We start from the raw sequence: 56,950 nt of genomic DNA on the forward strand, positions 1-56,950 counted from the left end.
CTGGTCGGTGGAGCCGATGTACATGCCGGGGCGCTTGCGCACCGCCTCGAGCCCCTCCAGGACGGAGAGGTGGCGCGCGGAGTAGTCGCCTCGGCTGGTCTTGTTCTCGGATGCGGGCACGCCCGGAATCTAGCCGACGCCGAGGCCGCGCCGCTTCTGCCGCGCCGCTGGCGCGACCCGCCGGCCCCGTTCCGGGACGAGGCTCACAGGGGACGCGCTGACATGCGCGGAGTCACGGAAACATCACGATATGACGCCCAGTCTATGAAACCCCTGGAATTAAACGAGTTTCCCTGTGGGTTGTACGCCTCGACAGCGCCGGAGCCAGAACCGCCGCCCCGTCCGCGACTCCACATCCACCACGGCGGTCGATCACCGCCCCAACAATGAGGTTCCTTCACACCCATGCATGACTCCACCACGCCCGAGCAGGCCCCCGAGGCCACCGCGCGCACGGGCTCCGACATCGTCACCTCCCCTACGGCCCGCCGCGCCCTGGCCTCCGGGCGCATCATCGTCGGCGCCTACCTGCTGTGGGCCTTCTTCGACAAGGTCTTCGGCCTGGGCTACGTGGTCCCCCCGGAGGGGGCCTGGATCCGCGGCGGGACGCCCGCGCAGGGGTTCATCAACCACATCAAGGGCCCCTTCGCCGGCGTCTTCTCGGTCTTCGCCAACCCGGTGGGGGACGTCCTGTTCATGGCCGCGCTCCTGGGCATCGGGGCCGCCCTGGTACTGGGGATCGGACTGCGCATCGCGGCGGCGAGCGGCACGCTGCTCATGCTCATGCTCTACCTGGCCGAGTTCCCCCTCATCAACGGTGGCACGAACCCGATCATCGACGACCACTGGCTCTTCGCCGCCATCATGATCACCTCGGCCCTCACCCTCGCCGGTGACACCTGGGGCCTGGGGCGCCGCTGGGCGATGAAGGTGGGCGACGGATGGCTGCGCTGAGCGACGGCGGGCCCCGGCCCCCCGCCCCCGGCCCCGTGCTCGTCTACGACCCGGACTGCTCGGTGTGCACCGCCTTCGTACGCCAGTTGGGCAAGCGCGTCCACCCCTCGACCGCGCTGCAGTTGACCCCCTCCTCGCATTGGGACGGGCCCGGGGCCGAGTGGACCGACCGCTCCGCGGTCTTCTACGACTCGAAGGAGGATGCCTTCCACGTCGAGGAGCAGGCCATCGGGCGGGCGCTCATGATCGCGGGCCCGCTGCCCAGGGTCGCCGGCAACCTCATCATCCGCCAGCCTCTCAAACCGCTGGCCAGGACCGTGTACCGGGCGATCGCCCGCAACCGGCACAGGGTCGGCTGCCAGGGCTCGTGCTCCCTGCCCCGGTAGCGGGCGAACGCCCCGGGTCGGCTGACGGCGAACGCGCTGCGCCCGGGGCGGAAACCGGCGGACACGGGCTGGGAAGTCCGCCCTCCTGTGGTGCAATCGAGCCATGACAACCGCGAGCACTTCCGTCGTCGAGCGCCCGGGCCGCGCGCCCGAGGCCGTCTCCAGCGCCGAGGGCGCCGACGTCGAGACCCGTCCCCTGACCACGGCGGACCGCTGCGACGCCTGCGGCGCCCAGGCCTGGGTGCGCGTAGTCCTCGTCTCGGGAGAGCTTCTGTTCTGTGCCCACCACGGGCGCGCGCACGCGCCGGCGCTCGCTGAGCGGGCGCTGTTCATCCAGGACGAGAGCTCCCGCCTCACCGAGGGAGCCTGATCCCGAGCCCGTTCCCCCGGTGTAGCCGGCATTACGCGAGCGCGCCCGATCCGCGAAGGATCGGGCGCGCTCGCCGCCGTTACTCCGCCGTCACGCCGCCGTCACTGGACGCGCGGCCCGGCCAGCGCCGGCGGAGGTGGCGGACGGGACCGCGACCACGCGTGACTGGCCGCCATGGCATCGCGGCCAGGGGGCGCGCGGCTCCTGGCCGCGATGGGACGCGAGCCCGCGCTCGGGCGTCAGCCGGCGTCCGTGGCCTGGACTCCCTGGCCGTGGAAGTTGGACTGGACGACGGTGCGGTCGCCCAGGGGCGCGGCGAGGGTGACCCTCACGGTCGCCATCTCGAGGATCGCCGGGCAGTGCACGGGGGCGCCCGGCAGGCCCCCGACGGAGAGGTTGATGTCCACGGCGCCGGGCGATTCCCCGACATCTGTGTGGACGCCCAGACAGGTCGCCGAGCCGGTAGAGAAGGCGAGCTCGATCGTAGTGTCGTCAATGGCGCGCCAGGTGTCCCACACCTGGGGCTCGGGGGTGATGAGGTCGTCGCGCGAGACCCACTCACCCCCCGTGCTGGCCTGGGTGGCGGTGGGCGCCCCGGTGGTGGCGGGCTGCCCGGTGGTGGGCGCCCCGGTGGCGGCGGGCTCCTGCGATGCTGAGGAGCCGGAGTCCTTGGAGCCCTTCGACTGGGAGCAGGCGGCGACCAGCAGGGGAAGGCCGACGGCGCCCAGGCCGAGCACCAGCCGCCGGGCGGGCGGGCCAGGGCGGGAGGGGAATGTGTTTCTCATGCGCCCATCCTCCCCTGGACCAGCGTCCAGCGTCCAGGAGCCCGCAGGTCAGTGGCGGCGGGGCCACTGACCACGCGCGGAGCGGGTCCCGGGATCAGTCGAGGTAGTCGCGCAGGACCTGGCTGCGCGAGGGGTGGCGCAGCTTCGACATGGTCTTGGACTCGATCTGCCGGATACGCTCGCGCGTGACCCCGTAGACCTTGCCGATCTCGTCGAGGGTCTTGGGCTGGCCATCGGTCAGGCCGAAGCGCATGGAGACCACGCCAGCCTCCCTCTCGGACAGGGTATCGAGCACCGCGTGCAACTGCTCCTGCAGGAGGGTGAAACTCACGGCATCGGCGGGGACCACGGCCTCGGAGTCCTCGATGAGGTCACCGAACTCGCTGTCCCCGTCCTCGCCGAGCGGCGTGTGCAGGCTGATGGGCTCGCGGCCGTACTTCTGGACCTCGACGACCTTCTCCGGCGTCATGTCCAACTCGACGGCGAGCTCCTCCGGGGTGGGCTCGCGGCCCAGGTCCTGGAGCATCTGGCGCTGCACGCGGGCGAGCTTGTTAATGACCTCCACCATGTGGACCGGAATGCGGATCGTGCGGGCCTGGTCCGCCATGGCGCGGGTGATGGCCTGGCGGATCCACCACGTGGCGTAGGTGGAGAACTTGTAACCCTTGGTGTAGTCGAACTTCTCCACGGCGCGGATGAGGCCGAGGTTGCCCTCCTGGATGAGGTCCAGGAAGAGCATGCCGCGGCCGGTGTAGCGCTTGGCCAGGGAGACCACGAGGCGCAGGTTGGCCTCGAGCAGGTGGTTCTTGGCGCGCTGGCCGTCTTGGGCCACCCAGTGCAGCTCACGGCGGTACTTCGCGGGCAGGTCGTTGCCCTCGGTGGCCAGCAGGTGCTCGGCGTACAGGCCGGCCTCGATGCGCTTGGCGAGCTCCACCTCCTGCAGGGCGTTGAGGAGCGCGACCTTGCCGATCTGCTTGAGGTAGTCCTTGACCGGGTCCGCCGTGGCGCCGGCGGTGACGACCTTCTGCGCGGGCTCGTCGGCGTCGTCGGAGTCCGAGACGGTGAAGGAGCCGTCCTTGTCGCGGTCCTTGGCGCGCTTGCCGGCCTTCTTGGCGGCGGCGCGCTCGGCCTCCTCGCGGCGCATCCTCTCCAGCTCCCCGGTCAGGGCGGCGATCGAGGGCTCCATCTTGATGCCCTTGATGACCCAGCCGCGGAAGATGTAGCCGTTCTCGGCCAGGAACTCGCGGGCCACCAGGGGCGCGGAGTCGCCGATGGTGAAGCGCGGGACGGGGCCATGGCCGTACGGGGCCAGGGTAATCGGCTCCTCAAGGGTGCCGTTGCCGTCGATCTCCAGGCCCTCCACGATCGTGTGGGAGCGCACGTAGAGGGTGGCCCCGGGGGCGAGCTTGACGCCCTTGAGGGCGGCCGGCGTGTTGAAGGGGCGCTTCTTCGTGCCGTCGCCGTTCTCCCCCAGGTTCACGTCGAGGTAGTAGTCGCGCAGCTCCGGGGCCGGGCCGTCGTCGTCCTCGGCATCCTCGTCGTCCTCCTCGTCCTCGGGATCATCCTCGTCGGAGTCCTCGTCCAAGTCGTCGTCGAGGTCCTCCTCCTGCTCCTCGGAGTCATCGGAGTCCGCATCGAGGTCGAAGTCGTCCTCGGGGATCTCATCGGCGTCGTCGATGTTCCGAGCACGCTTGCGCAGGGCAGTGGAGGAAGCCACGGGGCACCTTTCACGTGGGGATTCTGCTCGGCGGCCGACCAGCCCCTCGGCTCCCCTCATCTCCATTCCGGGAACCGGGCGCAGTCCACCACCATCGCAGCGGGCAACCCAGCAATTGTAGCGTTTATTCCCGCTGCGCCCGGCATCGGCCCAGCGCAGTGGTGCTCGGCGGCCCCAGGCGGGCGCCCCCGGGATCAGCCGACCGCCTGGGGCCCGCGTCGCCTCTCCCGCGACTGCCGCCGTCTTTGCCACTAACCTGGCGCCATGACGCAGATCGACCGCACGATGAGCCTCGTGCGCCAGGCAGTGGACGAGCGCCTCTCGCAGGCGATCGCCGAGCGGAGGGACGAGTGGTCCGATGCCGGGCCCGCCGCGGCCGAGCTCCTCGACGCCGCCGCCGATCTGCTGCGGGGCGGCAAGCGGATGCGGGCCGTGCTGGCCGCCATCGCCCTGTCCGCGACCACTGATGGCGCGCGCCGAGAGGATGTCCTGTCCGGGCGAGCCTGCGCCGGCCTGGGCGCCGCCCTGGAGCTCTACCAGGCCAGCGCCCTCATCCACGATGACGTCATCGACGCGGCGCTGACCCGCCGGGGCCTGCCCGCGGCCCACCGCCGCTTCGCCACCGCCCACCGGGGCTCCCACTGGCTCGGCGACGCGGAGGCGCACGGCCGCAGCGCGGCGATCCTCCTGGGGGACCTGCTCCTGTCCGCCGCGGGCGCCGAACTCGGGGCGGCCCTCGCCCAGTGCCCGCGGGGGACCCGGGCGGCGGCGCGGGCCGCCTTCGACGCCATGACGGAGGAGGTGGCGCTCGGCCAGTACCTGGACGTGCGGGCGGAGTCCCTGCCCCTGCCCGATGAGGGCGCGGATCACGCCGCCGCCGGGCGGGCGATGGAGGAGGCCGCCCTGGCCGTGGTCCTGCGCAAGTCGGCCCGCTACTCCGTCATGCGCCCCCTGCTCATCGGCGCGCTCCTGGGGGGGCTGCCGCCCGGGGGTGAGGGGGCCCGCCGCCTCGCGGAACTGGGCGAGGCCGCCGGGGTCGCCTTCCAGCTGCGCGACGACGAGCTCGGGGTCTTCGGCGACCCCGCCTATACGGGCAAGCCCGCCGGGGACGACCTGCGCGAGGGCAAGCGGACGGTGCTACTGGCGCTGGCCTGGCAGCGCTGCGACGCCGGGGGCAGGGCGGTCCTGCGCCGCGTCCTGGCCAACGCCCGGGCGGATGCTGGGGAGATCGCCGCGGCCGCAGCGATCATCGAGAAGTGCGGGGCCCGGGCCGCGCACGAGGAGAGGATCGAGGCGCACGCCGAGCGGGCGCGCCGGGCGCTCGAGGCGCTCATCACCGCGGAAGCGGGGCTCTCCAGGAGCGCCGCCGCCGACCTGGCCTCCGTCATCTCCCTGCTGACCGACCGCAGCGCCTGACCCACGCGGGCTGCCCCGGCGCTGCGGTCCGGCGCGGGCTCCCGGGCCCCATACAATGCCGTCGTGTCCCACGACCCCCTGACTGGCCGGATCGTCGACTCTCGCTACGAGGTCGGCCAGCGAGTGGCGCGCGGCGGCATGGCCACGGTCTACAAGGCTCATGACCGCCGTCTTGAGCGTGATGTCGCCCTCAAGCTCATGCACGCCCACCTGGCGGACTCCCCCGACTTCGTCGCCCGCTTCCGCAGGGAGGCCAGGGCCGCGGCGCGGCTATCCAATCCCGGCGTCGTCGCGGTCTACGACCAGGGCGCGATCGACGGCATCGCCTACATCATCATGGAGTACGTGCCCGGGCCCACCCTGCGGGACCGCATCGCCTCGGGCCCCCTGACGGTCGCCGAGGCCCTGGAGATGACCAGCCACGTGCTCCGGCCGCTGGGCGCCGCGCACCGCGCCGGCCTCATGCACCGGGACATCAAGCCGGAGAACGTCCTGCTGCCGGCGGACGGCTCCGTGCCGAAGGTCGCCGACTTCGGTCTGGCCCGGGCGGTCACGGAGGCCACCCAGACCTCCACGGGCAACATCCTGGGGACGGTGGCCTACCTCGCCCCCGAGCTCATCACCTCCGGGGCCTCCACGCCGCGCGCCGACGTCTACTCGGTGGGGGTCATGCTCTTCGAGCTGCTCACCGGCGAGCAGCCGTTCAGCGCCGACACCCCGATCCAGATCGCCTTCCGCAACGTTCACGAGGACATCCCCGCGCCCTCGACGCGCGCCGATGGGATACCGGCCGCCGTTGACGGGCTCGTGGCCTCGATGACCGCACGGGACCCGCAGGAGCGGCTCGCCAACGCCGACGACGCGCTGCGCGCGGTGAGGGAGGCGGCCGCTGAGGCCGTGGATGAGGCCGGGGCCGACGGCGCGCCGGCCACCGGCGCCGCCGCGGCGATCGGCGCCATGCTGAGCGCCGCCATGGGCGCGGCCGGTGAGGAGGGCGTCAGCCGGGCCGCCTCCCCGCCCGGGGCGAGCAGCGGAGCGGAGACGACCAGCGCGGATGTGGCGGGCAGTGCCGGCAGCGCTGACGGTGCCGCCGGTGCCGCCGGTGCCGCCGGTGCCGCCGACTCGGCGGGCGCGCCCGGCGCGGCGAGCCCGGCCGACGCTCCCAGCCCCGCCAGCGCGGGAGTCTCCGCCAGCGCGGCCACGCCCGCCGAGGCCTCGCTGACGGCCCGCCTGCCCCGGAGCCCCCTCGATCCGGGCGCCATCACTCCCAGCGCCGGTATGCGCACGGTTTCCCTGCCGATCGGCTCGATCTCCAGCACGAGCGGCGATGATGCCGACGGCGAGAAGGATCCCGACGCGCGCGCGGCCGGGCTCCTCGGTCGCCGCCTCCTCATCGCGGGTGGCGCGCTCGCCGTCCTCGGCGCGGTGGGCGGCGCGGGCGCCTGGTACTTCGCCGCCGGCCCGGGGCGCCGGGTCAGCGTCCCCAGGATCGAGGGCATGACCACGGAGGAGGCCAGTGCCGCCGTCTCCGGGGCGGGACTGGTGTGGGCTGAGCCGACCAAGGTCTACTCCGACTCCGTCCCGGCCGGCACGATCATCTCGGCCACGCCGGCGGGCGGCACCTCGGTGACCGTCGGGGCGCGCATCCAGACCGTCGTCTCGCTCGGCGTTGAGCGGAAGACCGTGCCGGACGTCGTGGGCAGGACCGAGCACGACGCCCAGACCGCCATCATCGACGCGGGCCTGACAGTGGGCCAGACCTCGAAGGAGCACTCCTCCTCCGTGGCCCCCGGCATGGTGATCTCCACCGATCCGGGGGCGGGCCAGTCCCTGGACAAGGGCTCGACCGTCAACATCACGGTCTCCAAGGGGCGCCCCTCGGCCACGGTGCCCGACGTCGTCGGCAAGACCGAGGAGGAGGCACGCAAGGCCATCAAGGCCGCTGGCCTGGAGATGGGCATCCCGACCAGGGCCAATGACAAATCGGTCAAGGAGGGCCGCGTCATCTCGCAGTCGCCGAGGAAGGGCGCCAGCGGCGTCCACAAGGGCGACACCGTCGCGCTCGTGATCTCGCAGGGCCCGAAGATGGTCACCGTCCCCGATGTGACGGGGAAGTCCGAGAGCGAGGCGAGGAAGGCCCTCAAGGACGCCGGCTTCGAGACGCAGGTGGACAAGGCCTGGACGGGCCACGTCTTCGGCGAGGTCGACTACACCAAGCCCGCCAAGGGCGAGCAGGCCGCCGAGGGCTCTACGGTGATCGTGCGCATCAAGTGACGCCGCCCCGGTGATCGACCGACGCGGCCAGACGCGTCGGCGAGTCCCGCGACCGGGCGGGCGCCGGGAGGCCCAGACGGCTCACTCAGCGGCTGCGCGCGCCCGGCGCGCCAGGAGGGCGATGATCCCCGTGCCGTTGCCGCGCAGTTCGCGCAGTCGGTCGCGCCAGGGCTCCGGCCAGCCGAGGGCCTGCCCCTGGGCGGTGACGATGGCCAGGGCGAGAGCGGCGCCGGCGGCGTCCTGACGGCGCAGGAGGGCATCGGCGGTGCTGATGGGGATGCCGGACTCGGGCAGGAGGCGCAGTCGGCGGGCGCGCTTCAGCGCCGCGGCGGCGGCTTTGACGAGCTCCCCGGCGAGGCTCGCGTCGCCGGTGGCCCCGGCCAGGCGCTCCAGGGAGGCCAGGCACGCGGCCTCGTCCTCCCAGTCGGTGGCGGCCAGGCGACTGGCCCAGGGAGCGCCGAGCGGGCGGGAGTCGCGCTCGATGTCCTCAAGCAGGGCGCTCATGGCCTCCAAATGCTCGCGGTGCCAGCGGAGGGAGGCGCCATCGTCAGGGATCATGGCGGCGGCGAGGCTCTCCATGCGGCGCGGGTGAGGCGGATCCGCCTCGGGCTGGGCGTTGGGCGCGGCGCCGCGCGCGAGCCGGCGCAGGACCGCCAGGTGCTCGCTCCAGTCGGCCGACAGCGCGCTGTGCCCGGCGATCGCGATGATCGCGGCGGCGGACTCGGCGGGGGCGCCGTCGCGAACGATGCTCTCCAGGAACCTGGGCAGGTCTGGCAGGACGTCGCCCCACTCCCCCAGGGCCGCGATGAGCTCGGGTTCGCGGGCGGCGGCGAGGAGGAGGCGGGCGTAGCGCGGGCGATGGCGGTCGGCGACATGCCGGGGCGATGTTGCCGACAGGGCGAGAGCGGCGTCGCGGCCCTCGGTGGCCACGTGGGCCAGGATCGTCCAGGCCTCGGGGGCGTCGAGCCAGGCGATCATGGCGCGGGCGGCGGCCAGGCGCACATCGGGGCGGGTGTCGCGCGCCATGGCGGCACCGGTGAGGGTGGGCAGGTCCGCGGGGCGGTGGAGGCGGGCGAGGACGCGCAGGGCCTCCTTGCGAGCGCTCATGCGGATGGGGCCGGACAGCGCGCTGGTGAGGATCTTGGAGGCCATGGCCGGGTCGAGGCGCGCCGCGCAGGCCATGGCGCCGTCGAAGGCGGTGCGGGCCCAGTCCTCCCCGGCGTGGTGGACGATCTCGCGCAGGGCGGCCTCGGGGTCGGACAGGTGGGCGAGGGCCCCCAGGGCGGAGGCGCGGGTCTCGGGGGCGCCGTCGTCGAGCCAGGGCCTCAGGTCCTCAACGGTGGTAGCCGGGATGCGCGCCAGGGCGGTCAGGGCGCAGTGGCGCTCAGGGCGGGTAGTGGTGCGCGCGTCGATGCGACGGCGCAGGGCGGAGGCGTAGGAGGCGAGGTGCTCGGGGTCCCAGCCGCGGGCGCCCTTGGGAAGGAGCGCCAGGTAGGTGTGCTCGCGGTGCCAGAAGCGGCCCCGCAGCGGGCGGTCGAGGAAGAGGATCTCGACGAGGTCCTGCCGCATGGTGGCGATGGCATCGGTGACGGGGCGCAGGGCGGCGAAGGACTCATCGCGGCGCACGAGCTCGGCCACGCGCTCACCGCGGGTGGCGGGGTCGGCCAGCCAGGCGACGGCGGCCCCCAGGCGGTCCGCGGCGACGGGTGAGTCGAGCGCCTGCACGAGGAGGGAGTCGAGCAGACGATCGCCGTTCGCCCGGCGTCCGAGGGCGGAGTGGAGGTCGAGGAGGAGGCCACACTCCCCCGCGAGGGACTCCTCGCGAAGCCGCTTGGCGAGGGCCTCGACGGCGGCGGCGGCCAGGGCGCGCCCGGGGGTGATCGGCGGGTGCCACAGGCGCGGCTCGTCGCCGACGGCGGCCTCGAGGAGTCGCGCGGGGGCGGTGGGAGAGCCCCCGGTGGCGATCGCGTGGTCGATCAGCGCCCAGGCGAGGCCCTGCAGGGTCCACTGAGTGGCGGTGGAGGCGTCCTGGGCGCGCACGGCCGCGCGGGTGAAGCCCTCCAGGGGTGTCAGGGGGCAGTTGGCCAGGACGGACAGCGGGATGGAAGCCAGGGCCCTGGCGACGACGAGGCGAACGGGGTCCTGCTCGTGGTCGAGGGCGCCGAGTCGCAGGAGCACGTCGGTGAGCGCGTCGGCGTCGCGGCCGCGCCCGGCGGAGGCGATGAGGGCGGCCCAGGCCTGGGCGCGCTCCTCCACGCCCAGGGCGTGGATGCGGGGCGCCGCCTGGAGCATGGCCTGGTCGGGTGGCAGGAATCCGGCGAGCGAGAGCTGGGCGAGGGCGCTGGCGGCCTCGGGCAGGGCCGCCATGCGCTGGGCCTCGCGCTGGCGCCGGGCTCGGGGTAGAACCTCCAAGAGGGCGTCGGAGTAGTGGCGGTGGGTGGTGTCGATGCCGTCGAGGGCGCCGTCGAGGACCTCCTCGCGATCCCGGGGAGGCAGGGCCGCGAGGATGGCGGCGAGGCGGCCGTCGTCGTCACGGCCGGCGCGGGCCAGGGCGATGCGCTCGGGGACGGTGAGCAGGTGGAGGGCGCGGTGGAGGCTCTTGACCAGGCGGGCGCTGGCGGTGGTGAGGTGGCGCTGGCCGACGTCGTGGGGGGCGCGGGCCAGCAGGGCGCCGACGGCGGAGGGATTGTGACGCAGGAGGCGCCCGAGGTGGGGGTCGAGGCCGTCGGGGATGACGCGGGTGGGGCCGGCGGTCAGGAGCAGAGCGATGACCCCGCCGGGCAGGCTGGCGGCGAGCGGGGCGTAGGCCGTGCGGGCCCAGGCCCAGGCGCGGTCGCGCTGGACGGGGGCGGCGTCCTCCAGACGGCGGGCGAGCTCATCGAGGACGACCCCGGGGTGCCGCCGGGCCAGGGCGGCGAGGCTGGGCAGGAGGTCGCCGAGGTCGGCGATGAGGGAGCGGGCGGTGGGCTCGTCGGCGGAGGCGAGGAGGCGGGCGCGGTCGGCGTCGGCCAGGGGAAGGCCGAGGAGGATCGCGGCCATGTCGGTGCGCCGCGTGGCGCGGATGCGGTGCTCCAGGGCTCGGCGCTGGTTCAGGGGCAGGGAGAGGTAGCGGGTGGCGAGATCATCGGTGCCGGGGACGGCGCCGCGGCTGAGGGCGCGCACGCGCTTGACGTCGCCGATCGCCCTGGCGGCGGCTAGGACGAGGCCGGCGTGGTAGTCGGAGCGGGCGGCGAGGCCGTCGAGGAGGGGGCCGAGGGCGGGATCGGCGGCATGGTCGCGGGCGAAGCGCACGAGGGCGCGCACGCGATCGGCATGCGGGAAAGAAGGCAACTGCCGAGCCAGGGATTCGGCGTCGGGAAGGGTCATGGGCCGAGACTACCGGGCGGCCTGCCGCTTCTTAGCGCCGGCGGCGAAGCCTTGTCCCCTTCGAGACCTTCCTGGATGCCGGGGCCCGGCTCAGCCGTGGTGGGCTTGGAGCATCTCGGCGACCTCGAAGGCCATCTCGAGGGACTGCTGATGGTTGAGCCGGGGATCGACGAGGGTCTCATAGCGCTCGGCCAGGCCGGCCTCGTCGATGCGCTCGCCGCCGCCGAGGACCTCGGTGACATCCCCGCCGGTGAGTTCGACGTGGATGCCGCCGGGCACGGTTCCCAGGGCCCTGTGGACCTCGAAGAAGCCGCGGACCTCGTCCATGATCGCCTCGAAGCGGCGGGTCTTGTACCCGTTGTCGGAGGTGATGGTGTTGCCGTGCATGGGGTCGGTGATCCAGGTGACGGGGCGCCCGTCGGCGCGGACCGCCTCGACCAGGGGCGGCAGCGCGTCGCGGACGCGTCCCGATCCCATGCGGGTGATGACGCTCAGACGGCCGGGCTCACCATCGGGGTTGAGTCGGTCGACGAGGGCCAACAGCTCTCCCGGCTCGGCGGTGGGGCCGACCTTGACACCGACGGGGTTGCGCACGCCCGCCAGGAGGGCGACGTGGGCGTCGTCGGCGCCGCGGGTGCGCTCACCGACCCACAGCAGGTGGGCGCTGGTGCCGTAGAGGTCACCGGTGCGCGAGTCGCGCCGGGTCATGGCGTCCTCGTACTCCAGCAGGAGGGCCTCGTGGGCGGCGTAGAACTCAACCTGCTTGAGGGCGTCGAAATCGACCCCGGCGGCCTCCATGAAGCGCATGGCCCGGTCGATCTCCTCGGCGAAGGCCTCGAAGCGCTTGTAGGCGGGGTTATGGGTGAAGCCGCGGTTCCAGGAGTGGACCTCGCGCAGATCGGCGTAGCCGCCCATCGTGAAGGCGCGGATGAGGTTGAGGGTGGTGCCGCTGCGCAGGTAGGCGTCGAGCATGCGGGCCGGGTCCGGTGTGCGGGCCTCAGGGGTGAAGTCGTGACCGTTGACCGAGTCGCCGCGGTAGGACGGCAGGGTCAGGCCATCACGGGTCTCGGTGTCGGCGCTGCGGGGCTTGGCGTACTGGCCCGCCATGCGCCCGATCTTGACGATCGGCGTGGAGGCGCCGTAGGTGAGCACCGCCGCCATCTGCAGGATGGTCTGGACCTTGAGACGGATGTCCGTGGCGGTGTTGCCGTCGAAGGACTCCGCGCAATCCCCGCCCATGAGGACGAAGGCCCGACCCAGCGCGGCCTGGGCCATGCGGGAGCACAGGGAGTCGACCTCGCCGGCGAACACGAGCGGCGGGCGCGAGCGCAGGTCCTCCCCAACGGCCGCCAGAGCCCCGGGATCCGGATAGGCGGGCTGCTGCGCGGCGGGACGATCCCGCCAGGTGCCAGGGCTGGCGGTGGCCTCGAGCTTGTTCATCACGCCGATCAGCATAGGTCAGGGCGGGACGGGCCCCCCTCCCCCACCGCATGCCGGGATCAGGGCCAGCCCGGGCTGGACAACCGCCGCCGCCCCTCCGTTCGAGCACCACGGCAACGTCAGCCGATCGCCGACGGCCCGCTAAGACCCAGAGTTGCACGCTCGGAGGACGCCTCAGGATTCAGAACGTTGGAATCACGCGAAGCGATCTCGGGCCGCGGGGTCTCCCGTGTGCATTCGAAGCCCGAATGCACACGGGAGACTCCGGGCGCGTTCAGCGCCCACGCCATTCCAACGAAAAGTCGGAGCGCTCCCGTTGCGAGCGTGCGATTCCCACTCCCCTCGCCTGAGATGGCGCGCCCATGGGCTCTAAGGACGCGCCTGGGGGCGGGCGGCGCCACGCGCGTGGCGCCGCCCGCCCCCAGTGGCGGTTCTGGCCGGGTCGACCGGGTCTGCCTGGTCGGCCGGCCGGGATATCCCCGCCTCAGTGCTCCGAGGCCGTGCCGGCCGGGACGACGGCCTGGCCGAGCTCGCTCATGAGCTCGGTGAACCAGGGCTGGGTGATGTCGAAGGGCTTTCCGCCGGCGATGCGCGGGAACGGGATGGCGCCCAGGGCGTCACCGTTCTCCTCGTCCTGGCCGATGACGCCCGACTCCCCGCGCAAGGCGCAGTCGACCGCGAGGTCGCACATCTGCTTGATGAGGGCGAGGTCCTCTGCGTTGGCGGCGGCGGCGCGCGAGTAGTAGCCGGACTTCTGGACCATGACCTTCTCAGCGCCGATCCGCTCGGCGAACCGCTTGGCGAACCACTGGCCGGGGTTGATGGTGTCGAGCTTGACGTGGCCGAAGGGGTCGCGCTGGACCTCCTCGCCCTTGGCCTCCATCTCCGCGATGATCTCGGGCACGCCGGCGCCCTCGGACAGGAAGACGTTGACGTTGCCCTGCTTGTCCATGATCGCCTTGAGGCGCTCGGCCTCAGCGGCGATGTCGAGCTTGACCTCGGGCAGGAAGACGGCGTGCACGTCCCAGCGCTCCTTGGTCAGGCCCAGCGAGGGGGCCCACTGCTTGGTGTCGAGCAGCTCGTGGTAGCGGCGGGCGGTCTCCGCGGTGAGGTAGCCGCAGTTGCGGCCCATGCACTCGTGGATGATGAGCATGCGCGGGTTGGAGCGGTGCTCGCCGATGACGTTGAAGGCGAATCCGGCGCCCTCCTCAGCGGCGGTCCAGGCGCCGAGGGACTGGCGGACCGGCACGACATCGTTGTCGATGGTCTTGGGCAGGCCGACGACGGTGAGTTCGTAGCCGTTGTCGTGGAGGTAGGCGGCCAGGTCCGCGGCGGTGGTGTTGGTGTCGTCACCGCCGATGGTGTGCAGGACGTCGACGCCGTCCTTGCGCAGCTGCTCGGCCGCGAACTCCAGGGGGTTCACACCCTCGGCCACCAGGCCGCGCTCGACGAGGTTCTTGGCGTTGGTGAGCTTGACGCGGGAGTTGCCGATCGGGGAGCCGCCGAACTCGCGCAGGAGGCCGGCGTTCTTGCGGCCCTCGGCGTCGACGACGATGTAGTTGCCGGTGAGCAGGCCGTGGTAGCCGTACTGGTAGGCGATGATCTCGACGTCGGGAGCGACCTCGGTGTAGCGCTCGATGAGGTCGCCGACGGCGGCGGACAGGCAGGGGGCGAAGCCGCCCGCGGTGAGCAGGGCGACGCGACGGATCGTCATCGTGGGCCTTTCGGTGAAGGTTGAGAAGTGACAGCCTCAATCCTAGCCGTGCGTGCCCGGAGGGCGCTGGCGCCGCTGGCCGCCGCCTCCCCGGTCTCAGTCTCCCCCAGAGCGAAACCGTCGGCTCTAGCCGCAGCAAACCGAATAGAGTTCGGTTATGGCATCCTCCACTGCCATAGTCGCCATTTATGAAAGTAGGTCCCATGCGCGTCCGTCGCCCTCAGATCGCGATCTTCCCCCCTGCCCCGCCCTCGCTGAGCCGACGCACGGCGCTGACGGGGGTGGCGGCCCTTCCAGTGGCCGCGCTCCTCGCCGCCTGCTCGTCCGGTCAAGCGCCGTCATCGGCCCGCGGCGCGGCGGCCACCGGCGCCAGCGAGCCCGCCGCAGTCGATGAGACCAGGGCCCTCGCCGTCCTGGCGGCCTGGGGGGCGTCCCTGGTGCCGGCCGCCTGAGACTGATCGGCCTTCGCCGTGAGCGGTCTCAGGACTCCGGGGTGGACTCCTCATCCGCCTCATCGCCATCATCGGCCTCATCGGCGGGAGGCTCGGGGACGCTCACCTCAGGGGCGGGGCGGCCGCCGGGGGCCGCCACGGGGGCGGCGGCGGGGCGGGAGCCGGCCTGCTGCGCCAACAGGCGGTCTGTGGCCTCCAGGGCCGTGATCCTCTCGGCGTCCATCAGCTTCTTTACGTCCGCCGCGTAGACGTCCACGTACTCCTGCCCTGACAGGGACATGAGCGCGTACATGACCTCGTCGGTGATGGAGCGCAGCACGAAGCGGTCGTTCTCCAAGCCCCGGTAGCGGGAGAAGTCCAGCGGCTCACCCACCACGATGCCCACGCGGTGGCGCGTCGATGGGATGACCTGGCCGATCGGTTGGGCGATGTTCGAGCCGATCATCGCCACCGGGATGATCGGCGCGCCCGTGGCCAGGGCGATGCGCGCCACGCCCGTCTTGCCCCGGTACATGCGGCCATCGGGGCTGCGCGTGCCCTCCGGGTAGATGCCGAACAGCTCACCCGCCCGCAACCGGTCGATCCCCGCCTGGAGGGCCGCCTGCGAGGCCTTGCCGCCCGAGCGGTCCACCGGGATCGTGCCCACGGCGGTCATGAAGCGCTTGACCGCCCAGCCCTTGACGCCCTTGCCGGTGAAGTAGTCGGACTTGCCGATGAACGCCACCTCGCGGTCAATGAGCAGCGGCAGGAAGAACGAGTCGATAACCGCCAGGTGGTTCGAAGCGAGGATCGCCGCGCCCTCGGTGGGAATGCGCTCCTCGCCCCGGATCCAGGGCTGGTAGAGCATCTCCAGGGCGGGGCCGGCGGCGGCCTTCATGCCTCGGTATCCCACGGGGGGCCTCCTGCGCTATTGACTCCTACTGGTGGCGCTCGCATCCGCCCCACGGGCCCGGCGGGGCGCCCTTGGAGCGATCGCATCACGAAGTCTAGCCTCGCACCGTGCCCCCACCCACACGTTCGACCGACGGCGCCCACGATCCTCGCCCCGCCGCCGCGGCCTGCCGCCCATGGGGAGCCACCGGGACTCAGGGCTCCTTCGAGGACATGGGCACGCCCCTGCGCGAGGCGACCTTCGTCGTCGTCGACCTGGAGACCACCGGCGCGGGCCCAGGGGCCCACGCCATCACCGAGATCGGGGCCGTCCGCGTGCGCGGCGGCATCGTCGACGACGAGTTCTCCACCCTGGCGAACCCCGGCGCGCCCATCCCCGCCCAGATCACGCTGCTCACCGGGATCACCAACGCCATGGTCGCCACCGCGCCGCCCCTTGTGGAGGCGCTCGCCGCCTTCCTGACCTGGTCCCGCAGATCCTCCCCGGCCGACGGCGCGGCCGCCGGCCCGATCCTCGTGGCACACAACGCCCGATTCGACGTCGGCCACCTGCGGGGGGCCGCCCGCGCTCTGGGCCTGCCCTGGGACGAGCCCCGCGTCGTCGACACCCTCGCCCTGGCGCGCCGGGCCTGGTCGCGGGCCGACGTCCCCAACCACAGGCTCGGCACCCTCGCCTCCTTCGTCGGCTCCCCCACCCGTCCCACGCACCGCGCCCTCGACGACGCCCGCGCCACCGTTGACGTCCTCCACGCCACCCTCGAGGCCCTCGCGCCGCTGGGCATCACCCACGTGGAGGACCTGTCCACCGCCGCGGACCCCGTTCCCGCCAAGCGCCGCGCCAAGGCCCACCTGGCCGACCCGCTCCCCCACGCGCCCGGCGTCTACCAGTTCCGCTCCCCCGCCGGGCAGGCGCTCTACATTGGCAGCGCCTCCGACCTGCGCCGGCGCGTGCGCTCCTACTTCACCGCCGCGGAGAAGCGCGGTCGCATCGCGCGCATGCTCGACACCGCCGTGAGCGTGCGCCACATCGAGACCCCCACCGAGATCGAGGCCCGCGTTCGCGAGCTGCGCCTCATCGCCGAGCTCGACCCGCCCCTCAACCGCCGCTCCCGCGCGCCCCAGCGCCAGCCCTGGCTGCGCGTGGCCCGGGGGCGCGGCGGCCTCGGCCCACGCCTGGCGCTGACCACGGCGCTCCCCACCGACGATGCCCCCGAGGCCGTGGGCCCCTTCCCGTCCCGCGCCAGCGGATTGGAGGCGCAGCGGGCCGCCGAGTCGGTCCTGCGGTTGAGCGCCTGGGACGGCACAGACCTGCACCAGGCCTCGGTCCATGACTTCCCCGCCGACGCCAGAACCGCGCGCCAGGCCCTGGCCGGACGCATCGACCTCGTGGCCGCGCCCATCCTTGAGCGCGTGGCCGCCCTGGCCGAGCGCGAGCGCTACGAGGAGGCGGGCACGTGGACCTCCCGCCTGCGCTCACTCCTGCTGGGCGCGCGCCGCGCGGAGACCGCCAGGCCCCTGCTCGCCTGCCCGCACCTCATCGCGGCCAGGCGCCGCGAGGCGGGGGGCTGGGAACTCGTGGCCGTGCGCTGGGGGAAGTTGGCAGGCTCGCTCGTCAGCCCGCCCGGCGCAGACCCGCGCCCCTACGTCGACGCCCTGCGCGCCACGGCCCAGGTCGTCGACCGCCCCGAGCGTGTGGGACAGGCGGCCAGCGTGGAGGAGACGCTGCTGCTGGCCTCCTGGGTCCTCGACGGCGGCGCCCGCCTCGTCGAGGTCGACGGCGATCCCTCGGTCCTGGCCTGGCCCATCGGCGCCGCGGCCCGCCATCAACGGGTCATCGACGCGGGTTGAGCCGAGAGGTATCGCCAGGGGCGGGTTCAGCCCCGCAGCGCCCTCATCAGGCCCGACGGGAGCGCCCCAGGGCGCCTCAGCGCCCGGTGGCGCGGAGGATCGACCGGGCCTGAGCCCGTCCCGGTGCAGCCCGCCCTCAGTCCTGCGGTCAGCCCGCGGCGACGACGCTGCCCCGGCGGGCGCGGAGCGCCGCGACGATGCCCTCCTGGAGGGCCAGGGGCTCCAGGGGCCGGGGAACGACGGCCTCGACCTTGGACCAGGCGGCCAGCCAGTCATCCTGGGGGCGGGCGGTCAGGAGCAGCACCGGGGGGCGGCGGTCCATCTCGGTGAAGAGCTCGTGGGCCAGGCCCATGCCGCCGTACTTCTTGACCTCGGCATCGAGCACGAGCGCGTCGAAGGGCTTCTGGCCGGCCTCGGCGCGGTCCTTCATCGCCAGGCGCACGCCCTCGGCGGTGGCCGCCTCGAACCAGGTCACAAACGGCATTCCCTTCGCGGGACGCCGTCCGATGCCCTCGATGACCTCGCGGCGGACATTGGCATCGTCGGAGAAGATGAGGAGTTCGAGGCGATCGGCGGCGCCAGGGGAGTCATTGGTGGTCATGAGGTCCTCCAAAGGACGGTCTGGGCGGCAAGGCGTTCAGCGGTCAGTGTAATCACAGGCGGGCAGGGCGCGCTCGGCTACCCGCTCCTGACTCGGCGACCTACGATGGGAGCACTTCCAGGACCTCAGTCCCAGCGCCTCGTCGCCGGACTGGATTCGCCCACCGACTTGAAAGGCACGCCGCATGGCCGTCTACACCCTTCCCGAACTCCCCTACGACTACGCCGCCCTCGAGCCCCACATCTCCGGGCGCATCATGGAGCTCCACCACGACAAGCACCACGCCGCCTATGTCGCGGGCGCGAACGCCGCGCTCGACGCCCTGGCCGCCGCCCGGGAGGCGAACGACTTCGCCGCCATCAACCTGTGGGAGAAGAACCTCGCCTTCAACCTGGCCGGCCACACCAACCACACGATCTTCTGGAAGAACCTCGCCCCGAACGCCGGCGGCGAGCCCGAGGGTGAGCTGGCCGAGGCCATCAAGGACTCTTTCGGCTCCTTCAAGCAGTTCCAGGCCCAGTTCACGGCCGCCGCCCTGGGCATCCAGGGATCGGGCTGGGCGATGCTCGCCTTCGACGTGCTGTCCGGCAAGCTGGTCATCTTCCAGCTCTTCGACCACCAGTCGAACCTCCCCGCGGGCACCCTCCCCCTCTTCCTCGTGGACATGTGGGAGCACGCCTTCTACCTCGACTACCTCAACGTCAAGGCGGACTACGTCAAGGCGATCTGGAACATCGCCAACTGGCAGAACGTCTCCGAGAGCCTGGCCCTGGCCACCTCCAAGCGCTCTGAGATCATCAACGCCTCCTGACTCCTGAGCCCCGAGCGGGTCTCGCCTCCGGCCCCGGCCGCAGGATGAGAGGGCCCCGCGACCGATCATTCGGTCGCGGGGCCCTCTCATCGTCACCTGAGGAGCGCGCGGGATGAGCGGCGGGATGCCGCTGCCTCCCCTCGCGCCCCTGAGGGGCGGTCACACGGGTCAGAGGGCCTTACCCAGGTCCATCACGTAGGCGAGCGACGGTGCCGAGCCTCCCCGGGCGGGCGGGGTCAGCACGATGACGCGCGACCCGGCGGGCACCCCCTCCAGGCCCTTGATCTGGGCCGTGTTCACGGTCTGGAGGCCGCCGTCCTTCCAGGTGGAGCCGGTCCGGGAGCCGTCCCATGTGGAGTAGGCGACGTTCGCCGCGACGGTGGAGTTGGCGGTCAGGGGCTGACCCGTGCCGCGGGCCAGCACGATGACCTCGGGCTCGGTGGGCTCCGTGGCTCCGGAGGCCACGCTGATCGTCGACTCGGTGCCGGGTGCCCCGGTCACCGTGATCCCGCGAGCGGCCGCCTTGTCCTCGCCCTCCGGGGTGGCCGTCGAGACGGCGGAGTCGACGTCCTGGGGGGAGGTCTTCGAGACGATTTCGACGACGAACACCAGCGGACCCTCGGGCTTCCCGGAGCCAGGCTTGGCGATGCCCTGGCCGTAGCCGAGCTCCGGCGGGATCGACATGAGCACGCGCTCGCCGACCCTGTGGCCGGCCAACCCGCAGGTCCACCCCGGGACCACCTGCTGGAGGCTGAAGGGCGTCGGGGCCCCGCGCTTATAGGAGGAGTCGAACGCGGTGTTGCCGCCCCACTCCCAACCGACATAGGAGGCGGTCACGACGTCGGTGCTCGCGACCGCGTCTCCCGTCCCCTCGTTGAGGGTCTTGACGGTCAGGTTCGCCGGCGCGGCCTGGCCGCTCCAGGTGAGGGTCGGCTGGGCGCCAGGATCACCGCTGACGGCCGGCAGCGCGGGGGAATCGGAGTCGATGGTCAGCGTGGAGCAGTCGACGCCGGTCAACGGCTTCACGGGCGAGGCGGTCGCTGCCGGGGTGGTGGGAGTCGCGTCGGAGGCGCGCTCTGAGACGTCACCGCAGGCGCCCAACGCCAGGGCCGCGCTCAGGACGAGCGCGCCGAGGGCCGGGCCGCGGCGCTTAGCGCGGCCGACGGTGGGAAGGGGGAGGAAGGAAGGCACTACTTGCCTCTCGTGTCGGTGAGCGGTCCTCCAGCCGCTCATGGCGGCGGAGGGACCCGCTCAGTGGGAATCAGTGGAAGGACTCGCCGCAGGCGCAGGTGCCGGCCGCGTTCGGGTTCTCGATGGTGAAGCCCTGCTTCTCGATCGTGTCCGCGAAGTCGATGGTCGCGCCGGACAGGTAGGGCACGCTCATGCGGTCCACGACCACCTCGACGCTCTCCATGGCGCCACCACCGGTCGGGAAGGCGCGCACGGCGTCGCCGTCGAGAACGCGCTCGTCGAAGTAGAGCTGGTAGACGAGGCCGGAGCAGCCGCCGGGCTGCACGGCCACGCGCAGGCGCAGGTCATCCCGGCCCTCCTGCTCCAGGAGGGAGGCGACCTTGGCGGCGGCGGCCTCGGTGAGGAGGACCTCGTGCTCGGGCGCCTCGGCGGTCCCGTTGCTCACGGTCTCAAGAGTCTGGGTCATGACTGTCTCCGTACTTTTCGTGAATCGTCCACGTCGATCGACGTGGTCATTCACGACTACCCTACGTCCGCGCCCCTCGGATCACCGAGTGACGGCACTCACCGTCGCCCACCGGGTCTCAGGCCGGCCGCGCCCAGGGGGCGGCCAGAGGGGACCGGGCCCCAGTCGGGCTCAGGCCGGGCCCCGATCACGCCATGGCCACGAGCTCGAGGTAGTCGTCCCCCCACAGGTCCTCGTCGCCGTCGGGCAGCAGCAGCACCCGGTCGGGATTGAGGGCGGTCACCGCGCCCTCGTCGTGGGTGACGAGCACGACGGCGCCGGTGAAGGTGGACAGCGCCCGCAGGATCTCCTCGCGGCTGGCCGGGTCGAGGTTGTTCGTGGGCTCATCGAGCAGCAGGACGTTGGCGCTGGAGACCACGAGGATCGCCAGGGCTAGGCGCGTCTTCTCCCCGCCGGACAGGACCCGGGCGGGCTTGTCGGCGTCCGCCCCCGAGAACAGGAAGGAGCCGAGCACGCCGCGCACCTGGGTGTCGTCCATCTCCGGGGCGGCTGAGCGCAGGTTCTCCACCACGGTGCGATCGTTGTCGATGGTCTCGTGCTCCTGGGCGTAGTAGCCGATCTTGAGGCCGTGCCCGGGCAGGACCTCGCCGGAGTCCGGGGTCTCGACGCCGGCCAGGAGGCGCAGGAGCGTCGTCTTGCCGGCGCCGTTGAGGCCGAGGACCACCACGCGAGAGCCCCGGTCGATCGCCAGGTCCACCCCGGCGAAGACCTCCAGGGAGCCGTAGGCCTTGGACAGCCCGGCGGCCTTGAGCGGCGTCTTGCCGCAGGGGGCTGGGTCCGGGAAGCGCAGGTGGGCGACCTTGTCCGCCTGCTGCTCGGCCTCCAGGCCGGCCATGAGCCTCTCGGCGCGCTTGAGCATCTGCTGGGCGGCGACGGCCTTGGTGGCCTTGGCGCGCATCTTCTCGCCCTGGGCGCGCAGGGTGGCGGCCTTCTTCTCCGCGTTGGCCCGCTCGCGGCGGCGCCGGTGCTCGTCGTCGGCCCGTTGCTTGAGGTAGGCGTCCCAACCGAGGTGGTAGACGTCGAGGGCCCCGCGGTTGGCGTCCAGGTGCATGACCTGGTTGACGGTGTCGCGCAGGAGCTCGACGTCGTGGCTGATGACGATGAAGCCGCCGGAGTAGGCGCGCAGGTGGTCGCGCAGCCAGACGATGGAGTCGTGGTCCAGGTGGTTCGTGGGCTCGTCGAGGAGCAGCGTGTCGGGGTGGGCGAACAGGACGCGGGCGAGCTCGACACGGCGCCGCTGGCCACCGGAGAGCGTGCCGATGGGCTGGTCGAGGACGCGGTCGGGCAGGGAAAGCGCCGCGGCGATACGGGCGGCCTCGGAGGCCGCGGCGTAGCCTCCGGCCATGGTGAACTCGTGGTCGAGGCGGGTGTAGCGGTCCAGGGCCTTGGCCATGGCGTCGCCCTCGGTGGTGGAGATGCGCTCCTCCGCCTTGCGGATGCGGGCCAGGAGGGAGTCGATGCCGCGGGCCGACAGGATACGGTCGCGGGCGATCTCGCCCAGGTCCCCGACCTTCGTGTCCTGAGGCAGGTAGCCGACTGTCCCGTTGCAGGAGATCGTCCCCTCGTGCTCGACGGCGTCCAGCCCGTGGCGCTCGTCGCCGTCGGCCACGGCCTGGCTGGTGCCCTGGGCCACCGAGGCGGCGGCCAGAAGCTTGGTCATCGTGGTCTTCCCGGCGCCGTTGCGGCCGACAAGACCGATGCGCATGCCCTTGTCGACGCGGAAACCGGCGCCGGCCACGAGCCGACGGGCGCCGATACGCAGGGTGAGGTCCTGGACGTTGATCACGGCGGACATGCTACGGGGCGCGCCGGAGCGCTCCCGCCGGAGCCGCGCGGGCGGGGGCCGGGCCGCCGCTCCGGCACGGCGCGGAACGTCCCCGGTCCGGCGCCGAGCCCCCGCAGGATTGAGGCAGTCCTCACAGGGCTGTAACATCTCAGCAAAGCGGCATCCCCGCGCCCATCCGCCCGCGCGGCCGATCCCAGGGCCCGGAGAATCGCTATGCCGACGGTACTGCCCGCCGTCGGGCCACACGTCAGAAAGGCATTCCCACGCCATGACCACCACCACGAGCACGCCCGAGGCGATCCTCGACGCGGTCGGTGGGGCGGACAACATCGTCCACCTCACGCACTGCGCCACCCGCCTCCGGTTCGAACTCCACGACGCCTCGGTCATTGACAAGGCCACCGTCGAGGCCATCCCCGGAGTCCTCGGCGCGGTTCCCCAGTCCGGTGACCGCTACCAGATCGTCATCGGCGGCGCCGTCCAGGGCGTGTACACCGAAATCATGAACCTGCCCGCGATGAAGAGCGCCGGGGCCATGTCCGACGCCGACGTCAAGGCGGCCGCCCGCTCCAAGGCACGCGGGAAGAACGCGATCATCGACGCCTTCTTCGAGTACCTCTCCGACTCCTTCCGCCCGCTGCTGCCCGTGCTGCTCGGCGCCTCGCTCATCATCGCCTTCGAGGCGATGCTCGACGCGCTGGGCATCGTCGACTTCCGGGACGACGCGGCCAAGGGCGCCACCTGGGTCTTCGTGGACTCCATGTGGCGCTCGGTGTTCTACTTCCTGCCGATCATGGTGGCCTACAACGCCGCCAAGAAGCTCAACATCGACCCCTGGGTCGGCACGGCCGTCATGGCCGCGCTGATGACCCCGAACTTCATGAGCCTGAGCTCCAAGGCGTACACCGAGACCGCCTCGGGATCGGGCATGTTCACCCAGGCCCTGAAGTTCTCCGACCAGGTCACCTGCACGACGAACCACACGCTGGGCACCGAGTCCTGCGTCGCGCACATCTTCGGCCTGCCCATGCAGCTCAATGACTACGGCGGCCAGGTGTTCGTCCCGCTCATCATGGTCGCGGTCCTCGCGCCGCTGTACAAGGGCCTGCAGAAGATCATCCCGGTCAACCTCCAGATGGTCTTCGTCCCCTTCCTCTCCTTCGTCGTCATGATGCCGGTCACCGCCTTCCTCCTGGGCCCCATCGGCGTGTGGGCCGGTAGCGCCATCGGCGCCGGCCTGGCGTGGCTCAACAACAGCGCGCCGATCGTCTTTGCGATCGTCATCCCGCTGCTCTACCCCTTCCTGGTGCCGCTGGGCCTGCACTGGCCGCTCAACGCGCTCATGCTGATCAACATCGACACCCTGGGCTACGACTTCATCCAGGGCCCCATGGGCACCTGGAACTTCGCCTGCTTCGGCGCCACCGCCGGCGTGCTCGTCCTGGCCATCCGCGACAAGGACCGCGTCATGCGCCAGACCGCCTCGGGCGCCCTCGCCGCGGGCCTCCTCGGTGGTATCTCCGAGCCCTCCCTCTACGGCATCCACCTGCGCTTCAAGCGGGTCTACCCGCGCATGCTCATCGGCTGCGCCGTGGGCGGCCTCATCGTCGGCATCGGCGGTGGCCTGAAGGCCTCGACCTTCGTGTTCACCTCGCTGCTGACCATCCCGGTCTTCTCCCCGATGTTCCTCTACGTCGTGGGCATCACGGCGGCCTTCCTGACCGCCATGGTGCTCATCATCATCACCGACTACCGCACGAAGGAGGAGCGCGCCGCCGCCATGGCCGCTGCCGCCGGCGGCGCCGTCGAGGCCCCCGCTGAGGACACCGCCGCGGATCTGGCGCTTGAGGCCGGAGCCGCTGGCGTCGCCGAGGCGCTCAAGCCCGGCGCGGTCACCGAGATCGCCTCTCCGCTCGTCGGTGATGTCGTGGCCCTGGCCGATGTGCCGGACCCCGTGTTCTCCACCGGGGCAGTCGGTGACGGCGCGGGCGTGACGCCCTCGGGCGAGATCGTCGTGACGGCCCCCGCGGCTGGGACGGTCGTCGTCGCCCCCGCCTCAGGCCACGCTTACGGCATCAACCTGGACAACGGCGTCGAGCTGCTCATCCACGTGGGCATCGACACCGTCAACCTGGAGGGCAAGGGCTTCGACGTCAAGGTCAAGCAGGGCGACCGGGTCACGGCCGGCCAGGAGCTCGTGCGCGTCGACCGCGCCGTCGTCGAGGAGGCCGGCTACTCGCTGACCACCCCGGTGCTCGTCACCAACACCGCGAAGTTCGCCTCCGTCGAGTTGGTGGCCTCCGGCGGCATCGAGCGGGGCGCCGCGCTCCTGCGCATCACCGCCCAGGATTGATCCTGGACTGATCCTCGCCCGATCCTCGGGCGGGGATCGGCCGGGTGGTTCGGCTCTGAGGGCCGGCGCTCCCCCGTGGGGCGCCGGCCCTCAGCCGTGCCGCCGCGTTGGGAGGAGCGGGCGGGAGCCCGGGGAGCGGGGGCCGGACCCTCAGCCCTCCCCCGGGACTCGCAGCGCCCAGAAGGCGACGGCGGCCGCGGCGGCCACGTTGAGGGAATCCACTCCTGCGGCCATGGGGATGCGCACGACGGCGTCGCAGGCGCTCACGGTGCGCCGCCGCAGCCCATCGCCCTCGGTGCCCAGGACGAGGGCGACTCGGGATCCCGGGGAGGCGCAGGCGGGCGAGGCGGCGAAGGCATCGAGGCTCATCGAGTCCTCGGACAGGGCCATGGCCGCCACGGTGAAGCCCGCCGCGTGGAGGTCGGCGAGGGCCGGCCAGGGATCGATGCGCGTCCACGGCACCTGGAAGACGGTGCCCATGGAGACGCGCACGGCGCGCCGGTAGAGCGGGTCGGCGCAGCGCGGCGTGACGAGCACGGCGTCCATCCCCAGGGCGGCCGCGGAGCGGAAGGCCGCGCCCACGTTCGTGTGGTCGACGAGGTCCTCGAGGACCGCCACCCGGCGGGCGCCCGCTCCCCCGCGGGCCGCTGCGAGCAACCGGGGGACCGGGGTGAGAGCAGGGCGGTTCATGGCGGCCAGCGCCCCCCGGTGGAGGTGGAATCCGGTGATGGACTCCAGCACGGCCTCCTCGGCGACGTAGACGGGCACGGGCCCGCCCTCGGGATCGCCCTGGCAGCCGGCGGCCGCTGCGATGAGCGGCGCCATCTCGTCCAGGTGGCGGGGCGCCGTGAGGAAGGAGCGGGGGGCGTGCCCGGCCTCCACGGCCCTGGCGATCACCTTGGTGGATTCGGCCATGTACAGCCCGCGCTCGGTCTCAAGGCGGCGGCGCAAGGCGACGTCGGTCAGGCGCGTGTAGTCGGCGAGGCGGTCGTCATCGCCGTGCTCGACGGGGACGATCATCGTAGGTCCCCCTGGCGGAGGGGGCGGCAGAGGGCGAGATCGAGGGGAGGGCGTGAGAGGGCAGGCAGCACAACGGGGAGACTAGGACGGCCGGTCGGCCGATTCCATGTCCCCCCGTTGCGCCGTTGGGTTTTGGGACGCGCCTCACCCCTGCGCCGGGGGCTCGGGCTCCTGGCGGTGCGCGCCGCCCCGCGACGCCGGGAAGGAGGGGCCCGCCGGGTCGGCCCCACCGGTGGACTGCGGCGCCTCGGCCGCCTCCTGCGAGGCGGAGGCCGCCTCGCCGCGGGCCTGCGCCAGGGCCTCCTCGGGGGTCTGCAGGTTCGTGGCGGCCAGGTCGGAGGCGATGTCGAGGCCGGTCTCCATGCCCGCCAGATCCACCCGGACCTCACCAGAGTCACCGGCGTCGGCGAAGGCGGCCGATGGGCCGTCGGCCCCCTTTCCGCCCAGCGCGCCGGCGATGCCGTTGAGAGCCGCGGTGAACTCCGTGGGCACCACCCACATCTTGGAGGACTGGCCGTTGGCGATCTTGGGCAGGGTCTGCAGGTACTGGTAGGCCAGCAGCTTGGGGTCGGCGTTGCCGCGGTGGATGGCGTCGAAGACCTGGAGGATGGCCCGGGACTCGCCCTGGGCCTTGAGGATCGCGGACTGGGCCTGGCCTTCGGCGCGCAGGATGGCGGACTGCTTATCGCCCTCGGCCGTGAGGATCTGGGACTGCTTGACGCCCTCGGCCGTGAGGATGGCGGCGCGGCGGTCGCGCTCGGCGCGCATCTGCTGCTCCATGGCGCCCTGGATGGAGGCGGGCGGGTCGATGGACTTGAGCTCCACGTTGCTCACGCGGATACCCCAGCGGCCGGTGGCCTGGTCGAGGACGCCGCGCAGTTGGCCGTTGATCTGGTCGCGGCTGGTCAGCGTCTGCTCCAGGTCCATGGCGCCGATGACGTTGCGCAGCGTGGTGACGGTGAGCTGCTCGATGGCCTGGAGGTAGTTGGAGATCTCGTAGGTGGCGCGCTTGGGGTCGGTCACCTGGTAGTAGATGACGGAGTCGATGGACACCACGAGGTTGTCGGAGGTGATAACCGGCTGCGGCGGGAAGGACACCACCTGCTCACGCAGGTCCACGATGGTGCGCACGCGGTCCACGAAGGGCACCAGGAGGTGCATCCCCGCGCCGAACTCGGCCTGGAACTTGCCCAGGCGCTCGACGATGATCGCGTACGACTGGGGCACGATCCTCACGGCGCGCACGATCGCCACGAGGACGAGTAGGAGGAAAAGGCCGAGGATGATGAGGATGACGTTCTCCATATCAGTTCCTTAGATAGGGGGCCGCCGCGGGGGTAGGGCCCGGGGCGGATGACTGGTCAGTCAGCGGGGGCGACGACGGCGGTGGCGCCGTCGATCGAGATGACGGTGATAGCCGCGCCGGGCTCGAGCCTGGCACCGGGCCCGTGGCCCTCGGCCAGGCGGGCGCTCCACTCCGCCCCGCCCAGGCGGACCAGGCCTCCCAGGGCGTCCACGGCGGTCAGGGCTCGGCCGGATGAGCCGACGATGGCGTCGGCGTTGGTGCGCATCCTCGGCGCGGAGGCGGACATGCGGCGCTTGAGGGCCGGGCGGACGGCGAGGAGGAGCAGGCTGGCGACCCCGGCGGCCCCGATCACCTGCAGCCACAGGGGCGCCCCCAGGAGGGAGGCGACCATGCCGCCGAGCGCGCCCCCAGCGAGCATGAGGAGGGTGAGATCGGCCGAGAGGGTCTCGACGATGGCCAGGATGAGGGCGGCGCCGAGCCACCAGATCCATTCCATGGCGGTCTCGCTTTCTGCCCAATGGGACTGGGCCGTGGTTGATGAGTGGGATGGGGATGGGGCTCGCTGATCGCCCCGATCGGATCCAGGCCCGGCTCAGGCCTGGTGATCACCGGGGCGAGCGGCAGGGCCGCTGGCCCCGCGGGCGGTGAAGCGCCCGCGGTCCGTCGTGATCTCCAGGGGCAGGCCGAAGGTGGCCGACATGGTCGAGCTGGTGAGGACCTCGCCCAGGGCGCCCGAGGCCACGGCCCGCCCGCCGCGCAGGGCCAGGGCGTGGGTGAAGCCCACCGGGATCTCCTCCAGGTGGTGGGTGACCATGACCATCGTCGGGGAGGAGGGGGTGGACACGATCTGGCTGAGCGCCCCCAGCAACTGCTCGCGCCCGGCGACGTCGAGCCCCGAGGCGGGCTCGTCGAGGATGAGGAGCTCGGGGTCGGGCATGAGGGCGCGGGCGATCTCCACGCGCTTGCGCTCGCCGGAGGACAGGCTCGCCCAGGGGCGCTCGATGAGCTCGCCCGAGCCGAGCGCCGTGAGCAGCGCGGTGGCCCGCTCGGTGTCCTTGTCCTCGTACTCCTCGCGCCAGACGCCGATGCGGCCGTAGGAGGCCGACAGGACGATGTCGAGCACGCGGTCCCCCGCCTGGAAGCTGGAGGCCATCGCCGACGAGCTCAGCCCGATGCGGGGGTGGAGCTCGGAGATGTCCACCCTGCCCAGGCGCCGCCCCAGGACCTCCACGGCCCCCGAGGAGGGGAAGAGACGGGCGGAGGCCATGCGAGCGGCCGTGGTCTTGCCGGCGCCGTTGGGCCCGAGGACCACCCAGTGCTGGCCCTCGTCGACCCTCCAGGAGAGGTGGTCGAGGATCTGCGTGCTTCCACGGTGCAGGGATACGTCGTCGAGGAGAAGAACACGGGTCATGGGATAACCCTATCCCGCCCGCGTGACCTGAGTCGCACGCACTCGCGCACAACCCTCCCCTCCTCGATCGAGACCGGTCGAAAACAGCGCCGAGACCGGTCGAAATTACGATCGAGACCGGTCCGGCGCGCCGGCAGGGAGCCCCTCAGTGGAGGGCGTACTCATCCCGGCTGATGGTGAAGCCGCGCCCGGCGCCGTCCAGGCAGGTCACGCCCGACTCCACGCTGGAGCAGGTGTAGCCGTGCGCGCTCACGGACCGGCCGTAGCCCAGTGATCCGAAGGCGTCGAAGTCGGTGATGGCGCCGCCTCCGTTCCTCCAGGCGGTGATCCCGTTGATATCGGTCTTGCACGCGCCGTAGGAGGGGCCGGCCTCACCGGTGCGGATGATGCCCTTAGTCAGCGGCCCGGTGGGGCAGCCGTTGGCGTCCTGGTCCTCGGCGTGGAGCTCGGGGCTGTCCGCCAGCTCGCAGGAGGCCTGCGGGGCGACGGCCCGCGCGGAATCGGATCCGAGCGCGTCGGGGAAGGAGGCGGGGCCGATTACGCAGGCGATGTTCCGGCTGGGGGTGAGGAAGGCGACGCCGTCGAAGCCGGGGTAGGAGTAGTCAGCGGGGTCGACGGAGGAGGTCGATGCCGAGGGCAGGGGGCTGAGGGTGGTGGCGGCCCCGGAGGGCAGCGCAGAGGGGGCCTCCGACGCCGGTACCGCGCCGGCTGGGGCCGGGCCCTGCTCCGCGGCGACGCCAGGGGCCGACGGCGCGGCGCTCGGCGCGCCCGGCCCGGACCCCGACCCGCAGGCGGCCAATGGGAGGAGCGCGGGCAGGAGCAGGGCCGCGAGGAGCGGCGTCCGGCGATCGCAGCGCGCGCAGCGTGAGGGGACAGGGGCGGTGGGCATCAGTGCCTCCAGGAGACGCTGCCCCGGTGGGAGGCCGGTGGGCACGCCGGTCCAGCGGGGACGGAGTGCCTTCATTTTACGTCCCCGCGGCGCGGTGCGGCCTCGCAATCGCAGCGCTCCCAACGGTTTAAGGTGCGCAGCGTGACTGACCTCGACCTCCGCCCCTCGATCCTGCTCGCCCTGTGGCTGCCCGTTCCCTCCTCGCGCGGCGCCGCCGTCGTCGAGGGCGCCGACGGCGCCCACGCGGTCGCCGATCCGGAGCTCGGCGGTCAGGTGCCCCTGCTGGAGTGGATGACCCTGGCGGGACGGCCTGAGCGAGTGGCGGCGGTGCTCCCCAGCCCCTCCGACCCCCTGCCAGGGCTGGGCGCGGCGCTCGACGCCGGTGAGGCGGTGCTGCTGCGGACCGCGGCGGGGCGAGGCGGCCCGCATGGGGCCCGCACGCGCCTGCTCATCCCCGAGCCGTCAGGAACGAGCGCGGTGTGGCGCCTCGTCGAACTGGGTACTGGGCCCGCGGGTCCCGGTGAGGCGGTGCCCCCTTTCGATGCCGCGCACGCGCGCGCCCAGGTTCATGCGGCGACGGAGGAGGCCATCGCGGCGCTCACCGAGCTGGACCTGGCCCGGGAGCGCCCCGAACTGGCCGACGATCTGACGGATCTCATCACCGCCGTCGCGGACCCGCGCCTCCTGCCACCGGGGATGGACCAGCGGCGCCGCGAGCTCCTGGAGCGCTCACTGCGCCTGCTAGGCATCTGCGAGATCGCGCTGGCCGACGACGGCGCCGCGGCGACGGCGCTCCAGGCCGAGCGGAGGGCGCGGGTGCTGCGCCCCCTGCGGGACACCGCGCGCCACGGCGTGGCCGCGGCGACGGACTGGTGGGCCGGGGCGCGCTGAGGGCGACCCGGCCCCGGCCGGCCCGCGACCCGCGCGAGACCGGGGCGGGAGCGCTATCGAGGGATCAGCCGCGGTCGAGCACCCAGCGGTAGACCTCCATCGTGCGCTGGGCGATCGCCTCCCAGGAGAAGTGCTGCTCCACGCGGGCGCGGGCCGCCCGGCCCATGCGCCGGGCCAGGGCCTCATCCATGACGAGCGAGGTGAGGCGCTCGGCGAGGTCGTGGACGAAGGCCTCGGGCTCCACCGGGGTCCCGGTGCCGTCGGTGACCTGCTCGATGGGTACCAGGAGGCCGGTCTCGCCGTCGACGATGACATCCGGGATGCCACCCGTGGCCGAGCCGACGACGGGCAGCCCGCAGGCCATGGCCTCGAGGTTGACGATACCCAAGGGCTCGTAGACGCTCGGGCACACGAAGACGTCGGAGGCGGACAGGACGGCGATGAGCTCGGGCCGCGGCAGCATCTCCTCGATCCACACCACGCCGGTGCGCTTCTCGCGCAGCCCCGCCACGAGGCCCTCGACCTCTGCCTTGATCTCCGCGGTGTCCGGGGCTCCGGCGCACAGGATCACCTGGACCTCGGCGGGCAGGAGCTCGCAGGCGCGCAGCAGGTAGGGCAGGCCCTTCTGGCGGGTGATGCGTCCGACGAACACGATGGTGGGCCGCGAGGCGTCAATGCCCAGTCGCTCCAGGGCGGCGTTGGACGCGGCATCGGCCCCGGGGCCGGCGGGGCGCTGCCAGGCGTCGAGGTCGATGCCGTTGTGGACGACCTTGACCCGCTCGGGATCAATGGCCGGGTAGGAGCGCAGGATGTCGGCGCGCATGCCGTTGGAGACGGCGATGATGCCGGCGGCGGCCTCGTAGGCGGTGCGCTCCGCCCAGGAGGACAGGGCGTAGCCCCCGCCGAGCTGCTCGGCCTTCCAGGGGCGCAGGGGCTCCAGGGAGTGGGCGGAGATGACGTGCGGGGCGCCGTGGAGGAGGGAGGCGAGATGGCCGGCGAGGTTGGCGTACCAGGTGTGGGAGTGGACGATGTCGGCGCCCTCGCAGCCGGCGGCGATCTCCAGGTCGACGCCGAAGGTGCGCAGCGCCGCGTTCGCCCCATCCAGCTCCGCGATCTCCGGGTAGCCCGTGACGCCGTCGTCGGCCCCCTCGCTGCCCGGCTCGCGGGCCCCCCCGAAGGCGTGGACGCGCACATCGGCCAGGGGCCGCAGCACGCGCGCGAGCTCGTTGACGTGGACGCCAGCGCCTCCGTAGATGAACGGCGGGTACTCCTTGGTGAGCAGATCGACTCTCAGTGACGCCATGTGCCTGTGCCTCCTCGGCTGCGCGTTCGGGCCGCCCTGCTGGCCAGGGCGCCGTCGGCCGTGATGCGGGCCTCAGCGCAACGGTAGCGGGATCGGGCGGCGCGCCGCCGGGGTTTCAGCCCCTCCCCGGCGCCGATCGGTGCGCTCAGATGCCGACCCGCACCCCCAAACCGGTCGCATGAGTGGCCTCGATCACCGTAAGGTGGCCCCATGGCTTCCCCACGTGTCCTCGCAGTCATCCTCGCCGGCGGTGAAGGCAAGCGCCTGATGCCCCTGACCGTCGATCGTGCCAAGCCCGCCGTGCCCTTCGGCGGGATCTACCGGCTCATCGACTTCTCCCTGTCCAACATGATCAACAGCGGCTTCCTCAAGGTCGTCGTGCTGACCCAGTACAAGTCGCACTCGCTGGACCGTCACATCGCCAAGACCTGGCGCCTGTCCAACATGCTGGGCAACTACATCGCGCCCGTGCCCGCGCAGCAGCGCGTGGGCAAGCACTGGTTCCTCGGCTCGGCGGACGCGATCTACCAGTCCCTCAACCTGCTCGACGACGAGCGGCCGGACTACGTGGTGATCACCGGCGCGGACAACATCTACCGCATGGACTTCTCCCAGATGCTGGACCACCACATCGCCTCCGGGCTGCCCTGCACCGTCGCGGGCATCCGCCAGCCCCGGTCCCTGGCGGACCAGTTCGGCGTCATCGAGTCCGACCCGGTCAACCGGGGGGTCATCAAGGCCTTCGTGGAGAAGCCGAAGGACACCCCCGGGCTGCCCGACTCTCCCGACGAGGTCCTCGCCTCGATGGGGAACTACATCATGAACGCCGACGCCCTCCTGGAGGCCGTGACTGCTGACGCCGCCGACGAGTCCTCCAAGCACGACATGGGCGGCAACATCGTGCCGTGGTTCGTCTCCCGGGGCGAGGCCGGCGTCTACGACTTCAAGGACAACGACGTCCCCGGCGCGAGCGAGCGCGACCGCAACTACTGGCGCGACGTCGGGACGGTGGACGCCTTCTACGAGGCCCACCAGGACCTCATCAGCGTCAGCCCCGTGTTCAACCTGTACAACGACCGCTGGCCCCTATTCGCCGGCTACGACGCCTCGATGCCTCCGGCGAAGTTCGTCTACGGGCACCACGAGCGCCTGGGGCACGCCGTTGACTCGATCGTCTCACCCGGCGTCATCATCTCCGGTGGTGAGGTGATCTCCTCGGTGCTCTCGCCGTCGGTGCGGGTGAACTCGTGGTCCTCGGTGCGCTCGTCGGTGATCATGGATGGCGCGCAGATCGGGCGGAACACAGTGGTCAACCGCGCGATCCTCGACAAGCACGTGGTAATCGAGGAGGGCGCGATGGTCGGCATCGATCGCGAGCACGATCTCGAGCGCGGCTTCACCGTCACCGAGTCCGGCATCACCGTGGTCCCCAAGGGCAAGGTTGTCGCGCGCTGACGCGCCGGCCACCTGAGTAGATACCCCGGTGCGCGGGGTGCGCGGCGCAGCCGACAGGACGCGCCGCGCACCCAGGCGCGCGCTCGGTACGATCGCGTCCATGATTCCCACGAGCGCCGCCGCATCCCCCGCCTCACCCACTTCTCGGGTCTCGGGGGCCCGTGGGGCTCTGGCCCCGCAGGGCCCTGGGCTGCTGGTCATGGACGTGGACTCCACGCTCATCGAGCAGGAGGTCATCGAGCTCATCGCCGAGCGGGCGGGGACTCGCGAGGAGGTCGCCGCCGTCACTGAGCGGGCGATGCGCGGCGAGTTGGACTTCGCGGCCTCGCTGCGCGAGCGGGTGGCGACGCTGGCGGGCGTGCCGGAAACCGTATTCGCCGAGGTCCTGGCCGAGGTGCGCCTGACGCGCGGGGCGGAGGATCTCATCGCGGCGCTGCATGAGCGGGGCTGCGCCGTGGGCGTGGTCTCGGGGGGCTTCGAGGAGGTCGTCCTACCCCTGGCCGAGCGCCTGGGGATCGACCATGTCGCCGCAAACCGGCTGGAGGTCGCCAATGGGCGCCTCACCGGGCGGGTCCTGGGAAAGATCGTGGACCGACGGGCGAAGGAAGCCTGCCTGCGCCAGTGGGCGGCTGAGCGCTCGGTGCCGATGGAGCGCACGGTGGCGGTGGGCGACGGCGCGAACGATCTCGACATGATACGTGCCGCGGGATTAGGCGTGGCCTTCTGCGCCAAGCCGTTGCTTCGCGAGCAGGCGCCAGCGCGAATCGACGAGCGCGACCTGCGCCTCGTGCTCGACCTCCTCTAGCCGCACCGCCCCCTTTGGCGAGACCGGTCGAAAACACGGGCGAGACCGGTCGTTGTTAGGGGCGAGACCGGTCGGTTGTCCACAGGTGGTGCTGGTGGGGCGGGGTTAGTGGGGGTTTTCCACAGATCGGCGCTGGGGTCTAGCGCCGAGGACGGCCGGGGCCCTCGGGTTGGGGCCCGACGGCGATGCCGCCGGCCCGAGCGAGGCCACCGCCCCGGTGCCGACCGCCGACGTGCTCGACGGTGGTACCGGAGGGGGCGCAGGCGGCAGGCGACACGGTGAGGCTCCCATCGACGCGTGAGCCGCGGGACAGCAATTCGTCGAGGCCGGACGACGCCTGCCCTCAGACATCAGGAGTGCATTAGCGCGGACCGTGAAGGCCCATAAAGTGGTCGTGAGCGCGGTAACCCGCGTCCTAGTTGTGCTCGCTGTTTCCGGCAGGACCGATCAACGGGCCTGCAGGCCCTGGGCGTCATACATATCGCGATAATGCGCACAGTCTTCCATTAGGTCTGCGTGCCCGCCAACGCCAACGACCGCGCCATCATCGATGACGATGATCCTGTCCGCATGAGCCACTGTGGCGAATCTATGCGAGACGAGCACGACCGTCGTCTCGCCCCCAAGCGCGGCCATGGCCTCGAAAAGTATCTTCTCCGAGACCGCGTCCACAGACGCGGTCGGCTCGTCAAGGACCAGCAGGCGAGGCTTCTTCACCAAGGCTCTCGCAGCCGCGATCCGCTGCCATTGCCCAATAGACGGTTGATGGCCTCCCTCAAAATGCCGCCCCAGCATCGTGTTCAACCGCTCAGGCAGGGACATCGCCCAATCCCTCAGCCCGACCGCCTCAAGAGAATCCCAGAGCCGTTCATCATCAGCGGTGCCGCGATCTCGCGGATAGCCGTACTCAATATTGTCTCGCAACGATCTCTCATATTTAACGAAATCTTGGAAAAGAGCGGAGGACCATGAGTACAAATATTCTCGCGACAACTCTCCGATGGGGCGGCCATCAACAAAAATTTCCCCTTCATCCGGCTCATAGAACCTCAACAGTAATTTACATATCGTTGATTTGCCGCAACCGTTGATTCCAACAAAAGCGGTGATACTGCCACTGTCGATCGAAAAGGAAACATCATTCAATGCGAGAACATCAGTCCCGGGATATCGGAAGCTCACATTACGGAACTCCACTGAGCCGCCGCGCCCATCGGAAGGCCCTCGGAACGCACCTTCAGCGATACGGGCGGGTTGCGTATCAACCAATGCCACCCAATTTGACACATAAAGAAGATGCTGATAAATGCCTGTGAAGCCGATGAACGCCGCGAGCACTAATGGGCCGACTTGAGTAGTGGCCGAAATAAATCCCGCAAGCTCGCCTACCCTATTATGCACCCCGGCAATAATTGCCGCGTAAACCACTGCACCGAAGCTGGCAAGCACAGAGGCCGCCCCAAGGCCTCCGGCCTGGAGGAGAGCGAAGCGCGCCAGGCCAATGTCTTGGCGCAAGAAATTTTTCTTGATCGACGAATATGAGTTCGTGAAGAGTTCGTCCAGGCGGAACAGACGAGTCTCCTTCTTGGCGCTATCCGACATGAGCAAGCCGCGGAGGTATCCCGCCAGCCTTGCCTTCGTGGCGCGCTTGTACTCTATATCATAAGCCCTCGTTTGAACGCGAAAAGTGGCGACGCATCCAGGGATAGGGGCGACAAGGAGCATCGATGCAATAACGGGGCTCCATTGCCAGAGCACTGCGCATATGCTCAGCAGCGACAGCAGCGCCTGGATCGCGGATCTCAGCATATCAAACAAGCCGTAGACGTGCTCGCCCGTAGATTCGTCCACGCGTTGAATGATGTCATACGTCTTTGAGGACTCAAAATTTTGCACCTCCATGTCCCCCAGTCGCTGAACCGCGTCGATCTCTATGTCATACGATAGCCTTAAGGTTAAGACATCCCCAAGGAATTTGATTATGTTCTCAAGAACATATTTTACGAAGACAACCACTCCGAACACGATGGCCCAAACGAGGTACCCCCTATAGTCAGCGCTGTCCACGACTGACGATACGAGAGCTCCGACCGCATACACTTGCGCCCCAGGGAGGACGCCGGACACTATCGACAATATTCCGATCACGGCGAAGCGGCGACGCGCGCTCCCGTCAATCCGACTCCAAGCGATGCTCATCGTCCGGGACAGGGGAGCCGCCCCGCGCATCAATAGCCGTGACTCAAACTCAGTCTCCACATTAATCATCCTCTAATGGGCGGGGGTGAGAAGATCGGTGACCTCGGCGGAACCGCCGGTGAGGACGGCCCAGGGCGAGCCCACCCGCAGCACGGCGGCGTTGGCGGTCGACATGCCGTAGGAGACCCGCCGCCCGAGGTCGCTCACTCCCCCATCGAGATAGGCGGCGAGCTCGGAGGTCGTCGGCTCGTGCCCCACCACGATCACCGTGCGCGCGCCCGGCCCCGCCTGACGCACCAGTTCGAGGACGGCCCGGCCTCCCCCGAAGTACACGTCCTCCTCCACGAGAGTCCGCCCCGGGGACAGCCTCTCGGCGATCGGCTGGGAGGTCTGCCGCGCGCGCCTGGCGGGCGAGACGATGAGCAGGTCGGCGCTGCCCACCCGGGTGGCGAGAGCCGCCGCCAGGGCCCGGGCTTGCGCCACGCCGGCGTCGGACAGCGGGCGCTCGATATCCGTGGGCGCCGCGGCGGCACGGGCGTGGCGGATGAGGACGAGCGTGCGGGCCTCAGCCGCCTGGGCGGCATCGGCGGCGCCAACAGCGGCGCCGGGAGCGGTCTCAGTCATGGGTCCTCCTCGCGGATTGAGAGCGTGCGGATCGGTGGCCGGCGCGCCGCCGGACGACACCGGCGATCACAGGGTCGCCCCGCCGTCGGCGTGGATGACGGCCCCGGTGGTCGCGGGCATCCAGTCGGACAGGAGGGCGACGGCGGTGCGCGCCACCGGCGACGCGTCATTGGGGTCCCAGCCGAGCGGGGCGACCGCTCCCCAGTCGCCCACGAGATCATCGAAACCGGGGATCGCGGAGGCCGCCGTCGTGCGCAGCGGCCCGGCGGACAGGGCGTTGACCCGCACGCCCCGGGGCCCGAGCTCGACGGCGAGGGCTCGCGCCGAGGCCTCGAGGGCGGCCTTGAGCGGTCCCATCCAGCCATAGCCGGGGTAAACGCGGGAGGTGTCGAAGGTGAGGGCGAGCACAGAGCTCCCCCGCCCCAGCAGCGGCGCCGTCGCCTCGACGAGCGCGGCCAGGGACGCGGCGGAGACGATGAAGGCGTCGCGGAGCGCCGCCATGCGCGCCTCCCCCGCCTCCTCCAGGCGCGCCCGCTCGCCGTCGTCTGCCTCCTGCAAACCGGCGGGCAGCACCGTCCCGAGGAGGTCGCGGCTGGCGCGGGCGATCGAGTGGACGACGCCGTCGAGCCGCACCACGCCAAGGCGCTCCAACTCGCCCGGCAGCGCGGCCAGGGACGCGGGATCGGCCACATCGAGCCCCACCACGGGCTCGGCCAGTCCCAGCAGCGCGGCGACGGACTCCGTGAGGGCCCGGGCGCGCGGGTGCGTGGTGAGGATGACGCGGGCGCCCTGCTCGGCGGCGGCGCGGGCCACGGAGGCGGCGATCGAGGAGGGGCGCATCACCCCGGTGATGAGGACCGTGCGCCCCCGCAGCAGCCCGGGGGGTGCGCCCGGGCTCGGATCCCTCGGATTCATGGCCCCACCCGGGCCCGTCGCAGCCGTCACAGGCACAGCCTACGGGGTGGCGCCGTCCTCGGGGCGGTGACTCCGTGCCAGCATGGGCGCGTGACCGCCCCTTCGCACTCCCCCGCCCCGCTGCGCCTGGGCCCCATCGAGGTGCCCATGCCCGTGGTCCTCGCCCCGATGGCTGGCGTCACGAACGCCTCCTTCCGCCGGCTGTGCCGCCAAGCCGCCGAGTCCGCGCTCCCCGAGGCCGCGCGCCCCGCCGCCCCGGGGCCGATCCCCACCGATTCCGGTGGCCTGCGGGCACCCGCGGGCCTGTACGTCACGGAGATGGTCACCACCCGGGCCCTCGTGGAGCGCAATGAGAAGACCCTCGCCATGGTGCGCACCGACCCCGCCGAGCGGGTCCGCTCGATCCAGCTCTACGGCGTCGACCCCGTCATCGCGGGCAAGGCCGTGCGCATCCTCGTCGAGGAGGACCTCGCCGACCACATCGACCTCAATTTCGGCTGCCCCGTGCCCAAGGTGACCCGCAAGGGCGGGGGCGCCGCCCTGCCGTGGAAGCGGGACCTGCTCGCCGCGATCCTGCGCGAGTGCGTGAGCGCCGCGGAGAGCGCCGCCCGGGCCGCTCATCGCCCGCGGGAGGTGCCGGTGACGATGAAGATGCGCGTGGGGATCGACGAGTCCCATGAGACCTTCCTCGACGCCGCCCGCGCGGCCGAGCGCGCAGGCATCGCCGCCGTCGCCCTGCACGCGCGCACCGCCCGGCAGCACTACTCGGGTCAGGCGGACTGGGCCCGCATTGCCGAACTCAAGGAGTCCACACGCCTGCCAGTGCTGGGCAACGGGGATATCTGGGTGGGGGATGACGCCGTGCGCATGATGGCCGCCACCGGCTGTGACGGCGTGGTCGTGGGGCGCGGCTGCCAGGGGCGCCCATGGCTCTTCGCCGACATCGTCGCCGCCATGCGCGGCGAGGCCTCCCGCGCGCGGCCGGATCTCGACGGCGTCATCGCCGTCATCCGCGAGCACGCGCGGCTGTTGGCCGATGAGATGGGCGAGAACCGGGGCGTGCGCGACCTGCGCAAGCACGTGGGCTGGTACCTCAAGGGTTACCCGGTGGGCGGGGCGGCCCGCAACGCGCTCATGCGAGTGGGCTCGCTGGCCGAACTCGACGCCGCCCTGGGGGTCATGCGCTCGCACCTGCCCGCCCAGGTGCCCTACCCCGGCGAGACCGTCGAGGGGCCCCGTGGCCGCGCGGGCCATCCGAAGCGCCCCCACCTGCCCGATGGCTGGCTGGACTCCCCCGTGCTCGACGCCGATCAGGCCGAGCTGCTGGGCGAGGCCGAGTCGGACGTCTCGGGGGGCTGAGCCGGGCCGCCAGGGCCGCCAGGATCGGCCGCCCTCGCACCGGCCGCCCTCGGGCCAGCCGGGTCCCTCGCACCGGCCGGGTCCCTCGCGACGTCGGCGCCCTGCGCCGCCCCACCGGTGCGGCACAGGATGGTGGCGATGGCAGTGGTCGCGGGGATCGCCAGGACCAGACCGATGGAGGACACCAGCGTGCGCACGATCTCCTCACCGATCTCCCCGCTGAGCAGCGTGTCGATCACGGAGCGGTCGATGAGCGCGGCGGAGAGGATGAGCGGGAGCGCGGTGCCCGCGTAGGCAAAGGCGAGGGTGTAGACGGTGGAGGCGATGTGGTCGCGCCCGATCCTCATGCCGCCGGTGAACAGGCGGCCCCGGGGCATGGCGGGGTTGGCGGCGTGCAGTTCCCAGACGGCCGAGGCCTGCGTAATGGTGACGTCGTTGAGGACGCCGAGCCCCGCCACCACCATCCCGCAGGTGAGCAGGGCCCGCAGGTCGAGGTGGACGCCGGCCTCGCGCACGAGCCCGTTGAGGGTGACGGCAGTGTCGTCGACGGCGCCGGTCAGGTTGGACGAGCTCGTCCCCCACAGCGCGAGCAGCACGGTGATGATGACGCCGGTGAAGGTGCCGAGCAGCGCGGTGGTGGTGCGCACCGACACGCCGTGCGCCACGTAGACCGCCATGAGCATCATCGCCAGCGACCCGGTGAGGGTGACGGCCAGCGCGCTCTCCCCGGCCAGGAGCGCGGGGATCATGAAGCCCATGAGCACGGCGGTGGCCATGATGAGCCCCAGGACGCTGAGCGCGCCGCGCTTGCCGGCCACCACGAGCACGAGCACGAGGTAGACGGCCGCCAGCAGCCCGATCGGCAGGCCGCGCTGGTAGTCGACGAAGACGTAGGGGGTGCCGCCGGCCAGCGCCTTGGGCGTGTAGAGCACCTTCATGGAGTCACCGGGGTTGGCGACGCGGGCCGACTCGGCCGGGACGTGGACCGGCACGACGAGGCCCTTGCCGTCACCGCTGGTGATCTCGGCGCACACGGCGTCAGTGAGCAGTGAGCCGTCGGAGATCTTGCCGAGCGCCTTGGCGGAGTCCTTGCAGTCCTCCACGGAGGTGGAGGTGACCGTGGCGGTCTCGATGGAGGAGCCCGCCACGGCGAAGGGCCGCGAGCCCATGAGCGAACTCTTCCCCGGCCACAGCAGCGCCAGCCCCACGAGGGTGGCCAGGACGATCGGCACGACGATCGCGGCCAGCACGATCCTCACGCGGCGCGCCTCGCCCGCCGGGACGGGCGAGGCGCCGTGGTGGTGGGAGTGCCCCGCCATGCCGGGCGCCGTCAGCAGCCGGCGAGCCGCTCGGCCAGGTAGCGCTCGATGCCCTCCAGGGGCACGCGCTCCTGGACCATGGTGTCGCGCTCGCGCACCGTGACGGCCCCGTCCTCCGGGGAGTCGAAGTCGTAGGTGAGGCACAGCGGCGTGCCGATCTCGTCCTGGCGGCGGTAGCGGCGGCCCACCGCGCCCGCGTCGTCGTACTCGACGTTCCACAGGCGGCGCAGGCGCGAGGCGACGGCCTTGGCGGGGCCGGTGAGTTCCTCCTTGCGGCTCAGCGGCAGGACGGCGGCCTTGACCGGGGCCAGGCGCGCGTCGAGCTTGAGGACCACGCGGGTGTCGACGCCGCCCTTGGTGTTGGGGGCCTGGTCCTCGTGGTACGCCTCCACGAGGAAGGCCATCATGGAGCGGGTCAGGCCGGCGGCGGGCTCGATGACGTAGGGGACCCAGCGCTCGTTGGTGGTCTGGTCGAAGTAGGACAGGTCCTTGCCGGAGCGCTCGGCGTGGGTGGACAGGTCGAAGTCCGTGCGGTTGGCGATGCCCTCGAGCTCGCCCCACTCCGAGCCGGTGAAGCCGAAGCGGTACTCCAGGTCGACCGTGCGCTTGGAGTAGTGGGAGAGCTTCTCCTTGGGGTGCTCGTAGAGCCGCAGGTTGTCGGGGTCGATGCCCAGGTCGATGTACCAGTCGCGCCGGTAGTCGATCCAGTACTGGTGCCACTGCTCGTCGGTGCCCGGCTCGCAGAAGAACTCCATCTCCATCTGCTCGAACTCGCGGGTGCGGAAGATGAAGTTGCCCGGGGTGATCTCGTTGCGGAAGGACTTGCCGACCTGCCCGATACCGAAGGGGGGCTTCTTGCGGGCCGCGCTCATGACGTTGGCAAAGTTGATGAAAATGCCCTGGGCGGTCTCGGGTCGCAGGTAGTGCAGGCCCGCCTCGTCATCCACGGGCCCGAGGTAGGTCTTGAGCAGGCCGGAGAACTCGCGGGGCTCGGTCCAGCTACCGGGCTGGCCGGTGACGGGGTCCGGCACCATGTCAAGGGTGATGGTCTCGGGGTCGAGGCCCTTGCGCTCGGCGTACTCCTCGATGAGCTGGTCGGCGCGGTAGCGCTTGTGGGTGTGCAGGGACTCCACGAGGGGGTCGGTGAAGGCCCCGACGTGCCCGGAGGCGACCCAGGTCTCGCGGGGCAGGATGACCGAGGAGTCCAGGCCCACCACGTCGTCACGGGAGCGGACCATCGCCAGCCACCACTGCTTCTTGATGTTCTCCTTGAGCTCGACACCGAGCGGCCCGTAGTCCCAGGCGGAGCGCGTGCCGCCGTAGATCTCGCCGCAGGGGAACACGAAGCCACGGCGCTTGGCCAGGTTGATCACGCGATCGAGTGTGGAGGAGTTCTGTGCCACCGGGTCTCTCCTGAATCATTCCGTCGTTGTCCGCACCTGGATGGTGGGAACGAGTGCCGACAGTCTAAGCGCTGCGGGGCCCGGCGACGCCCCGCCCAGCCGGGCGGGCCAGCAGCCATGATGAGGATCGCCGCATGGGCGCGCCCGTCGGTGAGATGATAGGGCGGCAGGTGCCGGGCGCGCTCCCCCGCCGGGCTCCTCGTACCCCTTGAGCACCGGCGCGATCGCGCCGCCGATGAGAAGCGAGGCCCGTTGTGAGCAGGACGGCGAGCGGCACCCCCTCCAGGTCCACCGCGGGCTCGACGGCGGCCAGGCCACGCGCCACGCGCCAGCGGGCCGCCGTCGCCGGGATCCTTCAACGCACCACCGAGTTCCGCTCCGCCCAGCAGATCCACGCCGCCCTGGAGGCCGAGGGCACGAAGGTGGGGCTGGCCACGGTCTACCGAAATCTCACGGCCCTGGCGGACAGCGGCCAGGTGGACCAGGTGCGCAGCGCGGATGGCGAGATCCTCTACCGCTCCTGCGAGCGGGTGGGGCACCACCACCACATCGTGTGCCGCGTTTGCGGGCACGCCGAGGAGGTCGCCGGCGACGAGCTCGAGGCCTGGATCGAGAGGGTCAGCGCGGCCGCCGGGTTCACCCAGATGGAGCACGTGGCGGAATTCTTCGGGCTCTGCCGGGACTGCTCGGCGCGCGCCGAGGGCGCCCCGTCCTGAGCGGGGCGGCGCCGGGCGGCGCGGTTTCCGACCCCGATCGTCCCGGTCACGATCGCGCAACCCCTCACCCGCTCCCTCAGCCGCGCCATGGCGCTGCCCACGGGCATCACCGTGGCGTCCCACGTGGCCGGACTCGCCATCACCGCCATCATCCCGGTCTCGCCAGGAGCGATGCTCATCGTCCTCCTCGTGGGCGGATGCGCCCTCACGGCGCTCATCGATGCGATGATCTCTGCTGTTCGCCCCGCAACCCGCCATCAGGAGGCAGTTGATGATCGACGAGCGCCTGGGCCATTCCCCCCGCGCTGACAGCCCCGTCCCCGCGCGCCCCCTGCTCGTGGCCGTGTGCCGCGAGCCCGGGCCCATCGCCGACGACGAGCTCGCCACGCTCATCGAGTGGGGCGGCCTCGACCCCGAGCGCGGCATCGAGACCATCCACCTCCTGGAGGCGGGCGCCCCCGAGCCCGAGGACATCGACCTGGACCGCTACTGGGCGGTGGCGATCACGGGCTCCCCCTTCGGCATCCGCCCCGATCCGGCCCACGACGCCGCCCATCCTCCCGCCGGCGGGCTGGCGGCGCTGGAGCGCATGCGCCGCCGCGTCGTGGCGCTGGCCGCCAGGCTCGTGGCTGAGGACCGGCCCACCCTCGCCCTGTGCTTCGGCCTCCAGGCGATCGGCCTCGCCCTGGGCGGCAGCCTCACGAGCGCCCAGGGCGAGGACCTGAGCGCGCCGCACCTGAGCCCCACCGAGGCCGGGCTCGCCGACCCGGTCGCGGGCAGGCTCCCCGCGGCGCTGCGGGGCTATGTGGGGCACGCCGACTCCCTCGCCCTCGGGCCCGATGGCGCCCTTCCCGGCGGCGGGACGGTCCTGCTGACCGGCACCACCTGCCAGGTGCAGATGGCCCGCTGGGGCGAGCACGTCTACGGCACCCAGTTCCACCCGGAGATCACCACCGAGGGCATGCGCATCCGCATCGCCCAGTACGGGGGCGCCTACTACCCACCCGAGGAGCGCGCCGCCGTCATCGAGCGCTGCGACAGCGCTGACGTCACCGGCGCCAACGCGCTGATCACCGCCTTCGCCAGCCGCTACGCGCACATTCCCGCCGTGTAGGAGGGACCCGCCATGTCCCTGAGATTCGCCGCCTCGGCCCGCTCCACCATCGGGGTGGAGTGGGAGCTGCAGATCATCGACCCCGCGACGCTGCGCCCCATGCCCTGCGCCCCGGAGATCCTCGCTGAGCTCGCGCGCGCCCACCCCGCCCATGGGCGGATCCATGCCGAGATGCTGCGCAACACCCTCGAACTGGTGAGCAGGCCCCGGCGTACAGTCGCCGGCTGCGCCGAGGACATGGGCATCGCCCTGGACATGCTCGCGCCCTTCGTCGAGGCGCATGGGGCCGTTCTAGTGGGATCGGGCACGCATCCCTTCGTCTCACCGGCCAGTCAGGGCGTGTCCGAGTCCGAGCGCTACAGCGCCCTGGTGGACCGCACCCAGTACTGGGGCCGGCAGATGCTCATCTTCGGCACCCATGTGCATGTGGGGGTGGAGGATCGGGCCAAGGTCCTGCCCATCGGCGAGCACCTGCTCGCCCACCTGCCCCACTTGCAGTCGCTGGCGGCGGCCTCGCCGTTCTGGGATGGGGAGGACACCGGCTACGCGGACAACCGCGCCTGGATCTTCCGCCAGCTGCCCCACGCGGGCCTGCCGGACTGGCCGGGCGACTGGGACGGGCTGGAGGACCTCACGGAGTCGATGATGCGGGCCGGGGCGATCAAGAGTTTCAACGAGTTGCGCTGGGATGTGCGCCCCTCCCCCGGTTTCGGGACGATCGAGGCCAGGATCTGCGACGCCTCCTCCAACCTCCTGGAGGTGCGGGCGATCGCCGCGCTCACCCAGTGCCTCGTGGAGTCCGCCTCACAACGACTCGATGAGGGGCTCCCCCTGGCCCGCCTGCCCCGCTGGTTCCTGGCGGAGAACAAGTGGCGCTCGGCCCGTTACGGGCTGGACGCGACCATCGTGACGAGCCCCGACGGCGAGCAGGCGCCCTTGCGCCGGTCCCTGAGCGCCCTCGTCACCGAGCTGGAGCCGGTGGCGCGGCGACTGGGGTGCGCCGATGACCTGGCGCTCGTCGAGGGGATCCTCACCGGCGGCGCCGGGTACGAGCGCCAGCGGCGGACCCGTGACGATTCCGATCTGAGAGGCGTCGTCGAGCAGCTCATCGGTGAGATGAGGGCCGGGCGCCCGCTGCCCTGAGGCGGCGGCCGACGCGGCTCTACCGACCGCCCTCCGGCTCACCCGCGACGGCGTCGATCGCTCCTCCGAAACGGCGGTTCCTGGAAGCGTAGGCGACACAGGCCCGCCACAGCTCGGCCCGATCGAACTCGGGCCAGGGCAGATCGGTGAAATAGAGCTCGGCGTAGGCCGAGGACCACATGAGGAAGTTGCTCGTGCGCTGCTCGCCGGATGTGCGGATGAAGAGGTCGACGTCGCGCATGGCCGGGGAGTAGAGGTGGCGCTGGATCGTCTTCTCCGTGATGGAGCCCGGCTTGAGGCGCCCGGCGGCGATCTCCTCCCCGATGGCGCGGGCGGCGTCGGCGATCTCGGCTCGGCCGCCGTAGTTGAGGCACATGTTGAGCACCATGGTGGAGTTGCCCGCGGTGATGCGCTCGGCGCGGCGCACCTCCTTGAGGACGGACTTCCACAGCTTGGGCTCGCGGCCGACCCATCGGACCCGCACGCCCCAGGCGTTGAGGTCGTCGGTCTGGGCGCGCAGGACGGTGCGGGTGAAGCCCATGAGGAAGCGGACCTCGGCCGGGCTTCGCCGCCAGTTCTCCGTGGAGAAGGCGTAGACGCTCATCTCCTTGACGCCGAGCTCGACGCCGCCGGCGATGACGTCCATCATGGTGGCCTCACCGACCCGGTGGCCCTCGGTGCGGGTCAGGCCCCGGCTGTTGGCCCAGCGGCCGTTGCCGTCCATGACGAGGGCGACGTGCTCGGGGAGCGCAGCCGCGGGGATCACCGGGGGAATGAGCCCATCGCGGTGCAGCGGAACGGATTCGGGCGCGGCGGTGGGATCGGGGGCGGGAGGCATATCAGGCTCTTTCGACGAGGGCGAGGGAGCGCAGGCGGCGCTCCAGGTGCCAGGTGGTGTAGGCGGAGACGAGCCCGGAGGCCTGGGCCCGATCCCGGGTGGTCGAGGCGTCGGCGAGCTGCCAGTCGCCGGAGAGGAGAGCCCCCATGAGCGCCATGGCGCTGGGGTCGATGGTGACGCTCCCGGCGGGGCGGCAGCTCTCGCAGGCGGCACCGCCGGCCTGGACGTGGAAGGCCGTGTGAGGCCCGGGGGCGCCGCAGACGGCACAGTCGAAGCACGACGGCGCCCAGCCGGCCAGGGCGAGGGCGCGCAGGAGGTAGGAGTCGAGGACGAGGCCGGGGGCGTGGCGGCGCCGGGCCAGGGCGGCGAGGGCCCCGTAGAGGAGGAGGAACTGCTGGGGTGATTCGCCGGTGCCGAGGTCGCCGTCGTCCTCGGTGAGGCGCTCGGCGGTCTCGGCCATGGTCTGCGCGCAGGTGAACATGGCGTAGTCGGTGGCGATGGGGCGGCTGAAGGGGTCGATGGTCTCGACCTGGGTGACGACGTCGAGGGTGCGGCCGGCATGGAGCTGGACGTCGATCATGGAGAAGGGTTCGAGGCGCGCGCCGAAGCGCGAGGTGGTGCGCCGCACACCCTTGGCGACGGCCCGGACCTGTCCGTGGTGTCGGGTGAGCATGACGATGATGCGGTCGGCCTCACCCAGCTTGTGGGTGCGCAGGACGAGGGCCTCGTCACGGTAGAGCCTCTGCACGGGCCAGATCCTCTCACGCGCCGCGGCCCCCGGGGGCGAGGCGGGGCACCGCGCCCCCGGAGGCCGCGCGGTGGGCGGCCTCAGCGCAGGGCGCGGTTGACGGCGGAGATGATCGCCTTGAAGGAGGCGGTGGTGATGGAGGGGTCGAGGCCGACGCCCCACAGGACCTGGCCGCCCACCTCGCATTCGACGTAGGAGGCGGCGGTGGCGTCGCGCCCCTCGGACAGGGCGTGCTCGGCGTAGTCGAGGATGCGGATGGACACGCCGGTCTGCTCCAGGGCGGTGGTGAAGGCGCCCACGGGTCCGTTGCCGGAGGCGGTGAGCAGGCGCTCGTCCCCCTCATCGGTGAGCGTGACGGTGAGGATCGCGTCCTCATCCTGGGTGGAGGTGAGCGTGGCGCCCTTGAGCTCGAAGCGTCCCCAGGCCGCCAGGCCCTCCAGTCCGTCACGGTGGATGACGGCATCGATGGGCAGGTACTCGTCGGCAAAGATGCGCCAGAGCAGCGTCGCGTCGATCTCGCCGCCATAGGTGTCGGCGTGGCGCTGGATGATGCGGGAGAACTCGATCTGGAGGCGGCGCGGCAGGTCCAGGTTGTGCCTGTTCTTGAGCAGGTAGGCGACCCCGCCCTTGCCGGACTGGGAGTTGACGCGCACGACGGCCTCGTAGGAGCGGCCGACGTCGTGGGGGTCGATGGGCAGGTAGGGCATGGACCAGGGCACGGCGGTCTCCGCGGCGTCGTCCTCAAGCCCCTCAGCGCGCCGGGCCTCGACGGCCTTGGCGCGCGCGGCGAAGCCCTTCTTGATGGCGTCCTGGTGGGAGCCGGAGAAGGAGGTGTAGACGAGGTCCCCGGAGTAGGGCGTGCGCGGGGGGACGTCCATCTGGGTGGAGCGCTCGACGACGCGGCGCACCTCATCGATGTCGGATAGGTCGAGCATGGGGTCGATGCCCTGGCTGAAGAGGTTGAGGGCCAGGGTGACGAGGTCCACGTTGCCGGTGCGCTCGCCGTGCCCGAAGAGGCAGCCCTCGACCCGCTGACCGCCCGCGAGCAGGCCGAGCTCGGCGGCGGCCACGCCCGAGCCGCGGTCGTTGTGGTTGTGCAGGGAGAGGCAGACGTGCTCGCGGTGGGACAGGTGGCGGCTCACCCACTCGATCTGGTCGGCGTAGACGTTGGGGGTGGCGCGCTCGACGGTGGCGGGCAGGTTGAGGATGATCTCGCGGTCCTCATCCGGCTCCCAGGCGCCCATGACGGCCTCGCAGACCTCCAGGGTGTAGTCGCGCTCGGTGTCGACGAAGATCTCCGGGGAGTACTCGTAGCCGAAGATCGTGTCCTCGGTGAGGACCTTCTCGGCACGGGCCATGACCATGCGGGTGCCGTCGACGGCGAGCTCGCGGATGTCGTCCTTGCCCATGCGGAAGACGACCTCCCGGAAGAGGGGGGAGAGCGCGTTGTAGAGGTGGACGGTGGCGCGCGGGATGCCGACGCAGGCATCCAGGGTGCGGTCGATGAGGTCCTCGCGGGACTGCGTGAGGACGGAGATGGTGACGTCCTCGGGGATGGCGCCGTCGTCGACGAGGCTGCGCACGAAATCGAAGTCGGTCTGAGAGGCGGCGGGGAAGCCGACCTCGATCTCCTTGAAGCCGATGCGCACGAGGAGGTCGAAGATGGCGCGCTTGGCCTCGGGCCCCATGGGCTCGATGAGGCTCTGGTTGCCGTCGCGCAGGTCGGTGGACAGCCAGCGGGGGGCGGTGGTGAGGCGCTTGGTGGGCCAGGTCCGGTCCGGCAGGTCGGTGATGACGGTGTCCTGGAAGGGGCGGTACTTGGCGAAGGGCATGCCGGAGGGCTGCTGGGGCGCGGGGAGAGCGGTGCGCATGGGTGAGCTCCTGGGGTCAGTGGTGGCGATCGGGCGCGCTGTGCGCCCGGCGGCTGGCAACGCGGATCGCCGCGGTCGGGGTGCCGGCCTGTCAGGCCCCGCCGCGGCGGCTAAGCAGGAGGCCGCCGCCCGGGCGCAGGGCCCGGCTCCGCGCTGGCATCACTGCTGGCATCGCTCGCTTCACTGGCATGGTCATGACCGTACTCCATAAGCGACGCCCCGTCAGGACAAACCACACTCCGGACCCGCCGCCCCCCTCGCCGAGACCGGTCGAAAACACGAGCGAGACCGGTCGAAAACACGAGCGAGACCGGTCCGCAGCGCCCTCGCGGCCCAGGAACCGCCTGGGCCCGGTGCTGCGCCCTCGAACCGCAAGGATGAGGGCGCAACGCCGGGCCGAGACCGCGGAGCCGGGCCGGGGGCCGCTCAGATGAGGCCGGCGGCCAGGTCGAGGGGCGTGCCGAAGCGGTGGGCCGTGATCGCAACCGACTGCTCGCGCAGGAAGGGCAGCAACTCGGTGTGCGGGCAGGGGGTGACCTCCCCCGTGTAGAGGGCGACGTCGGGACTGCCGCTGGTCAACGACGTCGCCTCCTCCCAGACAGAGGCCTCGGCCACGCCGCGCGGGGCGAGGATGCGCACGCGCGTGCCCAGGGTGTGGGAGGCGCCCAGATCCGCCAGACGGGCGGACCACACCCCCTCGGGCTCGAGCTCCACGCGCACGCCCGCCGCCTGGGCCGCGGCGGTCAGGCCCGCCTGCAGTGGCGCCTCCACGGAGAGCTCGACGTCGGCGCCGGCGAGCACGCCCGCGGCGAGGACGCGCACGAGGTCCACCGTCTCCACCCCGAGCACGGAGCGCACGATGACGGGGGTGGGCCGGTAGCGCAGGATGTTGCGCTCGCAGGCCAGCCCTGTGACGTCGAGCGCCTGGCCGTAGCGCTCCCGCCAGGCGGCGGCGTCTGCGGCCAGGGCGCGGCGCAGCCAGGCGGCGTCGGCGCGGACGAGCTCGTGGCGCACAGCCTCGAAGAGCCCCGCGACGCGCTCATCGACGTCGGACAGTGAGCCGCTGGCGACCTCAGCCTCGGCGTCCTCGGCCCGGGTGACCTCCCCCAGGCCAAGCAGGTAGGAGGGACCGCCGGCCTTCGTGGTGGCGCCGATGGCGGAGCGCTTCCAGCCGCCGAAGGGCTGGCGCCGCACGATGGCGCCGGTGATGCCGCGGTTGACGTAGAGGTTGCCGGCCTCGATCCCGTCCAGCCACTGGGCGAGCTCGGCGGCATCGAGGGTCTGCAGCCCGGAGGTCAGCCCGTAGTCGACGGCGTTGACCACCTCGATCGCCTCGGCGAGCGTGTCCACCCGCATGATGCCGATGACCGGCGCGAAGTACTCGGTGAGGTGGTACTCGCTGCCGGGGGCCACGCCGGCGCGGATGCCCGGCCGCCACAGGCCCCCTCCCAGATGCTTGGGGGCGAGCACCCAGTGCTCCCCGCTGCCCAGGGTGGTCAGCCCCCGCCGCGCCTTGGGGTCATCCGGGACGACGACGGGCCCCACCTGGGCATCCAGGTGCTCAGGCCCCTTGACCCGCAGGGAGGCGGTGGCGTCCACGAGTTGGCGGGCGATGCGCTCGGAGCGGCCCGCCGAGCCGACGAGCACGAGGAGGGAGGCGGCCGAGCACTTCTGGCCGGCGTGCCCGAAGGCCGATGCGACGGCGTCGCGCACGGCCAGGTCGGGATCGGCCGAGGGGGTGACGATGATGGCGTTCTTGCCGCTGGTCTCCCCCAGCAGGCGCATGGAGGGCTTCCAGGAGCGGAAGAGGCGGGCGGTGTCGTAGGAGCCGGTGAGGATGACCCGCTCGACACCCTCATGGGTGACGAGGTGCTGGGAGACGTCACCGTCCTCAATGGGGGCGAGCATGAGGACCTCCCGCGGCACCCCGGCGGTGTGGAGGGCGCGCACGATCTCGGCGCCGCAGCGGCGGGCAGGCGGGGCGGGTTTGAGGACGACGGCGCTGCCCACGGCCAGGGCGGCCACGACTCCCCCGGTGGGGATGGCCAGCGGGAAGTTCCAGGGCGAGGCGACGACGGTCACCCGCGCGGGGGTGAAGCGGGCGCCGACGAGGTGGTCAGGATCGGCCACTTCCAGGGCCATCCGCGCGTAGTGGCGGCAGAAGTCGATGGCCTCGCTGACCTCGGGGTCGGACTGGTCGATGGTCTTGCCGGTCTCCGCGGCGGCCACCTCGATGAGTTCGGCCCGGCGGGCGGCGAGGATGTCGCCGGCATGGTCGATGATGGCGGCGCGCTCGGCGGCGGGCCGGGCCGCCCACGCCTTGTGCGCGCTCGTGAGAGCGGCGATGGCGCTGTCCACGTCCTCGCTGGTGGCCAGGAAGGCCTCGCCGGAGCGCACGTCGTCGATGCCGCGCTTCGAGCCGGGGATGGCGGCGGCGATGCGGCGCGCCCATTCGCGGTTGGCGGGCAGGGCGGGGTCGGAGTCGGTGGCGGGGACGTACTCGGGCAGGGGGCCCGGGGCGGGTGGCCCGGCAATGGGGGCTCGCTGCTCGGCGAGGCGGTCCTGGGCGCGTCGGGGCGCGGGCACGGGGGCGCCCGGATCGAGGTCGGCCAGGGCGTCGAGGAAGCGCTGCTGCTCGCGGGCGAAGACGGCCGGGTCGGAGGCGAGGTCGAAGACGCCCGACATGAAGTTCTCGGGGGCGGCGTTCTCCTCCAGACGGCGCACGAGGTAGGAGATGGCGACGTCGAACTCGCCGGGGTCGACCACCGGCACGTACAGCAGGAGCTGGCCGACGTCCCGGCGCACGACCTCGGCGATGCCGGTGGCCATACCGGAGAGCATCTCGAACTCGACGTCGTCCTGGGCGCCGCGGGCCTGACGCAACTCGTAGGCGAAGGCGATGTCGAAGAGGTTCTGGCCGGCCACGCCCAGGCGGATGTTGGCCAGGCGCTCAGGCATCATCGCCCACTCAAGCATCCGCTTGTAGTTGGTGTCGGTGGCCTGCTTGCTGGGCCAGGTGACCGGCTCCCAGCCGTGGATCTCGGCGTCGACGCGCTCCATGGACAGGTTGGCGCCCTTGACGATGCGGACTTTGATGCGGTGCCCGCCGGAGGCGACGCGGGCGGCGGCCCACTCCTGGAGGCGCGCCATGGCGGCCAGGGAGTCGGGCAGGTAGGCCTGCAGGACGATGCCCGCCTCGTAGTCGCGCAGGTCGGGTTGGTCGAGGATGGCGGTGAAGACCTCGATGGTCAGATCGAGGTCCTTGTAGTCCTCCATGTCGAGGTTGAGGAAGGTGCCGTGGTCGCGGGCGGCGCGGTACAGGGGCGTGAGGGCCTCGACGCCGTGGGCGACGACCTCCTCATGACCCCAGGGGTTGTGGGGGCCGGTGACGGCGGAGACCTTGACGGAGGCGTAGTCGACGTCGTCGCGCGTGACCAGGCCCATGACCTGGGTGAGGCGCCGCTCGGCCTCCTTGTTGCCCAGGACGGCCTCACCCAGGAGGTTGACGTTGAGGCGGTTGCCGCCCTCGCGCAGGCGGGCGAGCGCGGGGCCGAGCCCCGCCTCGGTGGCGTCGACGACGAGGTCGCCGACGAGCTCGCGGAAGGTGCGGCGGGCGATCCTGGCGGCGGTGCGCGGGGCGAGGCGCGCCACGCGCCCGCCGACGCCGGTGGCGGCGCCGAGCAGTTTCGGCAGGAAACTGGTGCGCTTGGCGGCCAGGCGGGCGAGCGCGGCCCCGGCGACGTCGAGATCGGCGGGGCGCACGACGTCGTCGGTGAAGCGGGTGGTGAACTCCAGGCCATCGGGGTCGGCGAGGATGCTGGCCAGGAGGGAGGCGCTGCGAGGGACGGGCTCGTGGGCGGAAGCGTCGGCCCAGCGGCGGGCTCGGGCGGTGGCGCGCTGGCCGATGTCCCATAGGTCGTCGGGGCAGGCGCGGGCGGGGCCGGTCGGGGCTGGGCTGTGCTGGATCGCCATGTGCGGCTCGCTCTCACTCGATGATCAGGGGCTGATCCAAGTGTGCGACACGGCGTCGCGACGCGCAGGGCTTTCGGCCGTGATCGTCTCGGGTTCTTGCCCGGGCGCCCCCGAGGCGCCCCTCGGCGGCGCCGGGACCCCTGGCCGCGCGGCTAGAAGCCGAACTTGGCCAGGGCCTTGGGATCGGACTGCCAGTCCTTGGCGGTGCGCACGTGGAGGTCGAGATAGATCTTGCGGCGCAGGTAGTCCTCGATGCCGCGGCGGGCGCGCACGCCGATCTCCTTGAGGCGGGCCCCGCCCTTGCCGATGACGATGGCCTTCTGGGAGTCGCGCTCGACGACGAGACTGACGCGCACCTGCATGCGGTTGCCCGCGCCTTTGACGGGGCCCAGGCTGCCGGGCGTGGTGCCGCGCGGGTCCATGACCTCGTCGACGATGACGGCCAGGGAGTGCGGGAGCTCGTCGCGAACGCCCTCCAGGGCGGCCTCGCGGACGAGCTCGGCGATCATGAGGTCGCGGGGCTCGTCGGTGATCTCACCGGTGGGGTAGAGCGGCGGTGAGAGGGGCAGGTGACCGGCGAGGACGTCGGCGAGGACGTCGATCTGCTCGCCGCGCGCGGCGGAGACGGGAACGATGTCCGCCCAGTCGCCGAGTTGGTCCACGGCGAGGAGCTGGGCGGCCAGGGCCTCCCTGCCCACGGTGTCCGCCTTGGTGACAACGGCGACGACGGGGGCGCGCGACTCGGCGATGTCACGGGCGATGAAGCGGTCGCCGGGCCCGATCTTCTCATCGGCAGGGATGCAGAAGGCGATGACGTCGACGTCGGTGAGGGTCTCGCGGACGAGGTCGTTGAGGCGCTTGCCCAGGAGGGTCTTGGGGCGGTGCATGCCGGGGGTGTCGACGAGGACGATCTGGGCGTCCTCGCGGTGGACGACGCCGCGCACGTTGTGGCGGGTGGTCTGGGGGCGGTCGGACATGATGGCGACCTTGGTGCCGACCAGCGCGTTGGTGAGCGTTGACTTGCCGGTGTTGGGGCGCCCGATGAGGCAGGCGAAGCCGGCGCGGAAGCCCTCGGGGCGGGCGGGCAGGGAGAGCCCCGCGGCGGCGGCGGTCGCGCCAGCCGGGCCCTCTCCGTCGGCGCCCCCGGCTCCGTCATCGGTGAGGTCGATGCCCGCCAAGGCGTTCTCACCGGCCATGAGCTCGGCGTCGGAGGGGAAGCGGATGGGCGCAGCGGGCGCAGCGGGCGCAGTGGGCCCAACGGGCTCGGTGAGCTCAATGGGCTCAGTGATCTCAGTGGTCTCGGCGTTGCCGTTCTCGGTGCTCTGGCCGGTCATGGGCGGTGATCGCTCTCGTCGTCGTGGGTACTGGGGGTGCGGGTGGCTAGGAGGGTGGCGACCTGGCGGCGCCTGCCGGAGGCCTCGCCGGCGGTGAGGCGGATGCCCTGCCAGTCGCCGACGGCGCCGGGAAGGGGCACTCGGCCGATGGCCTTGGTGAGCAGGCCGATGGCGGTGTCGACGTCGTCGTCGTCGATCTCAAGGCCGAAGAGCTCCCCGAGCTCATCGAGGCCGAGGCGCGCGGGGACGCGGTAGGCGCCGTCGCCGAGGTCCTCGACTTCGGGCTCGGCGTGGTCGTGCTCGTCGGTGAGCTCTCCGACGACCTCCTCCAGCAGGTCCTCCATGGTGACCAGGCCGGCGATGCCGCCGTATTCGTCGACGGCGAGGGCCATGTGGGAGCGGCCGGACTGCATGTCGCGCAGGAGGTCGTCGGCGGCCTTGGTCTCGGGGACGTAGACGGCCTCGCGGGTGAAGCCGACGACGGCGCGGGTCTCGTGCTCGGGGTGCTCGGCGAGGCGGCGCAGGACGTCCTTGAGGTAGAGGATGCCGCGCACGTCGTCGGCATCGTCGCCGATGATGGGGACGCGGGAGTACCCCGAGCGGATGAACAGGCGCATGGCGGCGGCCATGGGCTCATCCTCCTCCATGGTGACCATGTCGGGGCGGGGCACCATGACCTCGCGCACGAGGGTCTGGCCCAACTCGACGACACTGCGCATCATCTCGCGGTCCTCGTCCTCGATGGACTCCGATTCGCCGATCTCGTCGATCATCTCGCGAAGGTCCTGGGTGACGGCCTCACGGGCCTCGGCCTCGGTGAGGGTGGAGGCGCGCCCGAAGCGGGACTCCAGCCAGCGCCAGGGGGCGCCGAGGGAATCGACGCGGCGCAGGAGGCCGGCGAGGACGAGGAGGGCCCCCTCGGGGTCGCGGCGCCCGAGGCGGCGCGGGGGGATGCCCACGACGAGCCCGAGGAGGACGGCGTTGACCCCGGCGGCGGCCAGGAGGACCTGCCACCAGGAGGTGAGCAGGCCGGCGGCGGCGAGGGTGACGAGGACGGCGGCGAGCATGTCGACGCCGATGCGCGCGGCGCCGATGGTTCCCAGGACCTCGCCGCGGCGCTCGGCGAGGGCCAGGACTCCGGCGGCGCCTCGACGGCCATCCTCGACGAGGTCCTCAGCGGCGGCGCGAGTGATGCGGGCCAGGGCGGCCTCCCCGGCGGAGAGGGAGGCCCCCAGGGCGAGGATGAGGACCGAGGCGGTGATGAGCAGGGCGACGGGGGTGCCGGTCATGCGCCCCTGCTCGCGAGGAAGGTCAAGAGGAGGGTGCGCTGGAGATCGAACATCTCCTTCTTCTCCTCGGGCTCGGCGTGGTCGTAGCCGAGCAGGTGGAGGATGCCGTGAGTGGCCAGCAGCAGCATCTCCTCGACGGCGGAGTGCCCCGCGGCGATGGCCTGCTTGGCGGCCACCTGGGGGCAGATGACGATGTCGCCAAGGGTCCCGGCGGGCTCGTCCTCGTCGCCGGGGCGCAACTCGTCCATGGGGAAGCTCATGACGTCGGTGGGGCCGGGCAGGTCGAGCCAGCGGACGTGGAGCTCGGCCATGGGCTCGGGGTCGATGAAGAGGATGTTGAGCTCGGCCAGCGGGTTGACGCGCATGGCGGTGAGCACGTGGTCGGCCAGCGCGGCGAACTCGGCGCCGTCGATGGCGACCTCGGTCTCGTTGTTGATTTCGGTGGTCATGCGCGGCTCCTGGCGGGGGCGTGGTGGGTGGGGCGGGCGGCGCGATGCCCGCGGGAGCGGCGGGCGGCGCCCCCGGCACTGTCGGTGGGGCCATCGTGGTTGGCCCGCAGGGCCTGGTCGGCGGCGGTCTCGGCGTCATAGGCGGCGTAGGCGTCGATGATGCGGCCCACGAGGCGGTGGCGGACAACATCGGCGGCGCCGAGCTCGCAGAAGGAGACGCCGTCGACGCCGTCGAGGATCCGGCGCACGACGACGAGGCCCGAGGGGCGCGAGCCGGGCAGGTCGATCTGGGAGACGTCCCCGGTGACCACCATCTTGGAGCCGAATCCGAGGCGGGTGAGGAACATCTTCATCTGCTCAGGGGTGGTGTTCTGGGCCTCGTCGAGGATGACGAAGGCGTCGTTGAGGGTGCGCCCGCGCATATAGGCCAGGGGCGCGACCTCGATGGTGCCGGCAGCCATGAACTTGGGCAGGGCCTCGGGCTCGAGCATGTCGTGCAGGGCGTCGTACAGGGGCCGTAGGTAGGGGTCGATTTTGTCGGTGAGAGTGCCGGGCAGGAAGCCGAGGCTCTCGCCGGCCTCGACGGCGGGGCGGGTGAGGATGATACGGGAGACCTGGTGGCGGGCGAGGGCGTCGACGGCCTTGGCCATGGCGAGGTAGGTCTTGCCGGTGCCGGCGGGGCCGATGCCGAAGGTGATGGTGGCGTCCTCAATGGCGTCGACATACTTCTTCTGCCCCAGCGACTTGGCGCGTATGGTGCGGCCCCGCGCGGTTAGGACGTCCTCGGCGAGGACGTCGGCGGGGCGCGCGGCGGCCGCGAGGAGGCCGATGGCCCGCTCGACCGCGTCGGCGGTCAGCGGTGTGCCGGCGCTCGCGACGTCGACGAGCTCGGAGAGCAGGAGGACGACGGTGTCGACGACGGCTGGATCACCGGTGACGCGGATCTCGGAGTCCCGCACGAGGATATCCGCGTCGGGGAATCCTCTCTCCACGGCGCGCAGGACCTCGTCGCGCACGCCGAGGAGGGCGACGAGGGCGAGATCGGGTGGCAGGACGAGGGAGCGGGTCACCTCCGCGGCGGAGGCCGTGGGCGCGACGGCGCCGGGCGAGCCGGGGCGCGCGGCGGCGCCGGGGCTGGCTGGCGAGGTGGTCCGCGGCGCGTGGGGGGCCGCTACTGGGTCGATGGGCGCGTTGGTCATCGCGGCAGATCCTACCGGGGCGGGCAAGGGCGGGCGGGCAAGGGCGGGCGCAGGGCCCGCCCGCGCGGGGCCATCCCCACGGCGCGCGAGCGGGCCGGATCGGGGCGCGACCCGGGCGCTACAGCGCCATCGCGAGCGTGCCGGCCACCAGCATGACGAGGCCGCCCAGGTAGCGACGGCCCAGCCGCTCGCGCAAGACGAGCACGGAGAAGGCGACGGTCACGAGGATGCCCAGCTTGTCGATCGGCACGATGACGCTGGCCGGGCCGTCCTGAAGCGCCCGGTAGAAGCAGAGCCACGACGCCCCGGTCGTCAGCCCCGAGGCCAGCACCAGCGCCAGCTCGCGCCGGGGCAGGGCGCCCAGGGGGCGCCATCGGCCGCTCACGGCGACCATCGCCCATGCCATGACCAGGACCACGGCCGTGCGGATCGCCGTGCCCAGGCTCGACTCCACGCCGACGATCCCGAGCTTGCCCAGGATCGCCGTCAGCGCCGCG

47 protein-coding genes (2 of these 47 running past the window's edge) are annotated in these 56,950 nt (G+C 71.9%); 16 read left to right on the forward strand and 31 right to left on the reverse strand.

Features of this window, described 5'->3' with window-relative positions; all coding sequences use genetic code 11:
* Positions 1–120 carry the beginning of a DNA gyrase/topoisomerase IV subunit B gene (locus tag GVV76_RS05115; protein WP_159625446.1) on the reverse strand. 2,133 nt of this gene lie to the left of the window's left edge, so the window shows 120 of its 2,253 coding nt (coding positions 1–120); the start codon lies at positions 118–120; the stop codon falls past the left edge of the window.
* 285 nt (positions 121–405) lie between these two features.
* Here GVV76_RS05115 and GVV76_RS05120 point away from each other — a divergent pair, with 285 nt between their 5' ends.
* The 3 genes from GVV76_RS05120 to GVV76_RS05130 all read left to right on the forward strand — a co-directional run bounded on the left by GVV76_RS05120 (position 406) and on the right by GVV76_RS05130 (position 1,710).
* Complete coding sequence (locus GVV76_RS05120) at positions 406–954, forward strand: DoxX family protein (protein WP_159523118.1); 549 nt, start codon at positions 406–408, stop codon at positions 952–954.
* Entirely contained in the window at positions 942–1,340 is a 399-nt protein-coding gene (locus GVV76_RS05125) for a DCC1-like thiol-disulfide oxidoreductase family protein (protein ID WP_159625448.1), read from the forward strand. Before GVV76_RS05120 ends, GVV76_RS05125 begins: the two co-directional genes overlap by 13 nt.
* A 103-nt stretch (positions 1,341–1,443) precedes the next feature.
* Positions 1,444–1,710 carry a DUF7455 domain-containing protein gene (locus tag GVV76_RS05130; protein ID WP_159625450.1) on the forward strand — a complete coding sequence of 89 codons (267 nt, stop codon included), beginning with the start codon at positions 1,444–1,446 and terminating at the stop codon, positions 1,708–1,710.
* A gap of 239 nt (positions 1,711–1,949) precedes the next feature.
* Here the strand turns inward: GVV76_RS05130 and GVV76_RS05135 are convergent, their stop codons facing one another.
* Both GVV76_RS05135 and GVV76_RS05140 read right to left on the reverse strand, forming a co-directional pair.
* Positions 1,950–2,495: a hypothetical protein gene (locus GVV76_RS05135; protein ID WP_159625452.1), complete on the reverse strand. Its 546-nt coding sequence runs from the start codon at positions 2,493–2,495 to the stop codon at positions 1,950–1,952.
* Positions 2,496–2,589: 94 nt separating this feature from the next.
* Positions 2,590–4,212, reverse strand: coding sequence for an RNA polymerase sigma factor (locus GVV76_RS05140; protein ID WP_159523126.1), 1,623 nt, complete (start codon positions 4,210–4,212; stop codon positions 2,590–2,592).
* A 264-nt stretch (positions 4,213–4,476) separates the two neighbouring features.
* Here GVV76_RS05140 and GVV76_RS05145 point away from each other — a divergent pair, with 264 nt between their 5' ends.
* Positions 4,477–5,628: a polyprenyl synthetase family protein gene (locus GVV76_RS05145; RefSeq protein WP_159625454.1), complete on the forward strand. Its 1,152-nt coding sequence runs from the start codon at positions 4,477–4,479 to the stop codon at positions 5,626–5,628.
* Positions 5,629–5,691: 63 nt separating this feature from the next.
* Positions 5,692–7,902, forward strand: a complete 2,211-nt coding sequence (locus GVV76_RS05150; protein WP_159625456.1) for a Stk1 family PASTA domain-containing Ser/Thr kinase — start codon at positions 5,692–5,694, stop codon at positions 7,900–7,902.
* Positions 7,903–7,983: 81 nt separating this feature from the next.
* Here GVV76_RS05150 and GVV76_RS10585 read toward each other — a convergent pair whose 3' ends face one another.
* From GVV76_RS10585 to GVV76_RS05165, 3 genes are all read right to left on the reverse strand, one after another.
* Positions 7,984–11,268: a hypothetical protein gene (locus GVV76_RS10585; protein WP_159625459.1), complete on the reverse strand. Its 3,285-nt coding sequence runs from the start codon at positions 11,266–11,268 to the stop codon at positions 7,984–7,986.
* 90 nt (positions 11,269–11,358) lie between these two features.
* Positions 11,359–12,723, reverse strand: a complete 1,365-nt coding sequence (locus GVV76_RS05160) for a class II 3-deoxy-7-phosphoheptulonate synthase (RefSeq protein WP_159625461.1) — start codon at positions 12,721–12,723, stop codon at positions 11,359–11,361.
* Positions 12,724–13,192: 469 nt separating this feature from the next.
* On the reverse strand, positions 13,193–14,422 hold the full coding sequence (locus GVV76_RS05165; protein ID WP_159523488.1) for a pyrophosphate--fructose-6-phosphate 1-phosphotransferase: 1,230 nt from the start codon (positions 14,420–14,422) through the stop codon (positions 13,193–13,195).
* 203 nt (positions 14,423–14,625) lie between these two features.
* Here GVV76_RS05165 and GVV76_RS05170 point away from each other — a divergent pair, with 203 nt between their 5' ends.
* Positions 14,626–14,874: a hypothetical protein gene (locus GVV76_RS05170; RefSeq protein ID WP_159625463.1), complete on the forward strand. Its 249-nt coding sequence runs from the start codon at positions 14,626–14,628 to the stop codon at positions 14,872–14,874.
* Positions 14,875–14,902: 28 nt separating this feature from the next.
* On the opposite strand, the gene GVV76_RS05175 is transcribed toward GVV76_RS05170, so the two are convergent.
* Positions 14,903–15,751 (reverse strand): lysophospholipid acyltransferase family protein, encoded by an 849-nt coding sequence (locus tag GVV76_RS05175; RefSeq protein WP_442858362.1) that lies wholly within the window; start codon positions 15,749–15,751, stop codon positions 14,903–14,905.
* 122 nt (positions 15,752–15,873) lie between these two features.
* Between GVV76_RS05175 and GVV76_RS05180 the strand changes: the two genes are divergently transcribed.
* Entirely contained in the window at positions 15,874–17,613 is a 1,740-nt protein-coding gene (locus GVV76_RS05180) for a DEDD exonuclease domain-containing protein (protein WP_159625467.1), read from the forward strand.
* Positions 17,614–17,761: 148 nt separating this feature from the next.
* Here the strand turns inward: GVV76_RS05180 and GVV76_RS05185 are convergent, their stop codons facing one another.
* Positions 17,762–18,214: a hypothetical protein gene (locus GVV76_RS05185; RefSeq protein ID WP_159523494.1), complete on the reverse strand. Its 453-nt coding sequence runs from the start codon at positions 18,212–18,214 to the stop codon at positions 17,762–17,764.
* A 184-nt stretch (positions 18,215–18,398) separates the two neighbouring features.
* Between GVV76_RS05185 and GVV76_RS05190 the strand changes: the two genes are divergently transcribed.
* Positions 18,399–19,025, forward strand: a complete 627-nt coding sequence (locus tag GVV76_RS05190) for a superoxide dismutase (RefSeq protein WP_159523496.1) — start codon at positions 18,399–18,401, stop codon at positions 19,023–19,025.
* Positions 19,026–19,193: 168 nt separating this feature from the next.
* Here the strand turns inward: GVV76_RS05190 and GVV76_RS05195 are convergent, their stop codons facing one another.
* The 3 genes from GVV76_RS05195 to GVV76_RS05205 all read right to left on the reverse strand — a co-directional run bounded on the left by GVV76_RS05195 (position 19,194) and on the right by GVV76_RS05205 (position 22,528).
* On the reverse strand, positions 19,194–20,216 hold the full coding sequence (locus GVV76_RS05195; protein ID WP_235905259.1) for an FKBP-type peptidyl-prolyl cis-trans isomerase: 1,023 nt from the start codon (positions 20,214–20,216) through the stop codon (positions 19,194–19,196).
* 70 nt (positions 20,217–20,286) lie between these two features.
* Positions 20,287–20,682 carry a HesB/IscA family protein gene (locus GVV76_RS05200; RefSeq protein WP_159523500.1) on the reverse strand — a complete coding sequence of 132 codons (396 nt, stop codon included), beginning with the start codon at positions 20,680–20,682 and terminating at the stop codon, positions 20,287–20,289.
* 187 nt (positions 20,683–20,869) lie between these two features.
* Entirely contained in the window at positions 20,870–22,528 is a 1,659-nt protein-coding gene (locus tag GVV76_RS05205) for an ABC-F family ATP-binding cassette domain-containing protein (RefSeq protein ID WP_175994026.1), read from the reverse strand.
* 268 nt (positions 22,529–22,796) lie between these two features.
* On the opposite strand from GVV76_RS05205, the gene GVV76_RS05210 reads away from it, so the two are divergent.
* Positions 22,797–24,881 (forward strand): glucose PTS transporter subunit IIA, encoded by a 2,085-nt coding sequence (locus GVV76_RS05210; RefSeq protein WP_159625469.1) that lies wholly within the window; start codon positions 22,797–22,799, stop codon positions 24,879–24,881.
* Between the two features lie 150 nt (positions 24,882–25,031).
* On the opposite strand, the gene GVV76_RS05215 is transcribed toward GVV76_RS05210, so the two are convergent.
* From GVV76_RS05215 to GVV76_RS05235, 5 genes are all read right to left on the reverse strand, one after another.
* Positions 25,032–25,901, reverse strand: a complete 870-nt coding sequence (locus GVV76_RS05215) for a TrmH family RNA methyltransferase (RefSeq protein WP_159625471.1) — start codon at positions 25,899–25,901, stop codon at positions 25,032–25,034.
* 144 nt (positions 25,902–26,045) lie between these two features.
* Positions 26,046–27,206 carry an SPFH domain-containing protein gene (locus GVV76_RS05220; protein WP_159523508.1) on the reverse strand — a complete coding sequence of 387 codons (1,161 nt, stop codon included), beginning with the start codon at positions 27,204–27,206 and terminating at the stop codon, positions 26,046–26,048.
* Between the two features lie 56 nt (positions 27,207–27,262).
* Positions 27,263–27,703: an NfeD family protein gene (locus GVV76_RS05225; RefSeq protein WP_159625473.1), complete on the reverse strand. Its 441-nt coding sequence runs from the start codon at positions 27,701–27,703 to the stop codon at positions 27,263–27,265.
* A 96-nt stretch (positions 27,704–27,799) separates the two neighbouring features.
* Positions 27,800–28,618: an ABC transporter ATP-binding protein gene (locus GVV76_RS05230; protein ID WP_159625475.1), complete on the reverse strand. Its 819-nt coding sequence runs from the start codon at positions 28,616–28,618 to the stop codon at positions 27,800–27,802.
* A 145-nt stretch (positions 28,619–28,763) separates the two neighbouring features.
* Positions 28,764–29,507: a hypothetical protein gene (locus GVV76_RS05235; protein ID WP_159625478.1), complete on the reverse strand. Its 744-nt coding sequence runs from the start codon at positions 29,505–29,507 to the stop codon at positions 28,764–28,766.
* A gap of 141 nt (positions 29,508–29,648) precedes the next feature.
* On the opposite strand from GVV76_RS05235, the gene GVV76_RS05240 reads away from it, so the two are divergent.
* Entirely contained in the window at positions 29,649–30,398 is a 750-nt protein-coding gene (locus tag GVV76_RS05240) for a hypothetical protein (RefSeq protein ID WP_159625480.1), read from the forward strand.
* Positions 30,399–30,462: 64 nt separating this feature from the next.
* On the opposite strand, the gene glgA is transcribed toward GVV76_RS05240, so the two are convergent.
* Positions 30,463–31,692: a glycogen synthase gene (glgA, locus tag GVV76_RS05245; protein ID WP_159625585.1), complete on the reverse strand. Its 1,230-nt coding sequence runs from the start codon at positions 31,690–31,692 to the stop codon at positions 30,463–30,465.
* 219 nt (positions 31,693–31,911) lie between these two features.
* Here glgA and glgC point away from each other — a divergent pair, with 219 nt between their 5' ends.
* Together glgC and serB are read left to right on the forward strand one after the other, a co-directional pair.
* Complete coding sequence (gene glgC, locus GVV76_RS05250) at positions 31,912–33,156, forward strand: glucose-1-phosphate adenylyltransferase (RefSeq protein ID WP_159523518.1); 1,245 nt, start codon at positions 31,912–31,914, stop codon at positions 33,154–33,156.
* 100 nt (positions 33,157–33,256) lie between these two features.
* The gene (serB, locus tag GVV76_RS05255; protein WP_159625482.1) at positions 33,257–33,961 is read left to right on the forward strand and encodes a phosphoserine phosphatase SerB; all 705 of its coding nucleotides are present in this window, start codon (positions 33,257–33,259) and stop codon (positions 33,959–33,961) included.
* Between the two features lie 447 nt (positions 33,962–34,408).
* On the opposite strand, the gene GVV76_RS05260 is transcribed toward serB, so the two are convergent.
* The 3 genes from GVV76_RS05260 to GVV76_RS05270 all read right to left on the reverse strand — a co-directional run bounded on the left by GVV76_RS05260 (position 34,409) and on the right by GVV76_RS05270 (position 37,729).
* Positions 34,409–36,229 (reverse strand): ABC transporter ATP-binding protein, encoded by a 1,821-nt coding sequence (locus GVV76_RS05260; RefSeq protein WP_328703563.1) that lies wholly within the window; start codon positions 36,227–36,229, stop codon positions 34,409–34,411.
* 3 nt (positions 36,230–36,232) lie between these two features.
* Complete coding sequence (locus tag GVV76_RS05265) at positions 36,233–36,784, reverse strand: SixA phosphatase family protein (RefSeq protein WP_159625486.1); 552 nt, start codon at positions 36,782–36,784, stop codon at positions 36,233–36,235.
* Between the two features lie 66 nt (positions 36,785–36,850).
* The gene (locus GVV76_RS05270) at positions 36,851–37,729 is read right to left on the reverse strand and encodes an SDR family oxidoreductase (RefSeq protein WP_236263225.1); all 879 of its coding nucleotides are present in this window, start codon (positions 37,727–37,729) and stop codon (positions 36,851–36,853) included.
* 60 nt (positions 37,730–37,789) lie between these two features.
* On the opposite strand from GVV76_RS05270, the gene dusB reads away from it, so the two are divergent.
* Positions 37,790–39,058, forward strand: a complete 1,269-nt coding sequence (dusB, locus tag GVV76_RS05275; protein ID WP_159523528.1) for a tRNA dihydrouridine synthase DusB — start codon at positions 37,790–37,792, stop codon at positions 39,056–39,058.
* Here dusB and GVV76_RS05280 read toward each other — a convergent pair.
* Together GVV76_RS05280 and GVV76_RS05285 are read right to left on the reverse strand one after the other, a co-directional pair.
* Complete coding sequence (locus GVV76_RS05280) at positions 39,010–40,377, reverse strand: YibE/F family protein (protein ID WP_159625488.1); 1,368 nt, start codon at positions 40,375–40,377, stop codon at positions 39,010–39,012. The genes dusB and GVV76_RS05280 overlap by 49 nt on opposite strands.
* A gap of 11 nt (positions 40,378–40,388) precedes the next feature.
* Positions 40,389–41,780 (reverse strand): glycine--tRNA ligase, encoded by a 1,392-nt coding sequence (locus GVV76_RS05285; protein ID WP_159523532.1) that lies wholly within the window; start codon positions 41,778–41,780, stop codon positions 40,389–40,391.
* A 254-nt stretch (positions 41,781–42,034) separates the two neighbouring features.
* Between GVV76_RS05285 and GVV76_RS05290 the strand changes: the two genes are divergently transcribed.
* The 3 genes from GVV76_RS05290 to GVV76_RS05300 all read left to right on the forward strand — a co-directional run bounded on the left by GVV76_RS05290 (position 42,035) and on the right by GVV76_RS05300 (position 44,753).
* The gene (locus tag GVV76_RS05290) at positions 42,035–42,496 is read left to right on the forward strand and encodes a Fur family transcriptional regulator (RefSeq protein ID WP_159523534.1); all 462 of its coding nucleotides are present in this window, start codon (positions 42,035–42,037) and stop codon (positions 42,494–42,496) included.
* A gap of 271 nt (positions 42,497–42,767) precedes the next feature.
* Positions 42,768–43,610, forward strand: coding sequence for a glutamine amidotransferase-related protein (locus GVV76_RS05295; RefSeq protein WP_159625490.1), 843 nt, complete (start codon positions 42,768–42,770; stop codon positions 43,608–43,610).
* A gap of 12 nt (positions 43,611–43,622) precedes the next feature.
* Positions 43,623–44,753, forward strand: coding sequence for a carboxylate-amine ligase (locus GVV76_RS05300; protein ID WP_159625492.1), 1,131 nt, complete (start codon positions 43,623–43,625; stop codon positions 44,751–44,753).
* A gap of 19 nt (positions 44,754–44,772) precedes the next feature.
* Here the strand turns inward: GVV76_RS05300 and GVV76_RS05305 are convergent, their stop codons facing one another.
* The 9 genes from GVV76_RS05305 to GVV76_RS05345 form a co-directional block, all read right to left on the reverse strand.
* Positions 44,773–45,591 (reverse strand): isoprenyl transferase, encoded by an 819-nt coding sequence (locus GVV76_RS05305; protein ID WP_159523540.1) that lies wholly within the window; start codon positions 45,589–45,591, stop codon positions 44,773–44,775.
* A 1-nt stretch (position 45,592) separates the two neighbouring features.
* Positions 45,593–46,339, reverse strand: a complete 747-nt coding sequence (recO, locus tag GVV76_RS05310; RefSeq protein WP_159523542.1) for a DNA repair protein RecO — start codon at positions 46,337–46,339, stop codon at positions 45,593–45,595.
* Between the two features lie 80 nt (positions 46,340–46,419).
* On the reverse strand, positions 46,420–48,210 hold the full coding sequence (leuA, locus tag GVV76_RS05315) for a 2-isopropylmalate synthase (RefSeq protein WP_159625494.1): 1,791 nt from the start codon (positions 48,208–48,210) through the stop codon (positions 46,420–46,422).
* Between the two features lie 426 nt (positions 48,211–48,636).
* A complete protein-coding gene (locus tag GVV76_RS05320) occupies positions 48,637–52,182 on the reverse strand; it encodes a bifunctional proline dehydrogenase/L-glutamate gamma-semialdehyde dehydrogenase (RefSeq protein ID WP_159625496.1) in 3,546 nt (1,181 codons plus the stop codon).
* 152 nt (positions 52,183–52,334) lie between these two features.
* On the reverse strand, positions 52,335–53,516 hold the full coding sequence (gene era / locus GVV76_RS05325) for a GTPase Era (protein ID WP_159625499.1): 1,182 nt from the start codon (positions 53,514–53,516) through the stop codon (positions 52,335–52,337).
* Entirely contained in the window at positions 53,513–54,805 is a 1,293-nt protein-coding gene (locus GVV76_RS05330; RefSeq protein WP_159625501.1) for a hemolysin family protein, read from the reverse strand. Before GVV76_RS05330 ends, era begins: the two co-directional genes overlap by 4 nt.
* Positions 54,802–55,254 carry an rRNA maturation RNase YbeY gene (ybeY, locus tag GVV76_RS05335; RefSeq protein ID WP_159523552.1) on the reverse strand — a complete coding sequence of 151 codons (453 nt, stop codon included), beginning with the start codon at positions 55,252–55,254 and terminating at the stop codon, positions 54,802–54,804. The genes GVV76_RS05330 and ybeY overlap by 4 nt, the downstream gene beginning before the upstream one ends.
* Positions 55,251–56,453: a PhoH family protein gene (locus tag GVV76_RS05340; protein ID WP_159625503.1), complete on the reverse strand. Its 1,203-nt coding sequence runs from the start codon at positions 56,451–56,453 to the stop codon at positions 55,251–55,253. The genes ybeY and GVV76_RS05340 overlap by 4 nt, the downstream gene beginning before the upstream one ends.
* 118 nt (positions 56,454–56,571) lie before the next feature.
* Positions 56,572–56,950, reverse strand: partial view of an EamA family transporter gene (locus tag GVV76_RS05345; protein ID WP_159625505.1) — the end only. 491 nt of this gene lie beyond the right edge of the window; 379 of the gene's 870 nt are visible here — the last part of the coding sequence; its start codon lies beyond the right edge, outside the window; the stop codon is at positions 56,572–56,574.

The sequence above is a fragment of the Actinomyces sp. zg296 genome (assembly GCF_009829695.1).
Classification (GTDB): domain Bacteria; phylum Actinomycetota; class Actinomycetes; order Actinomycetales; family Actinomycetaceae; genus Actinomyces; species Actinomyces marmotae.

What these genes read in the sequence shown, in the direction of transcription:
- GVV76_RS05120 (WP_159523118.1), top strand. Translation starts at nt 406, where the DNA reads ATGCATGACTCCACCACGCCCGAGCAGGCCCCCGAGGCCACCGCGCGC.
- GVV76_RS05125 (WP_159625448.1), top strand. Translation starts at nt 942, where the DNA reads ATGGCTGCGCTGAGCGACGGCGGGCCCCGGCCCCCCGCCCCCGGCCCC.
- GVV76_RS05130 (WP_159625450.1), top strand. Translation starts at nt 1,444, where the DNA reads ATGACAACCGCGAGCACTTCCGTCGTCGAGCGCCCGGGCCGCGCGCCC.
- GVV76_RS05135 (WP_159625452.1), bottom strand. Translation starts at nt 2,495, where the DNA reads ATGAGAAACACATTCCCCTCCCGCCCTGGCCCGCCCGCCCGGCGGCTG.
- GVV76_RS05145 (WP_159625454.1), top strand. Translation starts at nt 4,477, where the DNA reads ATGACGCAGATCGACCGCACGATGAGCCTCGTGCGCCAGGCAGTGGAC.
- GVV76_RS10585 (WP_159625459.1), bottom strand. Translation starts at nt 11,268, where the DNA reads ATGACCCTTCCCGACGCCGAATCCCTGGCTCGGCAGTTGCCTTCTTTC.
- GVV76_RS05160 (WP_159625461.1), bottom strand. Translation starts at nt 12,723, where the DNA reads ATGCTGATCGGCGTGATGAACAAGCTCGAGGCCACCGCCAGCCCTGGC.
- GVV76_RS05165 (WP_159523488.1), bottom strand. Translation starts at nt 14,422, where the DNA reads ATGACGATCCGTCGCGTCGCCCTGCTCACCGCGGGCGGCTTCGCCCCC.
- GVV76_RS05170 (WP_159625463.1), top strand. Translation starts at nt 14,626, where the DNA reads ATGCGCGTCCGTCGCCCTCAGATCGCGATCTTCCCCCCTGCCCCGCCC.
- GVV76_RS05175 (WP_442858362.1), bottom strand. Translation starts at nt 15,751, where the DNA reads ATGAAGGCCGCCGCCGGCCCCGCCCTGGAGATGCTCTACCAGCCCTGG.
- GVV76_RS05185 (WP_159523494.1), bottom strand. Translation starts at nt 18,214, where the DNA reads ATGACCACCAATGACTCCCCTGGCGCCGCCGATCGCCTCGAACTCCTC.
- GVV76_RS05190 (WP_159523496.1), top strand. Translation starts at nt 18,399, where the DNA reads ATGGCCGTCTACACCCTTCCCGAACTCCCCTACGACTACGCCGCCCTC.
- GVV76_RS05200 (WP_159523500.1), bottom strand. Translation starts at nt 20,682, where the DNA reads ATGACCCAGACTCTTGAGACCGTGAGCAACGGGACCGCCGAGGCGCCC.
- GVV76_RS05210 (WP_159625469.1), top strand. Translation starts at nt 22,797, where the DNA reads ATGACCACCACCACGAGCACGCCCGAGGCGATCCTCGACGCGGTCGGT.
- GVV76_RS05215 (WP_159625471.1), bottom strand. Translation starts at nt 25,901, where the DNA reads ATGATCGTCCCCGTCGAGCACGGCGATGACGACCGCCTCGCCGACTAC.
- GVV76_RS05220 (WP_159523508.1), bottom strand. Translation starts at nt 27,206, where the DNA reads ATGGAGAACGTCATCCTCATCATCCTCGGCCTTTTCCTCCTACTCGTC.
- GVV76_RS05225 (WP_159625473.1), bottom strand. Translation starts at nt 27,703, where the DNA reads ATGGAATGGATCTGGTGGCTCGGCGCCGCCCTCATCCTGGCCATCGTC.
- GVV76_RS05230 (WP_159625475.1), bottom strand. Translation starts at nt 28,618, where the DNA reads ATGACCCGTGTTCTTCTCCTCGACGACGTATCCCTGCACCGTGGAAGC.
- GVV76_RS05235 (WP_159625478.1), bottom strand. Translation starts at nt 29,507, where the DNA reads ATGCCCACCGCCCCTGTCCCCTCACGCTGCGCGCGCTGCGATCGCCGG.
- glgC (WP_159523518.1), top strand. Translation starts at nt 31,912, where the DNA reads ATGGCTTCCCCACGTGTCCTCGCAGTCATCCTCGCCGGCGGTGAAGGC.
- serB (WP_159625482.1), top strand. Translation starts at nt 33,257, where the DNA reads ATGATTCCCACGAGCGCCGCCGCATCCCCCGCCTCACCCACTTCTCGG.
- GVV76_RS05260 (WP_328703563.1), bottom strand. Translation starts at nt 36,229, where the DNA reads ATGATTAATGTGGAGACTGAGTTTGAGTCACGGCTATTGATGCGCGGG.
- GVV76_RS05265 (WP_159625486.1), bottom strand. Translation starts at nt 36,784, where the DNA reads ATGACTGAGACCGCTCCCGGCGCCGCTGTTGGCGCCGCCGATGCCGCC.
- GVV76_RS05280 (WP_159625488.1), bottom strand. Translation starts at nt 40,377, where the DNA reads ATGGCGGGGCACTCCCACCACCACGGCGCCTCGCCCGTCCCGGCGGGC.
- GVV76_RS05295 (WP_159625490.1), top strand. Translation starts at nt 42,768, where the DNA reads ATGATCGACGAGCGCCTGGGCCATTCCCCCCGCGCTGACAGCCCCGTC.
- GVV76_RS05300 (WP_159625492.1), top strand. Translation starts at nt 43,623, where the DNA reads ATGTCCCTGAGATTCGCCGCCTCGGCCCGCTCCACCATCGGGGTGGAG.
- GVV76_RS05305 (WP_159523540.1), bottom strand. Translation starts at nt 45,591, where the DNA reads ATGCCTCCCGCCCCCGATCCCACCGCCGCGCCCGAATCCGTTCCGCTG.
- leuA (WP_159625494.1), bottom strand. Translation starts at nt 48,210, where the DNA reads ATGCGCACCGCTCTCCCCGCGCCCCAGCAGCCCTCCGGCATGCCCTTC.
- GVV76_RS05320 (WP_159625496.1), bottom strand. Translation starts at nt 52,182, where the DNA reads ATGGCGATCCAGCACAGCCCAGCCCCGACCGGCCCCGCCCGCGCCTGC.
- era (WP_159625499.1), bottom strand. Translation starts at nt 53,516, where the DNA reads ATGACCGGCCAGAGCACCGAGAACGGCAACGCCGAGACCACTGAGATC.
- GVV76_RS05330 (WP_159625501.1), bottom strand. Translation starts at nt 54,805, where the DNA reads ATGACCGGCACCCCCGTCGCCCTGCTCATCACCGCCTCGGTCCTCATC.
- ybeY (WP_159523552.1), bottom strand. Translation starts at nt 55,254, where the DNA reads ATGACCACCGAAATCAACAACGAGACCGAGGTCGCCATCGACGGCGCC.
- GVV76_RS05340 (WP_159625503.1), bottom strand. Translation starts at nt 56,453, where the DNA reads ATGACCAACGCGCCCATCGACCCAGTAGCGGCCCCCCACGCGCCGCGG.